The organism is Methylobacterium terricola (assembly GCF_006151805.1).
GTDB classification, from domain to species: domain Bacteria; phylum Pseudomonadota; class Alphaproteobacteria; order Rhizobiales; family Beijerinckiaceae; genus Methylobacterium; species Methylobacterium terricola.
The window spans coordinates 1-55,678 of the sequence record NZ_VDDA01000025.1 but is presented as its reverse complement, the minus strand read 5'-3'; the positions used below and the strand labels follow the sequence as shown (position 1 = coordinate 55,678).

General features: G+C 70.5%; 53 protein-coding genes, 2 tRNA genes and 1 rRNA gene (1 of these 56 cut by a window edge). 31 read left to right on the top strand and 25 right to left on the bottom strand.

The window, feature by feature from the left end; genetic code table 11:
* Both FF100_RS29995 and FF100_RS29990 read right to left on the bottom strand, forming a co-directional pair.
* Positions 1 to 198: the start of a DUF6538 domain-containing protein gene (locus FF100_RS29995; RefSeq protein ID WP_139039580.1), read on the bottom strand. Its footprint begins 1,359 nt before the window's first position; 198 of the gene's 1,557 nt are visible here — the first part of the coding sequence; its start codon is at positions 196 to 198; the stop codon falls past the left edge of the window.
* Positions 199 to 283: 85 nt separating this feature from the next.
* Positions 284 to 375, bottom strand: a tRNA-Ser gene (locus tag FF100_RS29990).
* A 130-nt stretch (positions 376 to 505) separates the two neighbouring features.
* On the opposite strand from FF100_RS29990, the gene FF100_RS29985 reads away from it, so the two are divergent.
* From FF100_RS29985 to FF100_RS29965, 5 genes are all read left to right on the top strand, one after another.
* Positions 506 to 1,405 (top strand): polysaccharide deacetylase family protein, encoded by a 900-nt coding sequence (locus tag FF100_RS29985; protein ID WP_139039578.1) that lies wholly within the window; start codon positions 506 to 508, stop codon positions 1,403 to 1,405.
* An 8-nt stretch (positions 1,406 to 1,413) separates the two neighbouring features.
* Positions 1,414 to 1,707 (top strand): hypothetical protein, encoded by a 294-nt coding sequence (locus FF100_RS29980; RefSeq protein WP_139039577.1) that lies wholly within the window; start codon positions 1,414 to 1,416, stop codon positions 1,705 to 1,707.
* Positions 1,704 to 2,726 carry a CobW family GTP-binding protein gene (locus tag FF100_RS29975; protein ID WP_139039575.1) on the top strand — a complete coding sequence of 341 codons (1,023 nt, stop codon included), beginning with the start codon at positions 1,704 to 1,706 and terminating at the stop codon, positions 2,724 to 2,726. The genes FF100_RS29980 and FF100_RS29975 overlap by 4 nt, the downstream gene beginning before the upstream one ends.
* Positions 2,727 to 2,776: 50 nt before the next feature.
* Complete coding sequence (locus FF100_RS38095; protein WP_246102544.1) at positions 2,777 to 3,118, top strand: hypothetical protein; 342 nt, start codon at positions 2,777 to 2,779, stop codon at positions 3,116 to 3,118.
* Between the two features lie 893 nt (positions 3,119 to 4,011).
* Positions 4,012 to 5,184 (top strand): hypothetical protein, encoded by a 1,173-nt coding sequence (locus tag FF100_RS29965; RefSeq protein WP_171070389.1) that lies wholly within the window; start codon positions 4,012 to 4,014, stop codon positions 5,182 to 5,184.
* A gap of 16 nt (positions 5,185 to 5,200) precedes the next feature.
* On the opposite strand, the gene FF100_RS29960 is transcribed toward FF100_RS29965, so the two are convergent.
* From FF100_RS29960 to FF100_RS29935, 6 genes are all read right to left on the bottom strand, one after another.
* On the bottom strand, positions 5,201 to 6,178 hold the full coding sequence (locus tag FF100_RS29960; RefSeq protein WP_139039571.1) for an alpha/beta hydrolase: 978 nt from the start codon (positions 6,176 to 6,178) through the stop codon (positions 5,201 to 5,203).
* Between the two features lie 175 nt (positions 6,179 to 6,353).
* Positions 6,354 to 7,565: an acyl-CoA dehydrogenase family protein gene (locus FF100_RS29955; protein ID WP_139039569.1), complete on the bottom strand. Its 1,212-nt coding sequence runs from the start codon at positions 7,563 to 7,565 to the stop codon at positions 6,354 to 6,356.
* 79 nt (positions 7,566 to 7,644) lie between these two features.
* On the bottom strand, positions 7,645 to 8,142 hold the full coding sequence (locus FF100_RS29950) for a hypothetical protein (protein ID WP_139039567.1): 498 nt from the start codon (positions 8,140 to 8,142) through the stop codon (positions 7,645 to 7,647).
* On the bottom strand, positions 8,139 to 9,932 hold the full coding sequence (locus FF100_RS29945) for a PQQ-dependent dehydrogenase, methanol/ethanol family (RefSeq protein WP_246102542.1): 1,794 nt from the start codon (positions 9,930 to 9,932) through the stop codon (positions 8,139 to 8,141). Before FF100_RS29945 ends, FF100_RS29950 begins: the two co-directional genes overlap by 4 nt.
* Positions 9,933 to 10,141: 209 nt before the next feature.
* Complete coding sequence (locus tag FF100_RS29940; protein ID WP_139039565.1) at positions 10,142 to 10,723, bottom strand: QcrA and Rieske domain-containing protein; 582 nt, start codon at positions 10,721 to 10,723, stop codon at positions 10,142 to 10,144.
* 180 nt (positions 10,724 to 10,903) lie between these two features.
* Positions 10,904 to 11,503 (bottom strand): SCO family protein, encoded by a 600-nt coding sequence (locus FF100_RS29935; RefSeq protein ID WP_139039563.1) that lies wholly within the window; start codon positions 11,501 to 11,503, stop codon positions 10,904 to 10,906.
* 230 nt (positions 11,504 to 11,733) lie between these two features.
* Between FF100_RS29935 and FF100_RS29930 the strand changes: the two genes are divergently transcribed.
* A complete protein-coding gene (locus FF100_RS29930) occupies positions 11,734 to 12,276 on the top strand; it encodes a cupin domain-containing protein (protein WP_246102540.1) in 543 nt (180 codons plus the stop codon).
* Between the two features lie 557 nt (positions 12,277 to 12,833).
* On the opposite strand, the gene FF100_RS29925 is transcribed toward FF100_RS29930, so the two are convergent.
* The 3 genes from FF100_RS29925 to hisC all read right to left on the bottom strand — a co-directional run bounded on the left by FF100_RS29925 (position 12,834) and on the right by hisC (position 16,183).
* Positions 12,834 to 14,024 (bottom strand): patatin-like phospholipase family protein, encoded by a 1,191-nt coding sequence (locus tag FF100_RS29925; RefSeq protein ID WP_139039595.1) that lies wholly within the window; start codon positions 14,022 to 14,024, stop codon positions 12,834 to 12,836.
* A gap of 118 nt (positions 14,025 to 14,142) precedes the next feature.
* Positions 14,143 to 15,075, bottom strand: coding sequence for a prephenate/arogenate dehydrogenase family protein (locus tag FF100_RS29920; RefSeq protein WP_139039561.1), 933 nt, complete (start codon positions 15,073 to 15,075; stop codon positions 14,143 to 14,145).
* Positions 15,068 to 16,183: a histidinol-phosphate transaminase gene (hisC, locus tag FF100_RS29915; RefSeq protein ID WP_139039559.1), complete on the bottom strand. Its 1,116-nt coding sequence runs from the start codon at positions 16,181 to 16,183 to the stop codon at positions 15,068 to 15,070. The genes FF100_RS29920 and hisC overlap by 8 nt, the downstream gene beginning before the upstream one ends.
* A gap of 255 nt (positions 16,184 to 16,438) precedes the next feature.
* On the opposite strand from hisC, the gene FF100_RS29910 reads away from it, so the two are divergent.
* Positions 16,439 to 17,218, top strand: coding sequence for a DUF1499 domain-containing protein (locus FF100_RS29910; RefSeq protein WP_139039557.1), 780 nt, complete (start codon positions 16,439 to 16,441; stop codon positions 17,216 to 17,218).
* Positions 17,219 to 17,311: 93 nt separating this feature from the next.
* Here the strand turns inward: FF100_RS29910 and FF100_RS29905 are convergent, their stop codons facing one another.
* The 3 genes from FF100_RS29905 to FF100_RS29900 form a co-directional block, all read right to left on the bottom strand.
* Positions 17,312 to 18,229 carry an MBL fold metallo-hydrolase gene (locus tag FF100_RS29905; protein ID WP_139039555.1) on the bottom strand — a complete coding sequence of 306 codons (918 nt, stop codon included), beginning with the start codon at positions 18,227 to 18,229 and terminating at the stop codon, positions 17,312 to 17,314.
* A gap of 94 nt (positions 18,230 to 18,323) precedes the next feature.
* The gene (locus tag FF100_RS38445; protein WP_281287339.1) at positions 18,324 to 18,452 is read right to left on the bottom strand and encodes a hypothetical protein; all 129 of its coding nucleotides are present in this window, start codon (positions 18,450 to 18,452) and stop codon (positions 18,324 to 18,326) included.
* 138 nt (positions 18,453 to 18,590) lie between these two features.
* Positions 18,591 to 19,640, bottom strand: coding sequence for a DUF2865 domain-containing protein (locus FF100_RS29900; RefSeq protein WP_139039553.1), 1,050 nt, complete (start codon positions 19,638 to 19,640; stop codon positions 18,591 to 18,593).
* 244 nt (positions 19,641 to 19,884) lie between these two features.
* Between FF100_RS29900 and FF100_RS29895 the strand changes: the two genes are divergently transcribed.
* The gene (locus FF100_RS29895) at positions 19,885 to 20,226 is read left to right on the top strand and encodes a CsbD family protein (RefSeq protein ID WP_139039551.1); all 342 of its coding nucleotides are present in this window, start codon (positions 19,885 to 19,887) and stop codon (positions 20,224 to 20,226) included.
* A gap of 257 nt (positions 20,227 to 20,483) precedes the next feature.
* On the opposite strand, the gene FF100_RS29890 is transcribed toward FF100_RS29895, so the two are convergent.
* The 3 genes from FF100_RS29890 to FF100_RS29885 all read right to left on the bottom strand — a co-directional run bounded on the left by FF100_RS29890 (position 20,484) and on the right by FF100_RS29885 (position 21,818).
* Positions 20,484 to 21,206: a sigma-70 family RNA polymerase sigma factor gene (locus FF100_RS29890; RefSeq protein WP_139039549.1), complete on the bottom strand. Its 723-nt coding sequence runs from the start codon at positions 21,204 to 21,206 to the stop codon at positions 20,484 to 20,486.
* Positions 21,207 to 21,355: 149 nt separating this feature from the next.
* Positions 21,356 to 21,493: a hypothetical protein gene (locus FF100_RS37380; RefSeq protein WP_171070388.1), complete on the bottom strand. Its 138-nt coding sequence runs from the start codon at positions 21,491 to 21,493 to the stop codon at positions 21,356 to 21,358.
* A 49-nt stretch (positions 21,494 to 21,542) separates the two neighbouring features.
* The gene (locus FF100_RS29885; protein WP_246102538.1) at positions 21,543 to 21,818 is read right to left on the bottom strand and encodes a hypothetical protein; all 276 of its coding nucleotides are present in this window, start codon (positions 21,816 to 21,818) and stop codon (positions 21,543 to 21,545) included.
* Positions 21,819 to 22,141: 323 nt separating this feature from the next.
* Here FF100_RS29885 and pstS point away from each other — a divergent pair, with 323 nt between their 5' ends.
* From pstS to phoB, 6 genes are all read left to right on the top strand, one after another.
* Positions 22,142 to 23,179, top strand: a complete 1,038-nt coding sequence (gene pstS / locus FF100_RS29880; RefSeq protein WP_139039547.1) for a phosphate ABC transporter substrate-binding protein PstS — start codon at positions 22,142 to 22,144, stop codon at positions 23,177 to 23,179.
* 191 nt (positions 23,180 to 23,370) lie between these two features.
* A complete protein-coding gene (gene pstC, locus FF100_RS29875; protein ID WP_139039545.1) occupies positions 23,371 to 24,345 on the top strand; it encodes a phosphate ABC transporter permease subunit PstC in 975 nt (324 codons plus the stop codon).
* A gap of 26 nt (positions 24,346 to 24,371) precedes the next feature.
* On the top strand, positions 24,372 to 25,289 hold the full coding sequence (gene pstA, locus FF100_RS29870) for a phosphate ABC transporter permease PstA (protein WP_139039543.1): 918 nt from the start codon (positions 24,372 to 24,374) through the stop codon (positions 25,287 to 25,289).
* A 22-nt stretch (positions 25,290 to 25,311) separates the two neighbouring features.
* Complete coding sequence (gene pstB, locus FF100_RS29865) at positions 25,312 to 26,124, top strand: phosphate ABC transporter ATP-binding protein PstB (protein ID WP_139039541.1); 813 nt, start codon at positions 25,312 to 25,314, stop codon at positions 26,122 to 26,124.
* 86 nt (positions 26,125 to 26,210) lie between these two features.
* The gene (gene phoU, locus FF100_RS29860; protein ID WP_139039539.1) at positions 26,211 to 26,930 is read left to right on the top strand and encodes a phosphate signaling complex protein PhoU; all 720 of its coding nucleotides are present in this window, start codon (positions 26,211 to 26,213) and stop codon (positions 26,928 to 26,930) included.
* A gap of 71 nt (positions 26,931 to 27,001) precedes the next feature.
* Complete coding sequence (gene phoB, locus FF100_RS29855; protein ID WP_139039537.1) at positions 27,002 to 27,703, top strand: phosphate regulon transcriptional regulator PhoB; 702 nt, start codon at positions 27,002 to 27,004, stop codon at positions 27,701 to 27,703.
* A 206-nt stretch (positions 27,704 to 27,909) separates the two neighbouring features.
* Here phoB and FF100_RS29850 read toward each other — a convergent pair whose 3' ends face one another.
* On the bottom strand, positions 27,910 to 28,437 hold the full coding sequence (locus FF100_RS29850) for a GcrA family cell cycle regulator (protein ID WP_139039536.1): 528 nt from the start codon (positions 28,435 to 28,437) through the stop codon (positions 27,910 to 27,912).
* 541 nt (positions 28,438 to 28,978) lie between these two features.
* Between FF100_RS29850 and FF100_RS29845 the strand changes: the two genes are divergently transcribed.
* On the top strand, positions 28,979 to 29,884 hold the full coding sequence (locus FF100_RS29845; protein WP_139039534.1) for a cell envelope integrity EipB family protein: 906 nt from the start codon (positions 28,979 to 28,981) through the stop codon (positions 29,882 to 29,884).
* Positions 29,885 to 29,912: 28 nt separating this feature from the next.
* Here FF100_RS29845 and FF100_RS29840 read toward each other — a convergent pair whose 3' ends face one another.
* Positions 29,913 to 31,253 carry a DNA polymerase IV gene (locus tag FF100_RS29840; protein WP_246102536.1) on the bottom strand — a complete coding sequence of 447 codons (1,341 nt, stop codon included), beginning with the start codon at positions 31,251 to 31,253 and terminating at the stop codon, positions 29,913 to 29,915.
* A complete protein-coding gene (locus tag FF100_RS29835; RefSeq protein WP_246102534.1) occupies positions 31,250 to 31,534 on the bottom strand; it encodes a DUF3572 domain-containing protein in 285 nt (94 codons plus the stop codon). Before FF100_RS29835 ends, FF100_RS29840 begins: the two co-directional genes overlap by 4 nt.
* A 135-nt stretch (positions 31,535 to 31,669) precedes the next feature.
* On the opposite strand from FF100_RS29835, the gene FF100_RS29830 reads away from it, so the two are divergent.
* The gene (locus FF100_RS29830; protein ID WP_139039529.1) at positions 31,670 to 32,050 is read left to right on the top strand and encodes a response regulator; all 381 of its coding nucleotides are present in this window, start codon (positions 31,670 to 31,672) and stop codon (positions 32,048 to 32,050) included.
* Between the two features lie 65 nt (positions 32,051 to 32,115).
* Entirely contained in the window at positions 32,116 to 33,480 is a 1,365-nt protein-coding gene (locus FF100_RS29825; RefSeq protein ID WP_139039527.1) for a PleD family two-component system response regulator, read from the top strand.
* A 121-nt stretch (positions 33,481 to 33,601) separates the two neighbouring features.
* Here the strand turns inward: FF100_RS29825 and FF100_RS29820 are convergent, their stop codons facing one another.
* Positions 33,602 to 35,104 (bottom strand): NAD(P)H-hydrate dehydratase, encoded by a 1,503-nt coding sequence (locus FF100_RS29820; RefSeq protein ID WP_139039525.1) that lies wholly within the window; start codon positions 35,102 to 35,104, stop codon positions 33,602 to 33,604.
* Between the two features lie 202 nt (positions 35,105 to 35,306).
* On the opposite strand from FF100_RS29820, the gene FF100_RS29815 reads away from it, so the two are divergent.
* The 3 genes from FF100_RS29815 to FF100_RS29805 all read left to right on the top strand — a co-directional run bounded on the left by FF100_RS29815 (position 35,307) and on the right by FF100_RS29805 (position 37,622).
* Complete coding sequence (locus FF100_RS29815) at positions 35,307 to 35,645, top strand: P-II family nitrogen regulator (RefSeq protein ID WP_060845473.1); 339 nt, start codon at positions 35,307 to 35,309, stop codon at positions 35,643 to 35,645.
* Between the two features lie 115 nt (positions 35,646 to 35,760).
* On the top strand, positions 35,761 to 37,173 hold the full coding sequence (gene glnA / locus FF100_RS29810) for a type I glutamate--ammonia ligase (protein WP_139039523.1): 1,413 nt from the start codon (positions 35,761 to 35,763) through the stop codon (positions 37,171 to 37,173).
* Positions 37,174 to 37,280: 107 nt separating this feature from the next.
* A complete protein-coding gene (locus tag FF100_RS29805; protein WP_139039521.1) occupies positions 37,281 to 37,622 on the top strand; it encodes a hypothetical protein in 342 nt (113 codons plus the stop codon).
* A 155-nt stretch (positions 37,623 to 37,777) separates the two neighbouring features.
* Here FF100_RS29805 and FF100_RS29800 read toward each other — a convergent pair whose 3' ends face one another.
* On the bottom strand, positions 37,778 to 39,340 hold the full coding sequence (locus FF100_RS29800; protein ID WP_139039519.1) for an FAD-binding oxidoreductase: 1,563 nt from the start codon (positions 39,338 to 39,340) through the stop codon (positions 37,778 to 37,780).
* A gap of 593 nt (positions 39,341 to 39,933) precedes the next feature.
* Between FF100_RS29800 and rnr the strand changes: the two genes are divergently transcribed.
* The 5 genes from rnr (at position 39,934) to rpmG (ending at position 45,074) form a co-directional block, all read left to right on the top strand.
* Positions 39,934 to 42,186 carry a ribonuclease R gene (rnr, locus tag FF100_RS29795; protein ID WP_139039588.1) on the top strand — a complete coding sequence of 751 codons (2,253 nt, stop codon included), beginning with the start codon at positions 39,934 to 39,936 and terminating at the stop codon, positions 42,184 to 42,186.
* Positions 42,183 to 42,710, top strand: a complete 528-nt coding sequence (locus tag FF100_RS29790; RefSeq protein WP_171070387.1) for a DUF983 domain-containing protein — start codon at positions 42,183 to 42,185, stop codon at positions 42,708 to 42,710. Before rnr ends, FF100_RS29790 begins: the two co-directional genes overlap by 4 nt.
* Positions 42,664 to 43,404 carry an NUDIX hydrolase gene (locus FF100_RS29785; RefSeq protein ID WP_139039517.1) on the top strand — a complete coding sequence of 247 codons (741 nt, stop codon included), beginning with the start codon at positions 42,664 to 42,666 and terminating at the stop codon, positions 43,402 to 43,404. The genes FF100_RS29790 and FF100_RS29785 overlap by 47 nt, the downstream gene beginning before the upstream one ends.
* Positions 43,405 to 43,591: 187 nt before the next feature.
* Positions 43,592 to 44,761, top strand: coding sequence for an MFS transporter (locus FF100_RS29780; protein ID WP_139039515.1), 1,170 nt, complete (start codon positions 43,592 to 43,594; stop codon positions 44,759 to 44,761).
* Between the two features lie 145 nt (positions 44,762 to 44,906).
* Positions 44,907 to 45,074, top strand: a complete 168-nt coding sequence (gene rpmG / locus FF100_RS29775) for a 50S ribosomal protein L33 (protein WP_139039514.1) — start codon at positions 44,907 to 44,909, stop codon at positions 45,072 to 45,074.
* An 82-nt stretch (positions 45,075 to 45,156) separates the two neighbouring features.
* Here the strand turns inward: rpmG and FF100_RS29770 are convergent, their stop codons facing one another.
* Positions 45,157 to 45,621 (bottom strand): hypothetical protein, encoded by a 465-nt coding sequence (locus tag FF100_RS29770; RefSeq protein WP_139039512.1) that lies wholly within the window; start codon positions 45,619 to 45,621, stop codon positions 45,157 to 45,159.
* A 241-nt stretch (positions 45,622 to 45,862) separates the two neighbouring features.
* Positions 45,863 to 47,293 carry a multicopper oxidase family protein gene (locus FF100_RS29765; RefSeq protein ID WP_139039510.1) on the bottom strand — a complete coding sequence of 477 codons (1,431 nt, stop codon included), beginning with the start codon at positions 47,291 to 47,293 and terminating at the stop codon, positions 45,863 to 45,865.
* 198 nt (positions 47,294 to 47,491) lie between these two features.
* Here FF100_RS29765 and FF100_RS29760 point away from each other — a divergent pair.
* The 5 genes from FF100_RS29760 to lon all read left to right on the top strand — a co-directional run bounded on the left by FF100_RS29760 (position 47,492) and on the right by lon (position 54,170).
* Positions 47,492 to 47,576 (top strand) — tRNA-Leu (locus tag FF100_RS29760).
* 143 nt (positions 47,577 to 47,719) lie between these two features.
* On the top strand, positions 47,720 to 49,135 hold the full coding sequence (tig, locus tag FF100_RS29755) for a trigger factor (RefSeq protein ID WP_139039586.1): 1,416 nt from the start codon (positions 47,720 to 47,722) through the stop codon (positions 49,133 to 49,135).
* A gap of 110 nt (positions 49,136 to 49,245) precedes the next feature.
* Complete coding sequence (locus tag FF100_RS29750) at positions 49,246 to 49,875, top strand: ATP-dependent Clp protease proteolytic subunit (protein WP_139039508.1); 630 nt, start codon at positions 49,246 to 49,248, stop codon at positions 49,873 to 49,875.
* A gap of 302 nt (positions 49,876 to 50,177) precedes the next feature.
* Positions 50,178 to 51,449 carry an ATP-dependent Clp protease ATP-binding subunit ClpX gene (gene clpX / locus FF100_RS29745; RefSeq protein WP_048445376.1) on the top strand — a complete coding sequence of 424 codons (1,272 nt, stop codon included), beginning with the start codon at positions 50,178 to 50,180 and terminating at the stop codon, positions 51,447 to 51,449.
* A 297-nt stretch (positions 51,450 to 51,746) separates the two neighbouring features.
* Positions 51,747 to 54,170: an endopeptidase La gene (gene lon / locus FF100_RS29740; protein ID WP_139039506.1), complete on the top strand. Its 2,424-nt coding sequence runs from the start codon at positions 51,747 to 51,749 to the stop codon at positions 54,168 to 54,170.
* An 87-nt stretch (positions 54,171 to 54,257) separates the two neighbouring features.
* Here the strand turns inward: lon and FF100_RS29735 are convergent, their stop codons facing one another.
* Positions 54,258 to 54,662: a Ros/MucR family transcriptional regulator gene (locus tag FF100_RS29735; RefSeq protein WP_139039504.1), complete on the bottom strand. Its 405-nt coding sequence runs from the start codon at positions 54,660 to 54,662 to the stop codon at positions 54,258 to 54,260.
* Positions 54,663 to 55,323: 661 nt separating this feature from the next.
* Between FF100_RS29735 and FF100_RS29730 the strand changes: the two genes are divergently transcribed.
* Positions 55,324 to 55,678: ribosomal RNA gene (locus FF100_RS29730) — 16S ribosomal RNA — on the top strand; the annotation flags it as partial.

Sequence of the window (55,678 nt, the reverse complement as noted above, 5' to 3'; positions counted from 1 at the left end):
CAGATTCGCCCACTGCGCCTCAAGCTCGGCGAGCGCCTCCGCGAACAGGCGCTTCGCCTCTTTAGGGTCGCGCGTGCCGAGGCTGCGGCGGACCTCGCCACGGCCGAGCGCGGCCTTCAGATCGTCCGGGACGCGTCGGCGCAGGTAGTAGACCCGCGTGCGCGGATGCAGCCAGGGAGTTGCCATCGCAAGGGCCATGTGTACCACCCATGTGTACCACCGGGCGCCCAAAAAGCCATTGTCTGACAGCAAGCTACGGCAGGATCACCACAAATTTCTGTGGTGGCGGAGACGGAGGGATTCGAACCCTCGAAGCCCCTTTCGGGGCTTGCTCATTTAGCAAACGAGTGCCTTCAGCCGCTCGGCCACGTCTCCGGTGGGCAACGATCTACGGATTCGGCGGGGCGCGGTCAACCGGTTTCGTCGGCGCGCGGCCGTGCGGCGGCGCTTGACCCTCGGGGCCCGCCGGTTGTCAGATGGTGCGAGGCAGGCGGGGAGGCCGGGTGTGGCGAAAGAGATCTTCGTGTCCTACGGCGTCGACGTCGATGCGGTGGCGGGCTGGCTCGGCTCCTATGGCGGCGAGGACAGCCCCTGCGACATCTCCCGCGGCGTGTTCGCCGGCAAGGTCGGCTCGCCGCGGCTCCTGCGGATGTTTGCCCGCTGGGGCATCCAGACGACCTGGTTCGTCCCCGGGCACTCGATCGAGACCTTCCCCGAGGAGATGAAGGCCGTGGCCGCGGCCGGCCACGAGATCGGAATGCATGGCTACAGCCACGAGAACCCGATCGCGATGACGCCCGAGCAGGAGGAGGCGATCTTCGACAAGTGCGTCGGGCTCATCACCGATCTCGCCGGCAAGCCGCCCCGGGGCTACGTCGCGCCGTGGTGGGAGTTCGGGCCGAAAACCAACGAACTGCTGCAGAAGAAGGGCATCCGCTACGACCACTCGCTGATGCACAACGACCACCACCCCTATTACGTGCGGGTGGACGAGTCTTGGACCAAGATCGACTACGCGCAGCACCCCTCGACCTGGATGCGGCCGTTCGAGCATGGCACCGAGACCCGGCTGATCGAGATCCCGGCTTCCTGGACCCTCGACGACCTGCCGCCGATGATGTTCGTGAAGGCGGCGCCCAACAGCCACGGCTTCGTCAATCCGCGCGACATCGAAGAGATGTGGCGCGACCAGTTCGACTGGGTCTACGACAATTACGATTATGCCGTCTTTCCGATCACCATCCATCCCGATGTCTCGGGCAAGCCGCACGTCCTGCAGATGCATGAGCGCCTGTTCCAGCACTTCAAGGCCCATGACGGCGTGCGCTTCGTGACGATGGAGACGATCGCCGAGGATTTCGCCCGCCGCTTCCCGTTCGAGGGGACGGCGCGGCCGCAATCCTGAGCGCCGCGATGTGCGGCCTGTGCGGCGCCTTCGGGGCGCCCGACCATTGGAGCGACGGCCTCGATCGGAGCGGACCGCCCGAGGCCGAGCGGCGCGCTCGGGCCGCCGCCGCCAACCGGGTGCTCGGCCTCTACGGCTTGCGCCTCGCCGCCTGGGCCGGCCGCTACACCCTGTCGGGGCGCACCGGGCGCAGCGCGGTGGTCGACCATTTCGGCGGCCTGTGGCCGGCGGCGGAACGGCTCGCCGGGCGCCCCTGCGACCCCCTCGATCCCGCGATCATCGCCGCCCTGGAGGTGCGTTGACCCCCGTCACCCTGCTCACCGGCTTCCTCGGCGCCGGCAAGACCGCCCTGCTCGCCCGCCTGCTGCGCTGGCCGGCCCTGCGCGACACCGCGGTGCTGATCAACGAGTTCGGCGAGGTCGGCCTCGACCACCTGCTGGTCGAGCCGGTGCAGGGGGAGGTGGCGCTCCTGCGCGGCGGCTGCGTCTGCTGCAGCATCCGCGGCGACCTGAAGGCGGCGCTCATCGACCTGCACGACCGCCGCCGCCGCGGGCTGGTGCCGCAGTTCCGCCGGGTGGTGATCGAGACCACCGGCCTCGCCGATCCGGGGCCGGCGGTCGCCACACTCGTGGCCGATCCGGTCTTGCGCCACGCCTTCACGGCGGCCGCCATCGTCACGGTGGTCGATGCGGTGAACGGTGCCCGCACGCTGGACACCCACGAGGCGGCCGTGCGCCAGGCGGCCTGCGCCGACCGGCTGGTCCTGTCGAAGACCGACCTGGCGACGCCCGAGGCGACCGTGGCCCTGCGGGCCCGGCTCTCCGCCCTCAACCCGGTCGCGCCGGTCACCGACCTCACCCTCGACGACGCGCCGGAGGCCGCCCTCCTGACCGACGACCCGACGGGATCCGCGAGCGCCCGGCGCTGGCTCTGCGCCGAGGTCCCGGCGGTGCACGGCACGGTCGGGGCGGTGCTGATCGAGAGCGGCCCGGTCGACTGGACGCGGTTCGGGCTCTGGCTCGGCATGCTGCTCAACCGGCACGGCGCCCGGATCCTGCGCCTCAAGGGCCTGGTGGCCGTCGAGGGCGCCACGACGCCGGTGGTGATCCAGGGCGTGCAGCACCTCGTCCATCCGCCCCGCCACCTGCCCGCCTGGCCGGAGGGCGAGGCCCGCACCCGCCTGGTCCTGATCGGCCACGACCTCGACGGCGCCCTGCTGCGCCGCTCCTACGGCGCCTTTACAGGCGCACGAGCCTGGACGGGCGCGCAGGCCTTCACGGCCGGACAGGGTCCCACGGGCGTCTCGGCAGCCGATCGTTAACCTTGCCGGTCCTACATCTCCGCTCTGTCCGGCAGACGGGAGGGTGAGGCGTGAACGCACTGGTGCCGAAGGAACTCGCCGCGAAGCTGAGCGCCCTGCCGCGCCGCCCCTGCGCGCTGGGCGAGGCCGGGCACGAGCCGCACAAGCCGGTCTTTGCCGAGATCCTCGACCGGTCCGGCCACGGCACCGGCCATTTCGTCCGCCTGCCGCAGAGCATGGTGGAGATGATCACCCGCGAGGCGAAGGCGCCCGAGCCGGTTCGCGCGCCGGAGCCGGCCCCCGAGGCCGGAGAGCCCGTCGAGAAGCCACGTCGGACATCCGGGTCCAAGGCCAAGCCGCAGGCCCGCACCGAGAGCAAGCCCGCGAAGCGTCCCTCCCGCAAGGAGGGTTGAGGCCAGCCGCTCCATCGATCCCGGGCAGGCCCGCGTTCGAACGGCCTGCCCATCGCCCCGGCCGCCGGGATCCGTGAGGCTCGACCGGATGGCCTAACCAACGCGTTCCAGTGGGGGCGGGAGGCCATCAGCCCACGGCGATGCCGGTCCGGCGCCCCTCCGGCCAAGTCCCGTTGCCGCCCCGGAGGGTGATGCCCCGGCATGGCGCCACGTAGTGGAAGCGATCGGAGCGGGATCGTCCGATCGGTCGTGAATAGCGGGGGCATAGTTCAGGACGTCGCTGCCGAAACGCCGGGATGGCGATCCGCGGAGCTTGTCCGCCGGGGGGCTCACGAGCTGGAATGCTTGCGTCCGCCATCGTCTCACGCAGGCGATCTCACATCCGCACCCTGTTGATGCGCGAGCCCGGCGTTCCCGGACGCCCCGGCTGTGCAGGACGTCGCCCGGCAGCCGTCCCCACGGACCTTCGTCGTCGGTGGCGCCCCGAGGGATTCGATCGGGATGGGGCGAGGTCCTCCTCCCGTCCTGCGTGTCGTGCGTCATCCGGACCGCTCGCGTCACGGCCGAAACCTGCATCGATGCTTCGTTGCGCAGCGTTTTCGCTCAAATTGTTTCTATCGCGGCGCGCGGCTTGATTGCGTGCAAAATCTGATAGCTCTATGAATACATGAGCGTAAGTCGAGATTTTGCCATCGTGAGGCGGCAAAATAATCTGTCGGATCGACCGGACTAGGCTATTCGGCATAAGGGCCTATACGAATTTCGACTCATTTTTCGCCAACCAATGCGGGTCTCGACTTCAAGAAACCGCCTGATGACTCGAATTTGAGCGATTTTGGCGCAGTGCCGGAAACGGGAAGGCTTGATGTTCGCCCTCAACACAGGGGGTCACGATGCAGCTTTCTTCCATCAGCCGCACAGTCCAGGTCTCGACCATCTCATCGCGGACCAGCATCGCTGCCGGACAAGGTCAGTCGAACCTCCTGTCGCGCTACGACATCGCCCGGCAGATCCTCGGAATCGCGGCCTCGCAACCGGCTTCGTCGAGCCGTGGCGCTTCGGCACCGGCCCCGACCGTCGGGCCAGCGCCGGTCGACGCCACCGGGCGCGCGACCGCGAAGGTTGCCGGCGCGGCCGCCGCTGCCTTCCTGGATGGGCTCGATGGGACCGGGAGCCTGGCGAGGCTCGGGACGGCGGTCGTGGACATGGCCCAGCGGGTCGCGGGCGACGCCCTCGCTCCGGCGAGCGGGCAGCGCGGGCGGAACGCCGCGCCGGGGGATGCGCCGCGAGCCGGCCTCGATGCGGTGAGCGCCGCGGCGCCCCGGGCGGTGGAGGGGCGGGCGCGCCCAGCCGCTGCGGACATCGTGACGGCGGAGATCGTCATGGCCGCCGCTGCTGCGGCCGCTTCGGGTACGCCGCCGGTCGCCGGGACGCCGCGACCGGTCGCGGCCGTGGGTTCGGATGCGCTGCCCGTGACACGGCAGGAGGATGCCCCGACGGTGGAGACGCCGGCGCCTCGAGCGGCCGCGAAGCCCCGGCCGCCCGAGCGAGCCGGGGCCGCAGCTCGCCCGGCATTGGGGCATCCCCACGAGGCCGGGAGTTCGCACCACGACCACGCCGGACCGGCGCAATCCGGAGGCCACGATACGGCGAAGCGGCCCGGCCCCGAGGCCTCGCCCCGTGTCGTCGATTCGACGCCGCAGGGGCGGGGACTCGGACCGGTCGTCGGCCCGGCGCGTGACACGACGCCTCCGCGCCCCGTGGGACCGGCCGCAGCGCCCGTCGCCGCCGGACCGGGACGATTGCCCATGCCGGGCGGGAAGCCCGCCGCGCCGACGGCGGCTCCCGACGCCAAACCCGGCCCCGACCTCGCGCCGTCGCCCGAGGCCAAGCCCGCGCGTCGCCCCGAGGCTGCGCCCCCGGCCAAGATCGAGGCGCCGAAGGCCGTGATCGATCCTCGCGCGGGTCAGCCGGCCCAGGCTGCGCACGGCGCGAGCGAGAGGGCGGTTCTTGTGCCGAACGCGGTGAGCGCTGCGGTGAAGAGCTACAAGGCGCATGGCGCGTGATCGCGCGCCGCGCGGTCTACGACGGCCGGCCGCGCCCGCCCTCCGCGCCCAGGCTCCAGCGCTCCCGCACGGCTTCGGCCACGAAGACCAGCACCGTGGCGGAGGTCCGTACCAGGCGGCTCATGGTCAGGATGCCGTGGGTCTGGTCCGAGAGGTGGAGCGCCGTGACCGGCACGCCCTCGCGCTCCAGGCGGTGGGCATAGAGGCGGGCTTCCTCACAGAGCGGGTCGTGGCCGCAGGTCAGCACCAGGGCCGGTGCCGTGCCGGCAAGGCTCGCCGCGCGGGCCGGGGAGGCGCGCCAATCGGTGCGGTCGCCGGGCTCCGGCGCGTAGTGGTCGACGAAGTAGCGCATCGTGCCGGCCGTGAGCGGCTGGCCGGCGGTGATGCGCTCGAAGCCCTCGCTGGTCAGCCCGAGATCGACGGAGGGGTAGAGCAGCACCTGCATGGCGGTCTGCGGCACGGTCCCGTCGCGGCCCATCAGCGCCAGCACCGCCGCGAGGTTGCCGCCCGCGCTGTCGCCGCCGACCGCCAGCCGCCCCGGATCGACGCCAAGCCCCTCCGCCCTCTCGGCCACGAAGGACAAGGCCGCCGCCGCGTCCTCGACCGCCGCCGGGAACGGATGCTCCGGGGCGAGGCGATAATCGACCGAGATCACGCAGGCCTGCATCAGGTTGGCGAGCCGCCGGCAGACCCAGTCGTGCGAGTCGATGTTGCCGAGCACCCAGCCGCCGCCATGCAGGTAGACCAGGCAGGGCAGGGCCACGTCCGGCGCCGTGCCCGCGCCGCGATAGAGCCGCAGCGGAACCGGCCCGGCGGGGGAGGGCGCGGCGAGGTCGCGGATCTGCGCCACCGGATCCGGCGGCGGCTGCAGGGCCCGGCGCCCGGCCAGGTAGCTGCGCCGCGCCGCCTCGGGCGGCAGGGTCTCGAGGGGCTGCGCATCGGCGGCGCGCAGCATCGCCAGCAGGGCCTGGACGTCGGGATGGAGGGCGGGCATGGCGGGACTCGAACGGGATTCGGGAGGAGAGATTTAGCATCTCCCCGCCGGGTTGGTCCCTCGAGCAGCGCCCGATCAGTGTGCAATCGGACGCTGCTCTAGGTTTTTGATTGTGCCGCATTTTCTGCGACGAACCGGCATCCACTTCGTCGAAAGATGCTCTAGACCTCGGTCGTCACGCCTCGGCCGTCGGCCAGGCGAAGAAGCCGCGCCCCTCCGAGTCGAGGTGGCGGTTCAGCACCATGCGGTGGACCTCGTCGGCCCCGTCGACGAGCCGCGCCTGGCGGGCGTAGCGGTAGATCCATTCCAGCACGGTGTCCTTGGAATAGCCGCGGGCGCCGTTGATCTGGATGCCGATATCGGCCGCCCGGTGCAGGGTGTTGGCGACGTGGACCTTCGCCATCGACACCTCCTTGCGGGCGAAGCGGCCCTGGTCGAGCTCCCAGGCGGCCCGCATCACCAGGAGGCGGCCGATCTGGATGTCCATGGCGAGGCCGCCGAGCATCAGCTGGACGCTCTCGCGGTCGGCGAGGCGCACGCCGAAGCCCTCGCGGACCGCGGCATACTCTTGCGCGATCTCGACGCAGCGGCCGGCGAGGCCGAGCCAGCGCATGCAATGCGTGAGCCGGGCCGGGCCGAGGCGCACCTGCGTCACCTTCAGGCCCTTGCCCTCGCCGCCGAGCACGTCCTCGGGCTTGACCGTCAGCCCGTCGAAGGCGAGCTCGCAATGGCCGCCATGCTCCTCCGGCCCCATGATCGGGATGCGGCGGACGATCTCCCAGCCCGGCTGGTCGCGGTGGAACAGGAAGGCGGTGAGCCCGTAGCGCGGATCGTCCGAGGTGCGGGCGATCAGGATGAAGTGAGCCGCGTCCTCGGCGCCGGTGATGTACCATTTGCGCCCGGTGATCCGCCACGAGCCGTCCGGCTGCCGCTCGGCCCGGGTGCGGATCATCGACGGGTCGGAGCCGCCGCCGGGATGCGGCTCGGTCATCGCGAAGGCCGAGCGCACCTCGCCCGAGACGATCGGCTCCAGCCAGCGCGCCTTCTGCTCCGGCGTGCCGAGCGCCTCCAGCACCACCATGTTGCCGTCGTCGGGGGCGGCGGAGTTGAACACCACGGGCCCGAAGATCGAGCGGTTCATCTCGGTGTAGCAGGCCGCCATGCCGACCTTGTCCAGGCCCTGGCCGCCGGTTTCGGGCTTGAGCTGGAGGCACCACAGGCCGGCGGCCTTGGCCTTGGCGCGCAAGGCCGCCAGGGCCTCGGGGCCGATATTCTCGTGTTCGTCCCAGGTGCTGCGATCGGCCTCGACGGGCAGGATCTCGCTCTCGACGAAGGCCGCGATGCGGGCGCGATACTCCTCGATGCGCGGGGAGAGCGTGAAGTCCATCGGTGATTCCTCCGGTGCGGAACTATAATTCATACGCTTGCGCCGCCCGGAGGCCCGCGGTCAAGCGCCGACCGCCTCCCTATTTGCCGCGCGGCGGCCCGGTCGGGACCAGGAGGGCGATACGGTAGCTGCCGCCCTCGCGGCCGACCAGGAACAGGCTGGTGGGGGGCGCGCCGCCCTCGACCGGCGGCTCGTCGAACACCACCCGCAGCCGCTCCGTCACCGGCATGTTGGCCTTGAGGGTGCCGCGCGCCGTCGCCTCCGCCAGGCCGTCCGCCGGCATCGGCTCGAGGGCGGCGGCCTTGATCGGCCGGCCGAAGGCGGAGCGGATCTGGTAGAGCGTCAGGCGCTTGCGCTGCGCCCGGGTGCCGGTCCAGTTCACCAGCCGCTCGAAGGCGGGCAGGTCGTGGCCGGTGAGGGCCTTCGTCACGTAGGCGACGAGGGCGTCCGCTTGCGAGGGGAGGGGGGCGGATCCCCCCTCCTTCGCTGCCACCGGTGCCTGCGCCCGCGCCGGTCCGGCCAGGGCCGCCGCCGCGAGGGCGGCAGCGACCCCGAGACCCGTCAGGCGGCGCCTCATTGGGCCGCCGCCTCCTCGCCCATGACCCGGAACACCCAGATCACGCCGCCCTGCGGCAGGACGCTGACCCGGCGCTCCTCGGGGATCAGGGCGTTGATGCCGGTCAGCATGCGCTCGGCATCGACGCCCCAGCCGGCCTGGACCGCGACGTACTGGATTCCGTCGACCATGTAGCTCGACGGCACGCCCGTGACGCCGGAATTGAGGCGGGTCTCCCACAGCACCTTGCCGGTGGTGCCGTCGAGAGCCCGGAACTTCCGGTCGCTGGTGCCGCCGGCGAAGATCAGCCCGCTGCCGGTGGTCAGGAGCGGCCCCCAATTCGCCGAGTCCGGGAAGTCGTGCTGCCAGACGCGCTTGCCGGTCTTCGGGTCCCAGGCCTGGATCGCCCCGATGGCGAAGGGCTTCGACGGGTCGATGCCGTCGCGCAGGCGGAGCGAGTTCAGCACCTCGTCGATCGGGATGCCGATATAGAGCTCGCCCGGCTTGCGGATGCCGGCTTGGCTGCCGGCCAGCTCCGAGCACAGGTTGTCGTTGCTGGGGATGTAGAACAGCCCGGTCTTCGGGTTGTAGGCCTCCGGCGGCCAGTCCTTGCCGCCCCACAGGCCGGGGCAGAACGCGGCGCGCTTGTTGATGCCCGGAATCTTGGCCTCGTGATAGGTCGGCCGGCCGGTCTTCGGGTCGAGGGAGGCGAACACGTCCTGGTGCACGAACGGCTTGCCGTCGACGAAGCTCAAGCCCCCGTCCTTGCTGCGCGCGAGCGTCCAGAGATAGCCGTTGCGGCCGGCATGGATGGCGGCGGGGATCGTCTTCCCGTCGCGCTCGATGTCGATCAGCACGGGAGCCGAGACCTCGTCCCAGTCCCAGGCATCGTTCCAGTGGTACTGGTGGTGGCCCTTGATCTTGCCGCTGTCGAGGTCGAGGGCGACGACCGACGAGGTGTAGAGGTTGTCGCCGGGGCGCGCATCCGGCGTCCACGGGCCGCCATTGCCGGTGCCGAAATAGGCGAGGTTCGCGGAGGGATCGTAGCTGCCCTGGATCCAGACCGAGCCGCCGCCGGTCTTCCAGGCGTCGCCCTTCCAGGTATCGGCCGCCGGGTCGCCGGGGCCGGCCACCGTGTAGGTCTTCCAGGCCTCGTTGCCGGTCTCGGCATCGAGCGCCGTGATGAAGCCGCGCACGCCGTACTCGCCGCCCGACACGCCGACCACGACCTTGCCCTTCGCCACCAGCGGCGACAGGGTCATGTAGTAGCCGTCCTGCCAGGGAGCGATGCACTTCTCCCACTTCACCTTGCCGGTCGCGGCGCCGAGCGCGACGACGCAGGAATCGGTGGTGGTCATGTAGACGTTGTCGCCGTAGAGGCCGACGCCGCGGTTGGTCGGGTGCAGCTGCGACAGCTCCGGCGGCAGCTCCTTCTGGTAGCGCCACAGGATCTCGCCGGTGCGGGCGTTGATCGCCATCACCTGCGCCTGCGGGGTGGTGACGAACATCACCCCGTTGTTGACGATCGGCGGGGCCTGGTGGCCCTCGCTCACCCCGGTCGATAGGCTCCAGGCCGGCACGAGCTTGGTGACGTTCTTCGCGGTGATCTGGTCGAGGGGGGAATAGCCCCAGCTCTGGTAGTTGCCCCGGTATTGCAGCCAGTTCTCGGGCTCCGGGTTGGCGAGGCGCTGGTCGGTGACCGGCTTGTACTCCACCGGGCCCGCCTGGACCGGCGCGGCGGCGAGCGCCAGGGCCATCGCACCGGGCGCGACCGCGGCGAGCCAGCCCCTGGCTCGAACGAGACGTGACATGCTGCTCTCCTCAAGGCGGGGGCAGGCGCGGGCCGGCCCGGCGTTTCCTCAGACCCGTTTGCTCAGGCCCGTCTCTCAGGCCCTCGGCGTCGTTGCCCGGTCCCGCGTCGTTGCTGCGCGGGTCTCGGTGGTCCCGGCGGCGCGAGAAGCGCCGCCGATCCTCGTCGTCAGACGGGCGGCGCAGCAGCGCCGCCGTTCCGCGGTCCCGCTCAGGCGGGGCCTGGTCCTGGCCGGGTCGTGAAGCCGCCGGCGACCATCAGCGTGCCGCCCTCGCCCCTGGCCAGCGGCAGCACCGGCAGGCGCTTGCGCGCCGGCCCCTTCGCCACCCGGCCGCCCTCGGCGGGCAGGAACTCGGAATGGTGGCAGAAGCAGCTCAGGCGCCGGGTCTCGTGGCTCCAGCCCGAGATGGTGCAGCCCTGGTGGGTGCAGATGGCCGAGAGCGCGAGCACGCCGTCGACCGCGTGGGCGCGCTGGTCTTCGGCGATCTGGTCGGGGGCGACCCGCACCAGGATGATCTTGGAGAAGCGCGACCCCTCGCGCCTGACCCCCTGCGGATCGACCGCCACCGCCTCGACGAGTTCGCCGCCGACCGGCAGGCCGTCGAGGGTGATCGGCTGCCCCGCCTTCGCGCCATCGCCGAGCACCAGCCGGTCGCCCTTCTGCGGCAGCAGATCCTCCGGCCCCGCCCAGGCGGCGCCCCCCGCCGCGCAACACGCGACGGCCCCCATCACCACGCTGCGCCGGTCGAGCCCGTGCTCGTGCCGAGGCACGCGCCGTTCTACGCGGTCCATTGTTCCTCCCGATAAAAATTTTCTTATGTTATTATGGTTTTCTCTATGAGTAGCCAAGATGCTGGCCGCGTCAACCCGCTTCGTGCCGCAGATTGGGTCGCTCACGGTCTTCTGACGCCGCGTCTGCTTGGTGCGATGCAAAATCGACTGTGCAGCGCGGCAAGATTGTGCGGCGAGATCTTAGGATGCGAGGGCGGCCCGCAGCGTCGCCGCGAGGACATCCGGCGTGATCGCGTTCGGCAGCCGGCCGAGCAGGGTTCCCGACGGGCCGACGAGGAACAGGTCGGCTGGATGATCGACGACACCGTCGTGGCGGCGGATCGGAGGTCCAAAGGCGTTGGTGAGGCCGTCGATGACCGCGACCGGGCCGGTCACCGCCACGATGGCCGGGTGGAAGGTGTCGAGATAGCGGGCGAGCACGCCCGGGCCGTCATGCTCCGGGTCGGCGGCGATCATCACCGGTACCAGCCGGGCGAGCAGGGCGGGAGGCAGCGCGTCGAGGGCCTGGGTCATCGTCATCAGCGCGGTCGGGCAGAGGTCCGGGCAGCGCGTGTAGCCGATATAGACCAGGCGCAGCCGGCCGGCGAAGCGGGCCTCGTCGAGCGGGGCGCCGGTCTGGTCGACGAGGCCGCGCCCCGCCGGGGAGGTCTGTGACCAGATCGGGAGCCGCGATGGGGCGCGGTCCGCCGCGGTGGCGAGGGCCGCCGCGCCGCCGGACAGGAGGACCGCCAGGGCCGGTCCCCGGCCCAGGCGACGCAACCGAGACCAGACCGTACCCATCGTAAAACCTCACGCCGCAGCACGATGTAAGCCCGTCGATTCTCCTCCGCCAACAGAAAGCGACGACAATCCCCGTAACTCTCACCGAATTGATCCGCGAACGCGCGTCGCATCGCATTCCGCCGGAGGATCGCGGCCCCGGCGAGGATCCCTTAACCTTCGCGTACGGGGGGCATCGCATCCCGACCACTTCGAAGGATCGTCGCAGCCCTCCGTTAAGGGGCGGCGGTATGTCTATCGGTCAACGCGGACAGGTCGCGGTGGCCGGGGGCTACCAGCCCGAGGGGGACATCATGGGTATCGTCAAGCAGCTCATCACCACGTCCGGGCCGCTCCTCGCCTATATGAGCGCCGTGCCGCTGCTGCGGATGGTGCCGTTCCTGACCCGCTCCGCGCCCCCGCTCCTCGACGGGCCGGTCCAGACGACCGTCGACTTCCCGGCCGTGCAGCCGCCGGCGGAGCCGTATCACTGGCCGCGCTCGCACGTCCTCTCGGGCAATCCGGTCCAGACCGCGACCTACATCTATACCAGCCCCGATGCCCTGTTCGCGGCCGGCATCTGGACCTGCGAGATCGGCAAGTTCCGCATCGATTTCGGCCGGGCCGAGTTCATCCAGATCCTGGAAGGCGTGGTGATCGTCACCGATGCCGACGGCGCCTCGAAGACCTACCGCGCCGGCGACGCCTTCGTGACGCCGAAGGGGTTCTCCGGCACCTGGGACGTGATCGAGCCGATCAAGAAGCACTTCACCTGGTACGGGTCGGGGGAGTGAGCGGGGAGCCGGTCCGGCGCGGACCTGCCCGGATCTCGGTTCCCACGGGACGCGACACGGGGGCGGCAGGGCCCGGGTCGGTGGCCGTGCCGGCGTGAGCCACTCCGCCTTGCCGGATGCCCGACGCGAAGCAGCGGGAGACCCGGGACAGGGGTGGGCTTGCGATAGGATCCGGGCCAGACGGAACCGCCCTCCCGTATCGTTTGCCCCGTGCGACGCGATCGGGCGCGGCGCGAGCCTGCGCGGCAGCCAATCGGGCACACTCTTCGTCACGACGGGGCCGGTGAAATTCGCCCGGCCGATGGCGGTGCCGTCCGTGTCGATGAGGTCGTAGGCGGCGCGGAAGCCGGCATCGGCGTGCCGGGTGTCGAGCCAGCGGTGACGAGGGGCGGGCGCGGCGGGCCGCATGGGCAGGGGCGTGAGGGCCCGCTTTGAGCGGGCCGCCAGCCCGACCCTCGCACCTGTCGCCAGCAGCGCCGCAAGGCTGGCCAGGCCGCTGCCCGCAGCCGCGGCCCGCGCTTTCCAGTGATGCCGCCGAAATCCCGTCGCCGGCGCCGTCAGCGCAGCGCCAAGGTCGGCACGGCCGGCTCGCCGTCGCGCGGCAGGGTCGTCTGCCAGACCGCGCCGCTGCTGCCCTTCTGGAAGCCGTCGTCGTAGAGCTTGCGCATGTAGGCGGTATCGAAGCCCTGCGAGGCCGGGACCTCCGGAAGGCGCCGGTCGATATAGGTCAGGTTGAAGCCCATGCCGTTGCGACGGGCGAAGGCGTAGGTGCTGGCCAGCGTCGCCCGGGCGCGGGAGCGCCCGACGGTCGAGAGCGAGCGCACCGCGATCGGCAGGGTGCCGTTCGGCACCAGATCGAAGCTCGGCTCGATGCGGCCGTTGATGATGACGTAGATGTTGGGCTTGCCGCGGCTCGCGGCGATGCGGCCGTCCTGGGTCAGGAAGGCCTCGGGCAGGGTGAAGACCGGGGTCACCACCGAGCCGTCGACATGCATCTCCTGGAAAGCGTGGTTGTCGGCCTGGGCGTCGATCAGCATCGGCGGAAAGACAGCCGGCACGCTGGCCGAGGCGGTCAGCACGTCGCGGAACAGGTCGCGGGCATTCGGCTGCCCGCTCGCCGCGATGGCGCCCATGTCCCAGATCACGGCGCGCTGTGAATCGAGGTTGGTGGTGACGACGAGGAGCCGCCGCCCCTTGCGGTGCTCCTCGGCCACCGCCGCCAGCAGGTCCGGCGTGACGTAGCGCCCGACGAGGTCGCGCAGGCGGGCGTCGCCGAACAGGCCGTCGCCGGTCAGGACGTTGAGCGGGTTGGGCGAGCGCACCAGGGTTGCGGCCTCGCCGCTGGTGTAGATCTCGCGCAGGTACCCGTCATAGGCCGGGCCCAGGAAGGCGAAGGGGGCGATCAGCGCCCCGGTCGAGACGCCCGAGACCATGGTGAAGGTCGGCCGCCGGCCGGTCTGGCTCCAGCCGTTGAGCACGCCGGCGCCGTAGGCGCCGTCGCCGCCGCCGCCCGAGAGGGCGAGGTAGCTGAATGGCTCGCGCGAGGTCTTCACCTGATCGGCCACCGCCGCGAAGCTGCGGGCCGAGCCGTCGGCCCAGAAGCGCACGTCGGGGGCTTGGCCCGGCACGGTGGCGGCGGCGGCCTCGGCCGCCGTGTAGGGCGTGCGCGGCAGCGACGCGCAGGCCGCGGCCTGCGCCCCGATGAGGGCGACCGCGAGGCCGCGGATCCAGTTCGATCGAAGGGACACGGTCACCACACCACGAATCTCGCCACGCCACCTCGCCGGGAGTATCGGACGAAGACGACGAAACGGCAACGCTTATGGCAAAGCTTGAGACGCGGAACGGTTCCCGGTGCCGGGATCGCTATTCGGCGGCCTTCGGCCCGCCGCTGCGGCGGCCGAAATCCGGCTCCGCCGTCTCCTGGCCCATGGCGACGATGCCGCGGCGGATCGCCCGGGTCCGGGTGAACAGGGCGTGCAGCGCCTCGCCGTCGTCCCAGCGGATGGCGCGGGCCAAGGCCGCCAGGTCCTCGTTGAACCGGCCCAGCATCTCCAGCACCGCCTCCTTGTTGGTGAGGAAGATGTCGCGCCACATCGTCGGGTCGGAGGCGGCGATGCGGGTGAAGTCGCGAAAGCCGCCGGCCGAGAACTTGATCACCTCGGACTGGGTCACGGTCTCGAGGTCGGCGGCGGTGCCGACGATGTTGTAGGCGATGAGGTGCGGCACGTGGCTGGTGATCGCCAGGACCAGATCGTGGTGCGCCGGAGTCATGGTCTCGACGACCGAGCCGAGGCCTTCCCAGAACCCCCGCACCCGCGCGACCGCCGCGGGGTCGGTGCCCTCCGGCGGGGTCAGGATGCACCAGCGGCCGTGGAACAGGCTGGCGAAGCCCGCATCCGGCCCCGAATGCTCGGTGCCGGCGACCGGATGGGCGGGGACGAAGCTGACGCCCTCCGGCAGGTGCGGGCTGGCCGCCGCCACCACCGCCGCCTTGACCGAGCCGACATCCGACAGGATCGCGCCGGGCGCCAAGGCCCCGGCGATCTCGGCGGCCACCGCCCCGATGGCGCCGACCGGCACGCACAGGATCACGAGGTCGGCGCCCGCCACGCCCGAGGCGAGGTCGGACGTCACCTCGTCGGCGATGCCGAGCGCCCGCACGCGCGCGGTGACCGCCTCGTCGCGGTCGATGGCGACGATGGTGTCGGCGAGTCCGGCGGCCTTCGCGCCGCGGGCCAGCGACGAGCCGATCAGCCCGAGGCCGACCAGCGCCAGGCGTCGAAACGGCTCAGCCACGCGAGGCGCTCGTCATGAAGTCGGTGAGGGCCGCCACCACCGCCGCGTTGGCCTCGGCGGTGCCGATGGTCATGCGCAGGGCGTTCGGCAGGCCGTAGGCGCCGACCCGACGCAGGATCAGCCCGCGGGCGGTGAGGTAGGCGTCGGCCTCCGCGGCCGTGCGGCCGGCCGTCTCGGGGAAGTGGATCAGCACGAAGTTGCCGACGCTCGGCGTCACGGTGAGGCCGAGGCCTTCGAGCGCCGTCGTGACCTTCGGCAGCCACGCGTCGTTGTGCGCCACCGCCTTCGCGATATGGGCGTCGTCGGCGATCGCGGCGGCACCGGCGGTGATCGCCGCGGCACCCAGGTTGAACGGCCCGCGGATGCGGTTCACGGCATCGGCGATCGCCGCCGGGGCCACCATCCAGCCGATGCGCAGCGCGGCGAGCCCGTACACCTTCGAGAAGGTGCGGGTCATCACGACGTTCTCGGATTCGGCCACCAGCTCCAGGCCGGCGGCGTAGTCGTTGCGCCGGACATACTCGGCATAGGCCGCGTCGAGGACCAGCAGCGTGGTCTTCGGCAGGCCGGCATGGAGGCGGCGTACCTCGTCGAACGGCAGGTAGGTGCCGGTCGGGTTGTTGGGGTTGGCGAGGTAGACGATGCGGGTCTTGTCGGTCACCGCCGCCAGCAGGGCGTCGACATCGGTGGTGCAGTCGCGCTCCGGCGCTACCACCGGCGTGCCGCCCGCCGCCAGGATCGCGATGCGGTAGACCAGGAAGCCGTACTGCGAATACAGGCCCTCGTCGCCCGGGCCCATATAGGCGTAGGTCAGGAGCGAGAGCAGTTCGTCGGAGCCGGCGCCGCAGACGATGCGCTCGGGGTCGAGGCCGTATTTCTGCGCGATCGCCTGGCGCAGCTTGGTGGCGCCGCCGTCCGGGTAGAGCTCGAGATGCGCGGCCGTCTCCTGCATCGCGGCGATCGCCGCCGGGCTCGGGCCCAGCGGCGTCTCGTTGGAGGAGAGCTTGTGCAGCTTCACGCCGGCCGGCGCCGCGCTCTTGCCCGGGACGTAGGCCTCGATCGCGAGGACACCGGGACGCGGGACGGGGCGGAGGGCGGCGGCGGACATGGAGCGAACCTGGGATGGGGAGAACCTGACGCCGTCTAGAGCAAGTCGCGGCCTTTTGGAAACGGCGTCGATCGCGTGGGAGCCTTGCGCGGGGAAGCCCTGCCTTCGGCACGGCGGCGATTCGCCGGTGCGGCGCGAAACGCCCCCGGTAGCGCGGGCGGGCTCGGGGCGGTACATCGGGCAGGACAGGCCGCCCGTCCCGGCGCGGCCGCGACCCGCCGGATTCATGCGCCGCCAACCCCCGATCGTCGCCCCATGCGCCGCCTGATCGTCGAGGAGCCCGTCACCCGGGCGGCGCCCTGGGCGTTGCGCCTCGCCTGGTTCTCCCTCGCGGTGGTCGGGATCGCGCTCCTGCTGGTTCGCGACCCGCGGGCCGAGACCGATGCGGCCCTCGCCGTGCTGGGCTCCGGGGTCGGGGTCGCAGGGCTGGCCGCCCTGCTCGCCGTGGCGGCCTTCGTGCGGATCTGGCGCGAGGGCGCCCGCGGCCTCGGCCTCGCGGTCGGCGGGCTGCTGCTCGCCGCCCTGGTGCTGGCCTACCCGGCCTATATGGCGTTGCGCGGCGCGATGCTGCCGCCGCTCACCGACGTCTCGACCGACATCGAGACTCCGCCGGCCTTCTCGCGCTCCCTGGCCGCCTGGCAGGCCCGCGGCTGGCGGATGCCCCGCGATTCCGGCCCCGCCGCCCGATCCCTGCAGCGCGAGGCGTACCCGCAGATCGCGCCGCTCACCCTCGATCTCGGTCCCGACGAGGCCTTCGCCCTGGCCATGAAGGCGGCGCAGAACCGCAAGTGGCAGGTGGTGGAATCCTACAAGCCCGGCGGCCGGGCCGGGAACGGCCGCATCGAGGCGGTGGTGCGCTCGCGCCTGCTCGGCCTGCCCTACGACGTCACGGTGCGGCTGCATCCGCGCGCCGACGGCACCCGCATCGACGTGCGCTCCGCGACCCGCTTCGGCGACCGCGATTTCGGCCAGAACGCCGATCACATCCGGGCGTATCTGGACGAGATCGGCAACCTGGCGCTGGCGGTGAAGTAGGGACGGCTGCCGGGGCTCGCCCTTGTGCGGGCTCGGAACCAGGGACCGGACGATCCCGGGACGACGGGGAGGCGTCGGGGGCCGTGCAGGCCCTCACGCCACCCGATATTCCGCATCGAGCGCCGGCGGCCCGTCCGTGACGACCCGCCCGCGCTCCACCAGATCCTCCAGATGCGCGAAGACCGAGAGCGCCGCGGCCGGCAGCAGCCTCGGGTCGAGACCGGAATAGAGCGCGGCGACGAGGCCCGGGATCGTGCGCTCGCCGGCCCGCAGGCGCTCCACGATGCCGGTCTCGCGGGCGCGCCGGTGGCTGAGCAGCCCGCGCACGAAGCGCTGCGGATCCCGCACCGGGCCGCCATGGCCGGGCCAGTAGATCGTCTCGGGCCTGCCGCGCAGCCGGTCGAGGGAGGCCATGTAGGGGCCCATCGCGCCGTCGGGCGGGGCCACGATGCTGGTCGACCAGGCCATGACGTGATCGCCTGAGAACAGGGCGTTCTCCTCCGCGAAGGCGAAGGCGAGGTGGTTCATGGTATGGCCGGGGGTGGCCAAGGCCGTCAGGGTCCAGCCCGGCCCCGTCACGCGCTCGCCGTCGGCCAGTTCCCGGTCCGGCCGGTGGTCGGCATCGCCCGCCGCGTCGAGGCGGCCCTGCTCGGCGCCGCGCACCGCGCGGGCCGGCCGGTGCGGACCGCAGCCGACGATCGGCGCCCCGGTCGCGGCACTGAGCGGGCGGGCGCCCGGCGAGTGGTCGCGGTGGGTGTGCGTGACGAGGATCGCGTCGACCGTCTCGCCGTCGAGCGCCGCGAGGAGCGCTGCGCGGTGCTCGGGATGATCCGGCCCGGGATCGATCACCGCGACGCGCCCGTGCCCGACCAGATAGGTGCAGGTGCCGCTCTGGGTGAAGGGCCCGCCATTCGGGCAGACCAGCCGCCGGACCAGCGGCGACACCGCCTCGACCCGGCCGCTCGCCGGGGCCTCGCGCAGGAAGACGGGCGCCGTCTCAGATTCGCTCAACGGACAGGCCTCCGGACGGGGTGCGATACCGGCCCGGGTTAGCGGCCGGGCCCCGCCCTGTCGAGGGTCCGCCGGAGCCGGACGCCCCGGCGCGTCAGCCTGCCATCCAGGCCCAGGCCAGCAATCCGGCGAAGAACAGGCCCGAACTCACGAAGACGGCCGCGACTTCGCGGTAGGGCAGCAGACGATTCTCGAACGCGGGCGACATGGCGGGCGACAGCATGTGAGGGGAGACCGGACGAGGCCGGGAGCGGGATCAGTTTCGTCACGCCGGCCTGTGAATCGCAAGCGCCGCGAGCGCGCAGGACGGTGGAACACCGGCCCTGTCTCCGGTCCGCAACAGGCTCCATCCCCGGGCGGATCAGCGGAACGGGGAGGGCGATACGATCCGGATCGGCAGGAAGCCGGCATCGCTGACGACCTCGACGAATCCCCCCGAATGCGAGGCGTAGCGCAGGCGGCCGGGCTCCCGGCCCTGGGCGGCGAGGGAGCGGCGGAACTCGGCCCGGGCGCGCTCCAGGCGCGACACGTCGAGGGTGCGGTCGAGCTCGCGCTTCGTGCCGGAGGACAGGACCGAGGCGGTCCGGAAGTCGACAAAACGGGCCTCGCCGGCGCGGTCGCGACCGGTGAAGACCTGCCCGCCGGCCCCGCGCGCCACCGCGTCGCCGGGTTGCAGGGTCGCGTCGCGCAGGAGCAGCCGGGCATAGCCGCCCTTGCCCGGATTGCACGAGCAGCTCGACGAGGTCTTCGTCCGGTACGAGAACGCGGCGGCGAGGCTGCGGTAGGGCCGTCCGTCCGCGCTGACCGCCTGTTCGAGCTCCTGGCCCGCCCGCACGGTGTAGAGCGCGGTCTCGGCGCCCGGGCAGGCCGCGGCGCAGGCCTGCGCATGCGCCTGCGGGGCGCGCCGTCCGTCGATATTGGCCAGGGGGAACAGGTAGCCGTCGCAGGTGCGCACGCAGACCGTGCGGTCGTGCTGGCCGATCGCGGCGGGGTCCGCGACCGGCTGCGGGGTCGCCTGCATCCCCGGTTCCTTGACCCGGTCGCGCAGCGCGCGGTCGGCCGTGGGCTTCGGCGGGGCGGCGTGCATGCGCGGGGCCGGGTCGCGCCAGCGCGGCCGCTCGGGCTTGGCCTCGACCTCGGCCCGGGCCGGCCGGCTGATCCAGCGCGCCCGCCGCTCGCGCAGCTCGGCCTCCGGCCGCGGCGCCCGCGCCGGCAGGCCGAGGCTGCGCGGCAGGTCGCCGAGCATGAAATCGAGCACCCCGGCATCGTCCGCGGCATGCACCAGGGTGGTGCCGGCCCCGACGCTCCCGACGCCGAGCAGCGCGCCGAGGGCCAGCGTCCGGGCTATGGCACGCGTCGGGGTGCGCGTCCGGGGACGCCCGGACGGGGTCGCTGTCGAGAGGAAGTTCACGGGGTGCCTCACCAAAGGTTAAGGCCAATTAACGGTTCGCCGCGGACTCGCGCAACTGCGGAGAAGCGCTGAGATAACAGATTCATGACTCGACGCCCGCCCGGGGGTGATTCGGCCTCCGGCGATACTGCATGACTGTAATTCGAGCCGTCGGCGCGGCGGCAGCGAGGCTTTTTGCCCGGCCCGCGCGTTAGCGCCGGAGAAGGCGGCAGCGTCCGGACTGGCCGCCGACACGGAGATCGCGATGGATTCCGACCGAATCACCGGCGCCGGCAAGGAGCTCGGCGGCAAGGTGCAGCAGCGGCTCGGCGAATGGACGGGCGATACCGGCACCCAGGCCCGGGGCCTTGCCGATCAGGCGGCGGGGGCGGCCCGCAGCCTCTACGGTCAGGCCAAGGATGCGGTGCACGATCTCGCCGATGCCGCGCCGGACTACGCCGACCAGGCCCGCGAGACCGGGCGACATTACTACGAGCGCGGCAACCGCGCGGTTTCCCGCCAGGTCGGCGACCGGCACCTGGCCGCCCTGCTGGTCGCGGGCGGCATCGGCTACCTGTTCGGTTGGCTGATCCACGGCCGCCACTGAGGACGGGAGGAGCGCCTTCCGGCGACGGCCTCGGCGCTCCGATCGGTCGAATGCGACGTCGTCCCGGTGCTCGCTGAACGCGAGAACCCGGGATCCATCACCGCGGCGGCGCAGGAACGGGCGGGTCGCGATCCGCGTCGTCCTGAACCGTCGGCGGTGATGGACCCCGGGTTCCGTGATGCGGCCCCAGGACAACGATGGTGGGCGTCAGAGGTGGCGGCGCGACGGGCGGCCCGTCGCCGTCGGACCCGCCCCTGTCAGACGCCTTCGCCCATGGCCGACTGCATCATGCGGTCGCCGGTCAGGTCGTCGTCGCCGTAGCCGAGGAGCTCGGCTAGGCGGTTGCGGGCGCGGTTGACGCGGCTCTTGATCGTGCCGATCGCCACGCCGCAGATGCCCGCGACCTCCTCGTAGGACAGGCCCTCGGCGCCGACCAGGATCAGCGCCTCGCGCTGGTCCGGCGGCAGCTTGGCGAGGCCGGCGCGCAGGTCCTGCACGTCGAGGCGGTGGCCCTGGTCGGGGGCGGTGAACAGGCGCGCGGCGTAGGAGCCGTCCTCGTCCTGGACCTCGCGCATCCGCTTGCGCTGCTCGGAGTAGAAGGCGTTGCGCAGGATGGTGAACAGCCAGGCGTTCAGGTTGGTGCCGGGCTGGAAGCGGTGCTGGTTCTGCCAGGCGCGCAGGATCGTGTCCTGGACGAGGTCGTCGGCGCGGGCGGCATTGTTGGTGAGCGAGAGCGCGAAGGCGCGCAGCGACGACAGGGCGGCCAGCATGCCCTGGCGGAATTCCGGCTCGACCGCACGGCCCTGGGCGGCGAGCGCCGCCTCGAGCTTCTCGATCAGCGCGAGGAAGATCTCCGGGGTCGCGGCGGTCTCGAGGGGCGCGTAGGCCGCACGCAGCTGTCGGCCGAGATGAACCTGGACGGTCTGGGGCAGGCCGGGCTTGGTCTCGGTGCCGGGAAGGGGATTGTCGATAGACGCCATGCGACTCTCACGTTCTGAAGCGGGGAGGGCGGCGGCCAGCGCGGGGACAACAGCCGCGAAGCCGCTCTCTTGGTACTCCGCCGGAGCTTCCTGGGTAGAAAACTGGGGCGCGCCGCGCGTCTGTCGACGCGCGCATCGCCGCGGGCGGATCAGCCGCGGCGCATCCGGACCCGCACGGCGCCCTCGACCGGTCCCTTCACGCGCTGCATCGCCATCGCTCCGTCGCTCCACAGAGGCCGCACGAACGCGGCCGCGCCCGGGCCGGCGGCCGGGGTCGCGGGGGGCAACGGCCTTCGTACGGCCGAGGTTCCCGGAAATGTCGCCGACGCCCGGCCCCTACCAGGTCCGGGCGCCCGGCTGGCTCCGGTACTCGGCGGCGCGGATGCGGGTCATGAGGCGGTCGAGCTCGGCCAGCAGGGTGGTCTCCTCGGCCTGGGCGGAGGCGGCGGCGCCCGGCTCGGCGAGGTAGAGACGCTCCTGCTCGGCGCGGGCGAGCCGCTGCTCCAGCTCCGCCCGTTCCGCATGGAGCGCCATCAGCTCCCGGCGGCCGGGGTCGTCGTCGGGGCCGGGCTTGTCCGGGCGCCCGTCGGTCGTGGTATCGAGAGTGTGCACGGGGCTGCGTCCTGTGACCATCATCGCGGGTCAAATGTCCGGGGCTGTCCCCGGCGATCCTCGCCGTCCCAACGCGCGAGGTGGCGAAACCGTCGCATCCGGGCGGACGCTGTCATCCCAGTGTCATGGGATCGTCATAGGGCCGGCGTCACGCCGGGCGTATCCCTCGCCCGCGCCGGAGGTCCCGGCAACGATCGGGACACAATCCGGCGCAGTCCGGGGAGACCGGTCACGTCCTCATCGGCCGTCGACGCGCAAGGAGCCGGGACCCTCCTCCGGGCCCCCGCGCCCTGCCTGACCGATCCGAACACGGAGAGATACCAGTGAAGCCCTTCTCCTACGCGCTCGCCATCGGGCTCGCGACCGCCCAGATCGCTACCTCGGCGATGGCCCTCGACATCACCGGCGCCGGCGCCACCTTCCCGTTCCCGGTCTACTCGAAGTGGGCCGAGGCCTATCGCAAGGAGACCGGGAACGGCCTCAACTACCAGTCGATCGGCTCAGGCGGCGGCATCAAGCAGATCCAGGCCAAGACCGTCGATTTCGGCGCCACCGACGCGCCCCTGAAGGGCGAGACCCTGGCCAAGGACGGCCTGGTCCAGTTCCCGACCGTGATGGGCGGCGTCGTCCCGGTGGTGAACATCGCGGGCATCAAGCCCGGTGAGGTCAAGCTGACCGGCGAGGTCCTGGCCGAGATCTACCAGGGCAAGATCCGGAAGTGGTCCGACCCGAAGATCGCCAAGCTCAACGAGGGCGTGAAGCTCCCCGACGCCCCGATCACCCCGGTCTACCGGTCGGACGCGTCCGGCACCACCAACATCTTCACCACCTACCTGTCGGACGTGTCGCCGGCCTGGAAGTCCGAGTTCGGCGCCTCGACCACGGTCAGCTGGCCGGCCGGCCAGGGCGGCAAGGGCAACGAGGGCGTCACGGCGGTCGTCAAGCAGGTCCCGAACGCCATCGGCTACGTCGAGTACGCCTATGCCAAGCAGAACAACCTGCCGGTCGCGCTGATCCAGAACAAGGACGGCCAGTACCCGATGCCGGGCGACGAGGCGTTCCAGGCCGCCGCCGCCAACGCCGACTGGAAGGCCGCCCCGGGCTTCGGCATCTCGCTGACCAACCAGGCCGGCGCCAAGGCGTGGCCGATCACCGCCGCGACCTTCATCCTGGTCCACAAGAACCCGGCCGATGCCGCCCGTACCGCCGAGGTGCTGAAGTTCTTCCGCTGGGCCTACAAGAGCGGCGGCCAGATGGCCACCGCCCTCGACTACGTGCCGCTGCCCGCGAAGGTCGTCACCCAGGTCGAGGACGAGTGGAAGACGATCGTCAAGGACGGCAAGCCCGTCCTCGCCAACTGACGCCGCTGCGGAACGCCCGAAACCCGGGAGGGCGGGATCGTCCCGCCCTCCCTCCTCCGCCGGCCCGGATGTCGGGCCCGCGCGGCGCTTGAGCGATGCCGGGATGCCGCCGCCGGCCGGTCGCCGGGGCGCGGCCGACTCGCCTCGATCCGCCGAGCGCGCTAAGGCCGCTCACTCCAAGGGAAACCCGGATGGTCGCGTTGTCTGAGAACGTTGCTTTGGCGGCGAGGCCCGCCGTCGCCCGCCGCAGCCCCAGCCCCCTCGGCGACCGCATCTTCCGCGGTGCCGCCCTCGCCTCGGCGTTGCTGGTGCTCGCGGTGCTGGCCGGCATCCTCGGCTCGATCGCCTATGGCGGCTGGCCGGCCTTCCGGGAATTCGGCCCCGGCTTCCTCGTCTCGAGCGCCTGGAACGTCGGCCGCGAGCAGTACGGCGCCCTGGTGGCCATCATCGGCACCCTGGTCTCGGCGCTGCTCGCCCTCGTCATCGGCGTGCCGATCTCGCTCGGCATCGCGATCTACCTGACCCAGCTCTGCCCCGGCTGGGCCCGCCGCCCGGTCGCGATGACGATCGAGCTGCTCGCCGCCGTGCCGAGCATCATCTACGGCATGTGGGGCCTGTTCGTGTTCGCGCCGCTCTTCGCGCGCTTCGTGCAGATCCCGGTCTCGAACCTCGTCGAGGGGATGCCGATCGTCGGCACCCTGTTCTACGCCCAGGTGCCGTCCGGCGTCGGCGTCCTCACCGCCGGCATCATCCTGGCGATCATGATCGTGCCCTTCGTCGCCTCGATCACCCGCGACATGCTCGACCAGATCCCGACGGTCCTGCGCGAGAGCGCCTACGGCATCGGCTGCACCACCTGGGAGGTCGTGCGCCACGTCCTGATCCCGCAGGCCTCGGTCTCGATCATCGGGGCGATCATGCTGGGCCTCGGCCGGGCGCTCGGCGAGACGATGGCGGTCACCTTCGTGATCGGCAACGCCAACCGCCTCTCGGCCTCGATCTTCGATCCGGGCTCGACCATCGCCTCGCGCATCGCCAACGAGTTCAACGAGGCCGACGGCATGCAGCTCAACGCCCTGATGGCGCTCGGTTGCATCCTGTTCGTCGTCACCTTCATCGTGCTCATCGTCGCCCGGCTGCTGGTGCGCCGCGCGAAGGTGGCCTGACCTTCGCACCCGCAGGACGCCTCCCGATGAACGCCTCCCCCGCCGCGGTCGCAAGGCCGGCCCCGCCCGCCCCCACCCGCACCGCCCCCGCGGAATGGGGCCGGGTCCGCGCCAGCCGGCGCTCGGCCGACAAGCTCCTGATCGTCGCCTGCACGGCCGCCACCGTGCTCGGCGCCGTCGTGCTCGGCTCGATCCTGCTGATGCTCATCATCCAGGGCGTGCAGGGCTTCTCGCCGGCCCTGTTCACCCAGGTCACGCCCGGTCCCGGCTCCGAGGGCGGCGGCATCGCCAACGCGATCCTCGGCAGCCTGGTGATGACGGCGCTCGGCATCGTGGTGGCGACGCCGGTCGGCGTGCTCGCCGGCACCTACCTCGCCGAGTACGGCCGCACCTCGCACCTCGCCAACCTGATCCGCTTCCTCAACGACATCCTGCTCTCGGCGCCCTCGATCCTGATCGGCCTGTTCGTCTACACCCTGATGGTGCGGCCGATGGGCGGCTATTCGGGTTGGGCCGGCGGCGTCGCGCTCGCCATCATCGCCACCCCGGTGATCGTGCGCACCACCGAGGACATGCTGCGCCTGGTGCCCGGCACCCTGCGCGAGGCCGGCGCGGCGCTGGGCGCGCCGACATCGATCGTGATCCGCAGCGTCACCTGGCGGGCGGCGCAGTCGGGCATCGTCACCGGCGTGCTGCTGGCGCTCGCCCGCATCGCCGGCGAGACCGCGCCGCTGCTCTTCACCGCGCTCAACAACAATTCCTGGTTCAGCCCGAACCTGATGGGCGGCGTCGCGAACCTGCCGGTGATGATCTACCAGTTCGCCCTGTCGCCCTACGAGAACTGGCGCCAGCTGGCCTGGGCCGGCGCGCTCCTCATCACCGTCACCATCCTGGGCCTGTCGATCGTGGCCCGCCTCGTCCTGAGCGGCCCGAAGGGGCGCTGATCCGCATCCTGGAGACACACCGATGAGCGCCACCGCCACCGCCGCGCCGGTCGTGGGCCAGAGCACGGCCGACGAATCCGCCGCGATCCGCCTCGCCGTGAAGGACCTCAGCTTCTACTACGGCGACTTCAAGGGCCTGAAGAACATCAACCTCAACTTCCTCGACCGCCAGGTCACGGCGCTGATCGGGCCGTCGGGCTGCGGCAAGTCGACGTTGCTGCGCACCTTCAACCGCATCTACAGCCTCTACCCGGAGCAGCGCGCCGAGGGCGAGATCCTGCTCGACGGCCGCAACATCCTGGATCCCTCGATCGACCTCAACGAGCTGCGCGCCCGGGTCGGCATGGTGTTCCAGAAGCCGACCCCGTTCCCGATGTCGATCTACGACAACATCGCCTTCGGCATCCGGCTCTACGAGCGCCTCGGCAAGGCCGATCTCGACAACCGCGTCGAGGAGGCCCTGCGCAAGGGGGCGCTGTGGGACGAGGTGAAGGACAAGCTGAAGCAATCCGGCATGGGCCTGTCCGGCGGCCAGCAGCAGCGCCTCTGCATCGCCCGCACGGTGGCGCAGCGCCCGGAGGTGATCCTGTTCGACGAGCCGACCTCGGCCCTCGACCCGATCTCGACCGGCCGCATCGAGGAGCTGATCGAGCAGCTGCGGGCTGAGTTCACCATCGCCATCGTCACCCACAACATGCAGCAGGCGGCCCGCATCTCGCAGTTCACCGCCTTCATGTATCTCGGCGAGCTGGTCGAGTACGGTCCGACCAACCGGCTGTTCATGAATCCGACGAAGCGCCAGACCCAGGACTACATCACCGGCCGGTTCGGCTGAGGCGCCACGCCATCGTTCCGCCGGCCCAGGCCTCGCCGGGCCGGCGTCCGCCATACGCTCCACCTCAGCGCGGGGAGGCTCACCTCATGTCGGGTCACATCGTCAGCTCCTACGATCAGGAACTGCAGAACCTTCGGCGCAGCATCGCCGAGATGGGCGGCATCGCCGAGAAGATGGTGGCCGATTCCGGCCAGGCGCTGCTGCGCCGCGATGCCGGCCTCGCCCAGGCGGTGATCGCCGTGGACCAGCGCCTCGACGGGTTGCAGCGCGAGATCGAGGAGAAGGCGATCCTGCTGATCGCCCGGCGCCAGCCGATGGCGATCGACCTGCGCGAGACGATCTCGGCGATCCGCGTCTCCGGCGATCTCGAGCGCATCGGCGATCTTGCCAAGAACGTCGCCAAGCGCGTCGTCGCGATCAGCGACCAGGTACAATTGCAGAAGATCGTCGTCGGCGTGGAGCACATGAACGAGCTGGTCCAGGCCCAGCTCAAGGACGTGCTCGACGCCTATGCCACCCAGGATACCGTCGCGGCCCTCGACGTCTGGGCCCGGGACGGCGGCATCGACGCGCTCTACACCTCGCTCTTCCGCGAGCTGCTGACCTACATGATGGAGGATCCGCGCAACATCACGTTCTGCACGCACCTCTTGTTCTGCGCCAAGAACGTCGAGCGCATCGGCGACCACACCACCAACATCGCCGAGACGATCCACTACCTCGCCACCGGCGAGACGCTGACGACCGATCGTCCCAAGAACGACCGCTCGAGCTTCGCCACCCTCGACACCCCGCCCGAGGCCTGAGGGCGACACGCCCGCGCGGGCTCGCGATGCCCGGCGGGCCCCACCCGTGATCCCTGCCTGAAGTACCCGCAATGAGTACCCGCATCCTGATCGTCGAGGACGAGGAAGCCCTCACCCTCCTCCTGCGCTACAACCTCGAGGCCGAGGGCTTCGAGGTCGACGCCGTCGCCCGCGGCGACGAGGCGGATCTCCGCCTGCGCGAGCAGGTGCCCGACCTCGTCCTCCTCGACTGGATGATGCCCGGCCTGTCCGGCATCGAACTGTGCCGGCGCATCCGCGCCCGCCGGGAGACCGAGCGGCTGCCGGTCATCATGCTCACGGCGCGGGGCGAGGAGGGCGACCGGGTGCGGGGGCTCGCCACCGGCGCCGACGACTACATCGTCAAGCCGTTCTCGGTGCCGGAGCTGCTGGCGCGGGTCCGCGCGCTCCTGCGCCGCGCCAAGCCCGCCCACGTCGCCGACCTGCTGGTCGCCGGCGACATCGAGCTCGACCGGGTCAGCCACCGCGTCCGCCGCGACGGCCGCGAGCTGCATCTCGGCCCGACCGAGTTCAAGCTGCTCGAATTCCTGATGCAGAGCCCGGGCCGCGTCTTCTCGCGCGAGCAGCTCCTCGACGGCGTCTGGGGCCACGACGTCTATATCGATGAGCGCACCGTCGACGTGCATATCGGCCGCCTGCGCAAGGCGATCAACCGTGGCCGCGACAACGACCCGATCCGCACCGTACGCGGCTCCGGCTATTCCTTCGACGAGATGTTCGCGCCGGATGCGTGAGGCATCGGAACGCTCGCCGGGGCCGCTTCGGGACCGGCGCATCCGCTGCCGTTCCTGGGCCGCCTCCGTCAGGATGGTCGAGCCGGTCCGCCGCCGCCGCGTCGCAGGATCCGTCCGGCCGCGGCCGCCGGACAGGAATCGTTAGGATTTGAGCGATAACGTCAAGCCATCGGAAGCGGCGGGCCGCCGCTCCCGATGCCGCGGCCTCAGCGGAAGCCGACGGCCCTGCGGTCGCGCTTGCGCTCGGCGGCGGGCTGGTAGGCGATGCGGCTGTGATGGGTGCAGTAGGGCAGGCCGGTGATCGCGCGGTCGCCGCAGAAGCGGAAATCCGGCGTGGACGGGTCGCCCATCGGCCAGCGGCACATGAATTCCCGCAGCTCCATGATGGTGACGCGGGCGCTCTCCGGCAGGGCGACGGAGTCGGAGGTGGGGTCGGACTGAGCCTGGACCAGGGCGAGGGCCGGCGGCGCCGGCGCCAGCATGGACGGTGCCTCGGTGATGGGGGCGTCCGGTGCATCGGCGTCGCCCCGGCCACGGCGGCCGGCGGTCGACGCGGCGCCATTGGTCTTCAGGACCCGGCCGGCGAGGCCGAGCCGGTGGACCTTGCCAATGACCGCGTTGCGGGACACGCCGCCGATCTCGGCCGCGATCTGGCTGGCGCTCCGGCCGTCGCTCCACAGCCGCTTGAGAAGCTCGACACGCTCCTTCGTCCAGCCCGGGCCCGCATCCGTCATCGCCGCCTCCACTCCCCCGACATCACCCATGGAATCGACGTGCGGACGCGAGCGGTCAGCCGTTCGACCGCGCGTTCAGTCCGTCCGATCCTGCTGGTGATCGCCGCCACGCCTCGGGCGGTGGCGACGGGGGTGAACCTACAGGACGGCCTAACACCCGCGCAAGAGTCCGGGCCCCCCCGAGGCGGTTTTTCCCCGCGGCGGAGCGGGCGGCACGACCCGTCTCGGTTGTGCCGACGAGGGGCTCCGTTGTGCCGTGCGGCACCGGCGGAGGACGAAAAATAGTCATTGCTCTGAGCATGTTGCGCCGTGTTTGACCGGATTTCGCGGCCGTCCGGCACGGGGCGGCGCGCCGCCGCGCCGCCCTTCTGGGGCGACACAACCATTGGTTGAATTCACGGTGTTTGGGCAAGCGTGGCCTTATCGCCACGGCGGGCGCGCTCCCGGCACCGGCGGCACGTTGCCGGGAACCGGGGCGGGACCTATCTTGAGACGGCCAACAGGGCCGACGCCATCACCCACGGCCGCCCCGGGAGACCTCATGCGATCACTCCTCGCGTGCGTCCTGCTCGCGCTCTCGTCGCCCGCCCTGGCGGCCGAGGCCGTGCATCTCGCACCCCATCGCGCCGTCTACGACCTGTCCCTGTCCGGCAGCTCCGGCACCCGCGCGGTCGAAGGGGCCCGCGGCCGGATCGTGTTCGATTTCACCGGGGATTCCTGCAAGGGCTTCGCGCTGCAATACCGGCAGGTGACGGTTCTGGAGAGCTCGGAGAGCGGCAGCCGCACCTCCGACCTGCGCAACACCACTTTCGAGAGCGGCGACGGGCGCAGCTTCCGCTTCCGCACCCAGTCCGACCTCAACGGCAAGGCCGCGGCACCGGTCGACGGCAACGCCGAGCGCGGCGACAAGGGCGTCGACATCACCCTCAAGCAGCCCAAGCGCGGGGAGATGGCGGTGGCTGGGGAGGTGCTGTTTCCCGCCGCCCACATGCGACGGCTGATCGAGGCCGCCCGGGCCGGGCAATCCACCGTCGCCGTCAAGGTATTCGACGGCTCGGATGACGGCCGCAAGGTCTACGATACCCTGGCGGTGATCGGTCCGCAGCGCGCCATCGCCGCCGACACGGCCAAGCCCGATCTGGCCAAGCCCGATTTGGCCAAGCCCGATCTGGCCAAGCCCGATCTGTCCAAGCCGGACGCGAAGGCCGCCACTGCACCGGTCGAGGCGCCGCTGCGCCAGGGGGCGATGGCGGCGATGCCGCACTGGCCGGTGACGCTGAGCTACTTCTCGCCGGGCGAGGGGGAGCGCACCCCGGTCTACGTCCTCGCCTTCGACCTCTACGAGAACGGCGTGAGCGGGGCGCTGCGCCTCGATTACGGCGAGTTCTCGCTCAAGGGCGAGCTGTCGCGCATCGACCTCATGCCGGAGAGCAAGGACTGCAAATAGGGTCCGGAGGGGAAGCGGTGGCCGACCGTCAGCGGGGCTCCCGCTTCGCCGTCCCCGGGACCGGCCCCTGCTTGCCGGAGCCCGGCCCACCCTCGCCCTGCGGGGTGAAGCCGAGGCCGCGCTGCACCGCGGCTGCACCGAAGCGGTCGCGCAAGGCATCGATCGCCGCCGCCCGGCTGGCGTCGCGGACCGCCGAGACGTCGGCGAGGTCGCCCCGGTCGGCATGGGCCGCGCCGCACAGGTCGCCGGCGCCGATCCCGATCAGCCGGTAGGCGGTGCCGTCGCAGGCCTCGCGCAGCAGCGCCTCGGCCGGGCGAAACAGCCGCTCGGCGACCTGCGTCGGCGCCAACCCCGAGCGGGTGCGGGTGCGCAGGCGGAACTCCCGGTCCTTGAGCTTCAGCGTGACGCTGCCGGCGGCGAGCTCCGCCCGCTTCAGCCGCCGCGCGACCTTCTCGCAGAGCTGCCACAGGATCGGCCGCAGGGCCTCGAAGGCGCGCAGGTCCTCCGCGAAGGTGGTCTCGCCCGACACGCTCTTCGTCTCGCGGATCGGCTGCACCCGGCGTGGATCCTCGCCGCGGGCGAGCGCGCGCAGCCGGGCGGCGTCGCGCCCGAGGCCGGCCTGCAGCCGCTCCGGCGCCACCCGGCCGAGATCGCCGATCCGCTGGATGCCGAGGGACGCGAGGCGCTCGGCGGCGGCCTGGCCGATGCCGGGCAGGATCCGCACCGGCCGGGGCGCCAGGAACGCCTCGGCCTCGTCCCGGCCGATGATCGAGAAGCCGCGCGGCTTCTCGAGGTCGGAGGCGATCTTGGCCAGGAACTTGTTGGGGGCGAGCCCGACCGAGACGGTGATGCCGATCTCGGCCTCGACCCGGCGGGCGAAGCGCGCCAGCGTCACGGCGGGCGAGGCGCCGTGCAGCCGCTCGGTGCCCGAGAGGTCGAGGAACGCCTCGTCGATCGAGACGGGCTCGACCAGGGGCGTCAGCTCCTGCATCATCGCCCGCACCTCCCGGCCGACCCGGGCGTATTTCTCCATGTCGGGCCGCAGCACCACCGCGTCCGGGCAGGCCTCCAGGGCGCGGTACATCGGCATCGCCGAATGGACGCCCCGGATCCGCGCGATGTAGCAGGCGGTCGCCACCACCCCGCGCTTGCCCCCGCCGATGATCAGCGGCCTGTCGCGCAAGGACGGGTCGTCGCGCTTCTCGACCGCGGCGTAGAACGCGTCGCAATCGACATGCGCGATGGCGAGGGCGTCGCGCTCCGGATGAGCGACGAGGCGCGGCGAGCCGCAGGCCCGGCAGCGCGGGGCGCCGGCGGCCGGCGCGGTCGCGCCGCAATCGCGGCAGAACCCGGCATCCGCCTGGCTCACGCGCCGAACTCGCCCGGATCCGGCGGACCGAGGCGGCGCCATGCCTGGGTGATCCGCTCCGGCGGCACCTCGAGGGCGCTCGCGCAGGCGACGAGCAGCTCCTCGTCCGCCACCACGTGGTCGAGGAGGCCGGCGATGAGGTCCGGGCCGTCCGCTGCCTGCCGCAACGCATCCGGCGTCAGGCCGGCGCTCTCCATGAACCGGAGCAGTCGGCCCGGATCGCCCGTGACGTAGCCGAAGACGCGGGCGCCAAGGGCCTCCGCGGCGGATGCGCTCAGCACTCCACCACGGGGATCGGACCCTCTGGCAAAACCGTCGGATTTGCGTTTCATCAACATGTGCCGCTTAACAGTGTTGCGGTTCCGGTTTGCTGCCGGGTGGGACGCGGGCCGCTGGAGCGCCGGAGACAGTGAGCCATGACGAAGACGGTGCTCATCGTCGAGGACAACGAGCTGAACATGAAGCTTTTCAACGACCTGTTGGAAGCTCACGGCTACTCGACCCTCAAGACGGCCAACGGGATCGAGGCGATCGAGCTGGCGCGCCGGCATCGACCGGACCTGATCCTGATGGACATTCAGCTCCCCGAGGTCTCGGGCCTCGAGGTCACTAAATGGCTCAAGGAGGACGACGAGCTCAAGAGCATCCCGGTGATTGCCATCACGGCTTTCGCCATGAAGGGTGACGAGGAGCGCATCCGCGAGGGAGGCTGCGAGGCCTACCTCTCGAAGCCCATTTCCGTCGCGAAGTTCCTTGCGACGGTGCGGACCTACGTCGGCGACGAGCGCAAGAGCTGATCGCGCGTTGATCGAGAGCGGACCCTGACAAGAGCTGATGCAGAGCTGAGAGGCCTGACCTACCCATGTCGGCACGTGTCCTCATCGTCGACGATCTTTTTCCGAACATCAAGCTGCTTGAGACCAAGCTGACCATCGAGTACTTCGATGTGGTCTCGGCGATGAACGGGCCCGATGCCCTCGCGGTGTGCGAGAAGGGCCTGTGCGACATCGTGCTGCTCGACGTGATGATGCCCGGCATGGACGGGTTCGAGGTCTGCCGCCGGATCAAGTCGACCCCGACCACCGCCCACCTGCCGGTGGTGATGGTGACCGCCCTCGACCAGCCGGGCGACCGCCTGCGCGGCCTCGATGCCGGCGCCGACGACTTCCTCACCAAGCCGATCGACGACACCGCCCTGATGGCCCGGGTGCGCAGCCTGGTGCGCCTGAAGGCGGTGACCGACGAGCTGCGCAGCCGTGCCATGGCGTCGCGGGTCGGCGATCCCCTGGCGGCGGCCACCGCCGAGACCGGGCACGACGCCAACGTGCTGATCGTTGAGGACCGCCGCGCCTCGGCCGAGCGCATGGCCGCGGCGCTCGGGCAGTATCACTGCGTGGAGACCGTCGCCTCGCCGCAGGAGGCCCTGGAGCGGGTCAAGGCCGGCGATTACGACGTGGTGCTGGTGAGCCTCGACCTCGAGGGCCATGACGGCCTGCGCCTGTGCAGCCAGCTCCGCTCCCTCGACCGCACCCGCACCGTGCCGGTGGTGATGCTGGCCGATGCCGGCGACCGCGCCCGGATCATGCGCGGCCTCGATCTCGGCGTCCACGACTACCTGGTCCGCCCGATCGACCGCAACGAGCTGGTGGCCCGGGTGCGCACCCAGGTGAAGCGCAAGCGGTTCTCGCACTCGCTGCGCGAGTCGGTCCAGGCGTCGATGGACCTCGCCGTGACCGACGGGCTCACCGGCCTGCACAACCGGCGCTACCTCGACAGCTACCTCGCCGGCCTGTTCTCCGAGCCGTCCTTGCGGGACCGCCCGGTGGCCCTCCTGATCCTCGACATCGACCGCTTCAAGTCGATCAACGACCGCTTCGGCCACGACGCCGGCGACGAGGTCCTGAAGGAATTCGCCACCCGCATCCGCGCCCAGACCCGCGGCATCGACGTGGTGGCACGCTACGGCGGCGAGGAGATCGTCGTGGTGGTGCCCGATACCGGGCTCGACGCCGCCCGCCAGGTGGCGGAGCGCATCCGCGAACGGATCGAGGCGGCGGCCTTCCAGGTCCAGCGCGGCACCTGCGCCATCGACGTCACGGTCTCGATCGGCGTCGCCATCCGGCAGGCCGGGGATGGCGACCCGTCCCTCCTGCTCAAGCGCGCCGACCTCGCGCTCTACCAGGCCAAGCAGGACGGCCGGAACCGGGTGGTCGCGGCGGCGGCGTGAGGGGAGGGGGACCTCCGTCCCGCTCGATCGTCCCACGTCTCCGGCACCCTCGCCGCCATCCCGGGTTCTCGCCTGTGGCGAGTCCCAGGATGACGTGGCGTACCGGGTCACCGGCGGCTCGCTAGGTCCGCCCCAGCCTCTCCAGCAGCTCCTTCAGCACCGCCGGCATCAGCTCCGGCAGGTCCTCGGCGATCAGCCCCGGCCCGTGCCGGCGCCCGGCGGCGGCGTGGAGCCAGACCGCCGCGGCGGCGGCCTCGAACGGCGCCATCCCTTGCGCGAGCAGCCCGCCGGCAAAGCCGCACAGCACGTCGCCGCTGCCGGCGGTGCCGAGCCAGGGCGTGCCGTTGGCGTTGATGGCGGCGCAGCCGTCCGGGGCGGCGATCACCGTGTCGGCCCCCTTCAGCACCACCACCGCGCCGAGGAAGGCCGCGGCGGCCCGGGCCCGCACCAGCTTCGAGCCCTCCGCCGGCACGGCGGCGACGCCCTTGAACAGGCGCGCGAACTCCCCCTCGTGCGGGGTCGCGATCGCTTGCGCGCCGCCGCCCGCGATCATCTCGGCGAGTTCGTCGGCCCGCCCCGAGAAGCTCGTCAGCGCGTCGGCGTCGAGGACGAGGCCGCGGCCGGCCTCGCTGGCGACCCGCACCAGGTCGCGGGTCGGGGCGCCGGTGCCAAGGCCCGGGCCGGCGACGATCGCGTTCAGGCGCTCGTCGGTGAGCGTGTCGTCGAGGTCGTCGGCGCCCTCGCACGGGCTCAGCATGATCGCCGTGAGATGGGCGGCGTTCTCGGGCAGGGCCGAGGCCGGCGACAGCACGGTGACGAGGCCGGCGCCGATCCGAAGCGCGCCGCGGGCGGCGAGCCGCGCCGCGCCGGTGCGGTGGGCCGGGCCCGACAGCACCACCGCGTGGCCCCGCATGTATTTGTGGCTGTCGGTGGCGAGATGCGGGATGGCGGCACCCCAGAGGTCCGGCCCGTTGGCGTGGGCCTGCGCGCCGATCCCCGCCACCACCGCATCCGGGATGCCGATCTCCGCCACCGTGACCGGGCCGCACAGGCGCCGGCCGGGCAGGAGCAGATGGCCGGGCTTGCACCGCACGAAGGTGACGGTCTCGGTCGCGGCGACGACCGCGCCGCGCGGCGCGCCGGTATCCCCGTCGAGGCCCGACGGCACGTCGACCGCCAGCACCGGCACTCCGGCCTCGTTGACCCGCGCGATCAGCGAAGCCGCCGCGCCCTCGACCGGGCGGGCGAGGCCGGCCCCGAACAGGGCATCGATCACCAGGGCGAAGCCCGCCGGCTCGGCGCTCGCCGCGTCCGCCACCGGGCCGGTCCAGTCCGCGGCCGCCGCGGCGGCGTCGCCCGCGAGCGCGTCGCGCGGTCCGAGCAGCGCGACCTCGACGGCGAGGCCCGCCTCGGCCAGCAGCCGCGCGGCGACGAACCCGTCGCCGCCGTTGTTGCCCGGCCCGCACAGGACCAGGACCGGTCCCTCCCCGGCGAGCGCCCGGGCGCGCGCGGCCACGCCCGCACCGGCGCGGGACATCAGGGTCAGGCCGGGCGTGCCGGCGTCGATCGCGGCGGCATCGGCCCGCCGCATCTCGTCGGTGGTGAGCAGCTCGGTCCCGGCCATCGCATCCTACTCCGAGAAGCGCCCGGACGCGGCAGCGTCGCCGCGGAGCCAAGCTTGAGAACGACGAATTGCGCAACAAACGCGCAGCAATTGCTTACCGATTAGGCATTCCCGGTCCGCTCACGGGAAATCCCCCGTGGCGGTCGGCGCGGCGCGATGCTAGGAATGCCGCCGGAACCGTTGCAGACCAGGCCCGCCCGGCATGAAGAAGATCGAAGCGATCATCAAGCCCTTCAAGCTCGACGAGGTGAAGGAGGCCCTGCAGGAGGTCGGCCTTCAGGGCATCACGGTGATCGAGGCCAAGGGCTTCGGCCGCCAGAAGGGCCACACCGAGCTCTATCGGGGCGCGGAATACGTGGTCGACTTCCTGCCCAAGGTGAAGCTGGAGATCGTGCTGCCCGACACGCTGGTGGACGGCGCCGTCGAGGCGATCCGCAAATCGGCCCAGACCGGCCGCATCGGCGACGGCAAGATCTTCGTCTCCTCGATCGAGGAAGCGATCCGCATCCGCACCGGCGAGACCGGCCAGGACGCCATCTGACGACGGCGCGATCCGACGCCCGGCCTTCTCTGCAGCGACGAAAACCGCGGCCTGACCCCAGGACCGCGGCTTCATGGCGGCCTTCGACGCCGTTCTAGGAAGGGATCAAACGAGAATGTCTAAGACCGCGACGGACGTCCTCAAGGAAATCAAGGAAAACGACGTCAAGTACGTCGACTTCCGCTTCACCGATCCGCGGGGCAAGTGGCAGCACGTCACCTTCGACGTGTCGCTGGTCGATGAGGACATCTTCGCCGAGGGCACGATGTTCGACGGCTCGTCGATTGCCGGCTGGAAGGCGATCAACGAATCCGACATGCTGCTGATGCCGGACCCGGCGACGGCCTGCATGGACCCGTTCTTCTCCGCCTCGACCATGTCGATCGTCTGCGACGTGCTCGAGCCGTCGACCGGCGAGCCCTACAGCCGCGATCCGCGCGGCATCGCCAAGAAGGCCGAGGCCTTCGTGAAGGCCAGCGGCATCGGCGACACCATCTTCGTCGGCCCCGAGGCCGAGTTCTTCGTCTTCGACGACGTCCGCTTCTCCGCCGACCCGTACCATACCGGCTTCAAGCTCGATTCGGTCGAGCTGCCGATCAACGGCCAGACCGAGTACGAGGGCGGCAACCTCGGCCACCGCGTCCAGATCAAGGGCGGCTACTTCCCGGTCCCGCCGCAGGATTCGGCCCAGGACATGCGCGGCGAGATGCTCGCCGCCATGCAGTCAATGGGCGTCAAGGTCGAGAAGCACCATCACGAGGTCGCGTCTGCCCAGCACGAGCTGGGCATGAAGTTCGACACGCTGACCCTGATGGCCGACCAGATGCAGATCTACAAGTACTGCATCCACAACGTCGCCCAGAGCTACGGCAAGACCGCGACCTTCATGCCGAAGCCGGTCTACGGCGACAACGGCTCGGGCATGCACGTCCACCAGTCGATCTGGAAGGACGGCAAGCCGGTCTTCGCCGGCAACAAGTACGCCGACCTCAGCCAGGAATGCCTGTGGTACATCGGCGGCGTCATCAAGCACGCCAAGGCCCTCAACGCCTTCACCAACCCGTCGACCAACTCCTACAAGCGCCTGGTCCCGGGCTACGAGGCGCCGGTGCTGCTGGCCTATTCGGCCCGCAACCGCTCGGCCTCATGCCGGATTCCGTGGACGACCTCGCCGAAGGCCAAGCGCGTCGAGGTCCGCTTCCCCGACCCGATGGCGAACCCCTACCTCGCCTTCGCGGCCCTGCTGATGGCCGGCCTCGACGGCATCGTGAACAAGATCGATCCGGGTCCGGCGATGGACAAGGACCTCTACGACCTGCCCCCGGCGGAGCTCAAGGAGATCCCGACCGTGTGCGGCAGCTTGCGTGAGGCGCTCAACAGCCTCGACGCCGACCGCGAGTTCCTCAAGGCCGGCGGCGTGTTCAACGACGACTTCATCGACTCGTTCATCGAGCTGAAGATGACCGAGGTGATGCGGTACGAGATGACCCCGCACCCGATCGAGTTCGTGAACTACTACTCGCTCTGATCCAGACCCGGGTCAGGCACGTGACGGAGGGGGCCGGAGCGATCCGGCCCCTTCTCTTTTTGGCACCGGGCTTGCGGCGCCTCGGCGAGACGATCCCCGGAGTCCCGATGACCGAGCCGACCTCTCCCGCCGCGACCCTGCGCGCGCTCCTCGCCACCCTGGTCAAGGCCGCCCTGATCGCCGATGAGGCCCGCGTCGCGGTCTGGCGCCGGGAGGCGGCGGAGCTGCACGGGCGGCTGGCGGGCCAAGACCTCTCCGCCCTCAAGCTCGACGGCGTCTGGACGCTCGCCGTGCGCGAGGCCGAGGCGCCGGACCTGCGGCCGGACGAGACCCAGGTGTCGCTGACCCTGCCGCAGGACTGCCCGCTGGCGCTCGACGCCGTCGCGGGTCCGGGCTTCGATTTCGATGCCGCGGTCGACCGGGTGCGCAAGTCGGCCTCGACCGGGTGAGGGGAGGGACCGTCACGGTCGAACGTTCCCGCGATCCCGCGACGGACCCGTGACCCGCGGCGTCATCCCGGAGCTCCGCTGACGCGACCCCGGAATGACGCGGTGGATCGTCGAGGTGACATCGGGCCGGACGTGCCGCGCCGATCGGCCTCCGGTCACGCCGGCTTTTTGAGCGGGACGCTCTGCGGGAACTTGAACACGTCGTCCGGGTCGTAGCGGCGCTTCACCTCGCAGAGCCGGCCGACATTCTCGCCGTAATAGGCGTCGAGCCAGTTCGGCAGGTCGCGGCTCGGGAAGTTGACGTAGGATTGCGGCTTCACGAAACGTTGCATCGCGGCGAAGTACTCGGTCAGCCAGGCCTGCTGCCGCTTGACCATGTCCGGCATGTCGAGCGGGCTCCACGACGTCTCCATCTCCAGGATGAAGTCGGATTCGCGGTGGACATAGGCTGTGTCGGTGGGGCGCACCGCCTTCACCCGGCCGCCGGCCGCGAACAGGATGCCCATGTTCTGCTGCAGCACCGAGCCGCAGGGCGACTTCTCCATACAGCGCATCATCGTGTCGATCGCGTCGCCGCCGAGTTGGCCGGCGACGTAGCTCGAGCGGATGTCGTAGAAGCCGCCCGGGTCGTCGGTCACGAGGTAGTCGCGGGCGCTCCAGTAATTCATCCGGTTGATCTCGGCGACGGTCGGCTTCGACCGGGACAGGGGACGGTCGAGGAGCGCCCGGAGCTGGTCCGGCGGGCCGAAGAACTGGCCGAGGGTCTGCACCCCCAGTTTGTCGCGCTGCACCTGGCCGGCGACGATCGGCACGAGCTTGCTGCGGGTCGAGATCAGGTGCGGATTGTTGAGCTGGATGTCCTGCAGATCCAGCATCAGCTCGATCTGGTGGCGGGCCGGCCAGACGATGTTGAACACCGTGACGTCGTAGACCGGGTGCGGCTCGAAGGTGAACGAGGTGTGCACCGCGAAGTTGCCGCCGCCGCCGCCCCGCGCGGCCCAGAACAGGGACGCGTCGTCGCCGGTCGCGGCGATGCCGCGATGCAGGGTGCCGTCCGCCGTCACCGCGTCGGTCGCCCGCAGGGCGTCGCAGGTCAGGCCGTTGCGCGTCGCCGAGAAGCCCCAGCCGCCCCCGAGGGTGAGACCGCTGATCCCCACCGTCGGGCAGCGGCCCGACGGGACCGCGAGGCCGGTTGCCCGGAAGGCGTCGGCCATGTCCTGGTTGCTGGCGCCGGCCCCGATCGTCACGAACCCGGTCTTCGGGTCGAACTGGATGCCGCTCATCGGCTTCACGTCGATGAGCAGGCCGTGCGTGGTCGAGAAGCCCGCGTAGTTGTGCCCGCCGCAGCGCACCGCAAAGGTCTGGCGCTCCTGGCGTGCCCAGTTGATGCAGGCACGCACGTCGTCGCCGCCGGTGCACATCGCGATCGCGAGCGGCAGCACGTCGGCCCAGCGGCCGTTATTCGGCCACGCGGCGACCAGGAAGCCCGGCTCGCCGGGGCGGATCAGGCGGCCGCGCAGGTCGCGCGCCAGGGCATCGAGCCCCCGCGGCGGCGGTCCCTCCAGGGCTGCCGCGCCGGGAATCCGGCTGCCGAGGGCGGCGCCCGCGATCACGGCGCCGGACTGGAACAGCCGGCGCCGGCTGACGGCCGTCGAGGTCTTGCCCGCAGCGCGGGAGGAGGTCTCGGCGAAGGTCTTGATCGTCGGATAGTCTGTCATGGCGTCCGATCTGTCCGGGCCGATTCGGCCTCAAGCCATCAGCCGATGCGGACCCAACGTCGTCAACGCGGGTCGGACGGAAAGATCTTTTCCATGATCGAAGAGAGAAGATCGGATCGACTGATGTGGAATGACAACAATCTTCCTGTGCTGCTGGATGGTGGCCGGCATCTTGGTCGATTGGTTGTCCACAGACGTGCAGGGCCCACCCATTCAGGTGTTCCCGGTCCGGATCGGGGCGCTGCCCGGCGCGTCCTGACGCCCTGACCTCGTCGAGGCCGCGACACCGCTCGCGAGACTGTCCCGATCGATCGAGGACGTCGGCGGACGGGACGCGGTGCCGGGCGTCGTTGCTGCGACGTGGCCGGCATGGTCGATGACGATGCTGGCTCACCGCGCCGTCCGGCCGGCGTCGGGACTCGTCCCTCCGGCGACGTTGCCCTGCCGCCGCACCCATCCCATATTTCGGGCTTGCGGCAGCGGCTGACCCGCCGGGGAGCCGTCGCGTCCCGCCGCCTGGATTCGACCTGTTGGCCAAGAAAACCTACCCTGCGCGCGTACACACCAAGGCTCCCAAGCCCGCCTCCGCCGCCCTGCCGACCCGCGAGGCGGTGCTCGCCTTCATCGACGAGTCGCCCCAGAAGGTCGGCAAGCGCGAGATCGCCCAGGCCTTCGGCATCAAGGGCTCCGACAAGATCGAGCTGAAGCGCCTGCTCAAGGATCTCCAGGAAGAGGGCGTGATCGAGAAGGACCGGTCGGGCTTGCGCAAGGCCGGCCGCCTGCCGCCGGTCGTCGTCGCCGACATCGACAGCCGCCGCGACCGCGACGGCGAGCTGGTGGCGCGCCCGGTGCAGTGGGATCCGGAAGCCGGGCCCGCCCCGCTCATCATCGTGCTGATGCCGCGCGGGCGCAGCAGCAACGGGCCGGCCCCCGGCACCGGCGACCGGGCGCTCCTGAAGATCGAACCCGACGGCGACACGCCCAACCGCTATCTCGGCCGGGTCATCAAGGTGATCGGCCGCAACAAGGCCGAGACGCTCGGCGTCTACCGCGCCCTGCCGACCGGCGGCGGGCGCATCGTGCCGGTCGACAAGAAGGCGCAAGGCCGCGAGATCGCGGTGCCGCCGGGGGCGGAGGGCGAGGCGCTCGACGGCGACCTCGTCACCGTGACGCTCGGGCGCGAGGACCGGTTCGGGCTGACGCAAGGGCGCGTCAAGGACCGTCTCGGCAGCCTCGGCTCGGAGAAGGCGGTCAGCCTGATCGCGATCCACGCCCACGACATCCCGCACGTCTTCCCGCGCGAGGTACTGGCGGAGGCCGAGGCCGCCCGCGAGGTCGGCCTGGAGGGCCGTGAAGACTGGCGCGAGCTGCCGCTCGTCACCATCGACCCGCCGGACGCCAAGGACCACGACGACGCCGTGATGGCGGTGCCGGATCCCGATCCGGCCAATCCGGGCGGCTTCGTCGTCACGGTGGCGATCGCCGACGTCGCGGCCTATGTCCGGCCCGGCACCGCCCTCGACCGCGAGGCGCTGCTGCGCGGCAACTCGGTCTACTTCCCCGACCGGGTGGTGCCGATGCTGCCGGAGCGGATCTCGAACGACCTCTGCTCCCTGCGGCCCGGCCAGGACCGGCCGGCCCTGGCCGTGCGGATGGTCGTGACGGCGGAGGGACGAAAAGTCCGCCACGGTTTCCACCGGGTGATGATGCGCTCGCGCGCCAAGCTCGCCTACGCGCAGGCGCAAGCGGCGATCGACGGCCGGCCCGACGAGGTCACCGGCCCGCTCCTGGACGGGGTGTTGCGCCCGCTCTGGGCCGCCTACGACGCGCTGGCAGTCGCCCGCGACGCCCGCGGGCCGCTGGCGCTGGATCTCCCCGAGCGCAAGGTGATCCTGAACGCCGAGGGCGGGGTCGACCGGGTGATCGTGCCGGAGCGCCTCGCCGCGCACCGGCTGATCGAGGAGTTCATGATCCAGGCCAACGTCGCGGCGGCCGAGACCCTGGAATCCGCCGGTCAGGCGCTGATCTATCGCGTCCACGACGAGCCCTCGCTCGAGAAGATGCGGGCGCTCGGGGAGGTGATGGCCTCGATCGGCCTGAAATTGCCGAAGGAGGCGAACCTCCGCCCGGCCCTGTTCAACCGCATCCTCGGCATGGTGGAGGGCAGCGAGCACCAGCTCTTCCTCAACGAGGTGGTGCTGCGCTCGCAGGCCCAGGCCGTCTACGCCGCCGAGAATGCCGGCCATTTCGGCCTGTCCTTGCGCCGCTACGCCCATTTCACCTCGCCGATCCGGCGCTACGCCGACCTGATCGTGCATCGTGCCCTGATCCGGGCCCTCAAGCTCGGCTCCGACGGGCTGCCGGCCGGCATGGAAGTCGGTGACCTTGCCGAGATCGGCCAGCAGATCTCGGCCGCCGAGCGCCGCGCCATGGCGGCGGAGCGCGAGACGATCGACCGGCTGATCGCCCACCACCTCGCCGACCGGGTCGGCGCCACCTTCTCCGGGCAGATCTCGGGCGCGACGCGGTCGGGCCTGTTCATCAAGCTCGACGAGACCGGGGCCGATGGCTTCATCCCGGTCTCGACGCTCGGCGCCGATTATTTCCGCTACGAGGAGGGCCGCCACGCCCTCGTCGGCGAGCGCACCCGCGAGACCTTTCGCCTCGGCGACAAGGTCGAGGTGCGGTTGGTCGAGGCCGCGCCGGTGGCGGGGGCCTTGCGCTTCGAGATCGCCGGTGGCGGACGGCAGGCGGCGCCCGGCCCCGCCCGGGGCAGGCCCCGCGGCCACCGGCCGTCGCCGGCAGGCCGCGACAGCCTGACCAAGCGCCGCGGGAGACGGGCATGATCGAGATCCACGCCGGACCGGCCGCCGAGCCGGTCGAGACGCTGCCGCGGCGGACGGGCACCGACCCGCACTGGATGCTGGCGATCTGGCGCGGCTTCCGCAACCGCTGCCCGCATTGCGGCGAGGGGCGGCTGTTCGGACGCTTCCTCAAGGTGCGGCCGGATTGCGAGGCCTGCGGGATGGAGTTCCATCATCACCGCGCCGACGACCTGCCGCCCTACCTGGTGATCTTCGTCGTCGGCCACGTCGTCGGCCTGGGCGTCCTCGAGACCGAGATGCGGCTCGACCTGCCGTTCTGGTTCCAGATGACGTTCTGGCCGGCGCTGGCCCTCGTCGCCTCGCTGCTGCTGCTCCAGCCGACCAAGGGGGCGGTGGTCGGGCTGCAATATGCCCTTGGCATGCATGGCTTCGCCGCGATACGCCGCGCGGGGGCCGGGCCGGCGAGCGGTCTGCCTGAGGACGAGACGGAGATGCGGCATGGCGTCAGGACCGACGGACGGAACGACGGCTCCAGCCGCCCCTGAGAGGAAGACCAGGCCGCTGCGGATCCGCAACGCAGCGACGCTGATCATCCTCGACCGCACCGGCGACCAGCCGAAGGTGCTGATGGGCCGGCGCCATGCCGGCCACAAGTTCATGCCCGGCCTGTTCGTCTTCCCCGGCGGGCGGATCGAGCTCGGCGACCGCTCGATGCCGGTGGCCGGCACCCTCAACGATCGGGCCGAGCAGGCCCTGGCCGAGCAGGTCCACCCGCCGCTGTTCCATCTCGGCCGGGTCCTGGCGCTCGCGGCGATCCGCGAGACCTACGAGGAGACCGGGCTGATGATCGGCACGACCGATTACGGCCCGCCCGAGATGGCGCCGCCCGGCACCTGGTCGGCGTTTCGCGAGGCCGGGGTGATGCCGGACCTCGAATTGCTGGAATTCGTCGCCCGGGCGATCACCCCGCCCTCCCGGCCCAAGCGCTTCGACACCCGCTTCTTCGCCGTCGACCGGGAGGCGGTGGCGGCCGAGACCCCGGGCATCGTCGGACCCGATTCGGAGCTGACCGAACTCGCCTGGGTCAACCTCGCCGAGGCCCGCACGCTGGAACTGCCCCGCATCACCGCCATCGTGCTCGACGAGCTGGAGGCCCGGCTCGCGGCGGGGTTCAGCCCGAGGCTGCCGGTGCCGTTCTTTCGCGACGTGGATGGCGAGCACACGCGGGAAGAGCTGTGATGCGGCTCCCCCTGGATTTGGCCTAATAAAGGAAAGGCACCTCCCCTCTCCCGCACGGGAGAGGAGGGCCCGCGATCTATTCGTCTCGGGATGGGTCGCGCGGAAATTCTACGGCGGTGCTCGGGACTAGGCTGGCCTTTGCCGGCGCCCTGGCCCATATGAGCCGGCCCTGACGGCCAGCCCCATCATGACCACCCTCGCCACCGATTCGGAGTTCGGGCCCGCGCGCCTCGCCGCCATCGCCGCTGCCATCACCTGCGTGGCGGTCGTCGGCATCGGGCTCAGCCTGTCGATCCCGCTGCTCTCCCTCGAGATGGAGCGGATGGGCCTGTCCAACACCTGGATCGGCGTCAACACGGCGATTGCCGGGGTGGCGAGCATCGTCGTCCTGCCCTTCGTGCCGCAGGTGGCGGCGCGCCTCGGGGTGATGCCGCTTCTGCTCGGCGCCATCGCGGTGGGGGCGCTGACGCTCCTCGGCTTCCAGGCGGTCCACGATTTCGCCTGGTGGTTTCCGCTGCGCTTCGTGTTCTCGGCCGCCCTCGGGGTGCTGTTCGTCCTCTCCGAGTTCTGGATCAACCAGGCGGCGCCGCCTTCGCGCCGCGGGCTGGTAATGGGGGTCTACGCCACGGTGCTGGCCCTCGGCTTCGCCATCGGCCCAGGGTTGCTGCGCGTCCTCGGCACCACCGGCTGGGCGCCCTACCTTGCGGGGGCCGCCCTGTTCTGCGCCGGCGCGCTGCCGCTGGTGATGGCCCGCGGGCTGTCGCCGGAGATCCCGCACAAGGGCGGGCGCGGCTTTCTCGGCTACCTGCGGGTCGCGCCCTCGGCGACGCTGGCGGCGCTCGTCTACGGCGCCGTGGAGACCGGCGGCTTCGCGATCCTGCCGATCTACGGCCTGCGCCTCGGCCTCTCGGCGGAGCAGGCGGCGGGCCTCGTCAGCCTGGCGGCGCTGGGCAACGTGCTGTTCCAGATTCCGGTCGGGCTCCTCGCCGATAGGATCGACAAGCGCAGGGTCCTGCTCGCCGCGGCCTTCCTCGGTGCGGTCGGTGCCGCGGCGCTGCCGCTCGGTGCGGAGGATGCGCGGCTGCTGGGCCTCATCCTGTTCCTGTGGGGCGGCATCGCCGGCACGCTCTACACGGTCGGCCTCGCCCATCTCGGCGCCCGCTTCGACGGCGCGGCGCTCGCCGGGGCCAACGCGGCCTTCCTGGTGCTCTACAATATCGGGCTGGTGCTGGGGCCGCCGCTCGTCGGCGGCGGCATGGACCTCGCCTCGCCGCACGGCTTCGCCGGGTCGCTGGCGCTGCTCTTCGTCGCCTACTTGGCGGTGGTGGGCGGGCGGATGGTCCGGGCCGCGCCCTGATGCCCATGCGCGACCGTCGGTCGCCCGGGCTTGACGCCCGGAGGGTGATGGGGCAGGAAGGCGCCGCGTTCTGGCCGGGCCTGCCCGGCCGTTTTGCGTTTCGGTCTTCCGGGCGCAACACCCCATACTCACAAGAGGTCGCGCCATGGCCAAGGCCGTCACCATCAAGATCAAGCTGCTGTCGACCGCCGATACCGGCTTCTTCTACGTCACGAAGAAGAACTCCCGTACCAAGACCGACAAGCTGTCGTTCCGTAAGTACGATCCGATCGCGCGCAAGCACGTCGAGTTCAAGGAGACCAAGATCAAGTAAGCTTGATCTTGCGCCGTTTGCCGCCTCGCGCGGCATGAAAAAGGCCGCCCGCGAGGGCGGCCTTTTTCCGTTGGAGACCGCATCAGCCGAACAGGTACATCGCCCCCGGCAGGGCGACGAAGCCGGCGGCGCAAGCGTAGGCCAGCCACAGGCCCGGCTGGCGGGTCGCGAGGCGGCGCAGGCGCTGGGCGGTCGGCCCGGCCTTCACGGTGCGCCCGTTCACGCACGAGCACAGCAGATGATGGGCCTCGCCGGTGCTCAGGTCGAAGAAGGCGCGAGCCTCCCCGAAGGTGTCGCCGGTGAGCCCGCTCGCCCGCAGCACCGGATCGGCATAGGCGAAGGAGAGCGGCGAGTTGTCGGCCCGGATCCCCGCCCGCATCTTGCGGGGCACGAACTCGATCTCCTCCAGGGTGATGAAGGTGCGGCCGGGATCGCGGTCGAGGATCTCGGCGAAGCGTTCGAGCCGCGCCCGGCGGCCCTCGAGCAGGGGCGGAATCGTCCCGACGTCGGCAATGTCGCGGATGTGGCGAAGCGGCTGATGTTCCATGCTGGGCATCCTCGTCGATGCGCTGCAGTCCGTTGCACGCTGCTGCTGCGCCAGCATGCGACAAGCATCCCACCGATGCATTCGCCCAAGTTAACACGTTTTCTTGAGCGCTATACCGTCAAGCCGGAAACAAGAATCATTAAGATGGCGGACATCAAGGGCTTAATGCTCGCCTCTGAGCTTGACCGATCAGCGTCCGGCGGTCGGTCTGCGACCGCCGGACGCAGGGAGCTTGCGCGGCTCAGGTCACCTCGAACCAGCCCCACAGCCCGGTATCGAACCGCTCGAGTGCCGTCGCGCTCACGAGCCAGCGGCCGGGATTGTCGGCCAGGAACGCGATGCGGGCGGTGCGGCCCTCGAGCAGCTGGAAGGTGTCGAGCCAGTAGGGCTCCCAGCCGTCGTCGAGCGGGTGCAGCAGCCGGAAGACGTGGCCGTGCAGGTGCAGCGATTGCGGAAAGGCCGTGGTGTTGGTGAGCGCCAGCACCACCGCGGTGTTGCGCTTCACGGTGAAGAGCGGCGGGTTCTCGGCCCGGCCGGCGGCACCGTTGAGGGTCCAGATCCGGCTCGGGTCGCCGGAGAAGGCCGGGGCGGCCTCGGGCTTGGCCTTGTCGAACACCGCGCCGCCCGCGATGGCGATATCGCGCCGGAACGCGTTCTGAAGCTTGATCTCCGGCGGGAGCAGCTTGTTCTCGCCGATCGGCGCCACCGGCGGCCGGGCCGCGACCGGCTCGCCCTTGGCGACGATGCGGGCGAGCGGCATCCCGGAGCCGATCAGCGCCACCACGGCGCCCGCCGGCTCCGACGCGCCGGGCACGTCGAGCAGGATGTCGTAGCGGGTGCCGGGCGGGAAGGGCAGGGTGGCCCGCAACGGCTCGAACGTGTCGGTCGGCTGCCCGTCCACCGCCGCCACCCAGGCCTTGAGCCCGTCGAAGCGGATCCGGGTCGCCCGGGCATTGCAGGCATTGGCGAGCCGCAACCGCAGCCGCGTGCCGGGCGCCGCCTCGATCGTCTCAGGCGTCGGCTTGCCGTTGACGGTCAGCGCGTTGCCGAGCCGGCCGGAGCTTGCCGCGAACGCGACCTGGCCGAAGGGCGCGAGCGTCCCGTCGGGTTCCAGGCGCCAGTCCTGGAGGAGCAGCGGCACGTCGCGGTCGACGACCGGGGGCTTTGCCTCCTCGACCACCAGCATCCCGGCGAGCCCCCGACCCGAGGGCTCGCTCGCCCCCCCGACGACCAGGGGGCGGATCAGCGAGGTCCCGGCATCCGGCGGGGTGAACTCGTAGAGGAAGCTCGCGCCGGGGGCGACCGGGGCCTGCGTGACCCCGCCGACCCCGTCCATGGCGTTGCGGTTGCGCACCCCGTGCCAGTGCAGCGACAGCGGCCGCTCGGTCTTGTTCTCGACCCGAAGCCGCACGGCCTCGCCGAGCTTGACCCGCAGCACCGGCGGAGCGGATTGGCCGTCGAAGGCCCAGACCGGGGTCTCGGGCGCCGGCTCCGGCTTGAGCCGCGCCCGTGCCGGTGCGGCGGTGAGACGTCTGGCATCGGCAGGCTTCGTATCCCCGGCATGCACCGCCGGTTGCGGCGCGCCCCCCTGCGCCCGGACGAGGGCCGGCGCGAGGGAGAGCGCGGCGCCGGCGAGCAGCGCGCGGCGCGAGGGCGGCAGGGATGACGGCATGGCACCTCGCTTCAACGGATCTTGGATCTCTGGGCAGGCTTCGGACGCCGGGCGCCGGAGAGTCCCCCTGCATCGGGGACAGCCTTGTAGCCGGGGGCGGGGGCGGGGGCGAGGCGGCCCCCAAAATTCTTGCTGCGTGACCGATCCACCATGCTATAGAGCCGCGCCCGGGTGCGTCAGGCCTCGGGCGAGAGCGTCGCGGGCGTGGCGGAATTGGTAGACGCGCTGGATTTAGGTTCCAGTGACGAGAGTCGTGGGGGTTCGAGCCCCTCCGCCCGCACCACATCCGCCAGGCGACACGACGGATTGGGTTCAAGCAGCAGTGCCGGCCCCTTGTCCTGACGGTCCCGTCGCACGGCGTCGAACACCGCGCCGTCCGGGCCCGCAGCCAAGCCGGATTCGAAGGTGCAAGGCGGAATGACGACGATGCAGGTGACCGAGACCAAGGCCGAGGGGCTGAAGCGCGAATACCAGGTGGTCCTGCCGGCGGCCGAGCTGGAGACCCGGCTCGCGACCGAGCTCGACGGGATCAAGGGCAAGGTGCAGCTCAAGGGCTTCCGCCCGGGCAAGGTGCCGGTCGCCCATCTGCGCAAGGTCTACGGCCGCTCCGTGATGGCCGACGTCGTCCAGAACGCCGTCAACGAGGCCAACCAGAAGATCGTCGAGGACAACAAGCTCAAGCTCGCCCTCGAGCCTCAGGTCCAGATGCCCGAGGACAAGGACGAGATCGAGAAGGCCCTCGACGCCAAGGCCGACCTCGCCTTCAAGATCGCCCTCGAGGTGATGCCGAGCTTCGACCTCGTCGACCTCTCGGACGTGAGCCTGACCAAGCAGGTCGTCACCCCCTCCGACGAGGAGATCAACGAGACGATCGAGCGCATGGCCTCGGCCAACCGCCCGTTCCACGACCGGATGGAGGGCCAGTACGCCGAGACCGGCGACCGCCTGACCATCAACTTCACCGGCCGCATCGACGGCACCCCGTTCGAGGGCGGCACCGGCGAGGACATCAACCTCGATCTCGGCTCGAACACCTTCATCCCGGGCTTCGAGGACCAGCTCCTCGGCGCTCACGTCGGCGACGAGCGCCTCGTCAAGGTCACCTTCCCGGAGACCTACGGCGCCGAGCACCTCGCCGGCAAGGACGCCGAGTTCGACGTGACCGTGAAGGCCATCAAGTACCCGGGCCAGCTCGAGATTAACGACGAGCTCGCCAAGAACTTCGGCATGGACTCGCTCGACGCCCTCAAGGACGCCGTGCGCACCACCATGGGCCGTGAATACGAGGCGGCCTCGCGCCAGAAGCTGAAGAAGGGCCTCCTCGACGCCCTCGACAGCCGCTACTCGTTCGAGCTGCCCCCGAGCCTGGTGCACCAGGAGTTCGCCGCCGTGTGGGCGCAGGTCGAGCAGGACCTGAAGAACCGCGGCAAGACCTTCGAGGACGAGGACACCACTGAGGAGAAGGCGCGCGAGGAGTACCGCCGGATCGCCGAGCGCCGCGTGCGCCTCGGCCTGGTGCTTGCGCAGGCGGGCGAGAGCGCCGATATCAAGGTCTCGGACGACGAGGTGAATCAGGCCCTGATCGCCCGCGTCCGTCAGTTCCCCGGCCAGGAGCAGCAGGTCTGGGATTTCTATCGCAAGACCCCGCAGGCGCTGGCCGAGCTGCGCGCCCCGCTGTTCGAGGAAAAGGTGGTTGACCACGTCCTCGGGCAGGTGAAACTGGTCGAGGAGCCCGTCTCCAAGGAGGCGCTGTTCGCCGACGAGGACGACGCCGAGGAGGCCAAGGCCGATGCGCCGAAGGCTGCCGAGGCCGCTCCCGCGGGTGAGTCCAACCCGGCCTGATCCTCGTCCGGTCCCGAACGGGCGGCGGGGACGGGGCCTGCGAGGTCGTACGTTTCCGCCGCTACCCCGGCTGCCCGCGGCGGCCGGGTTCCGTTCAGAGGGCCAGTGAGATGAGAGATCCGGTCGAGTATTATAACAGCGCGCTCGTCCCCATGGTGGTCGAGCAGTCGAGCCGCGGCGAGCGCGCCTTCGACATCTACTCGCGCCTGCTGCGCGAGCGCATCATCTTCCTGACCGGCCCGGTCGAGGACTATTCCGCGTCGCTGATCGTGGCACAGCTGCTGTTCCTCGAGGCGGAGAATCCCAAGAAGGAAATCTCCTTCTACATCAACTCGCCGGGCGGCGTGGTCACCTCCGGCCTGTCGATCTACGACACGATGCAGTTCATCCGCTGCCCGGTCGCCACGCTCTGCGTCGGCCAGGCTGCGTCGATGGGCTCGCTGCTGCTGGCCGCCGGCGAGGCGGGCCACCGCTTCGCGCTCCCGAACGCCCGGATCATGGTGCACCAGCCCTCCGGCGGCTTCCAGGGCCAGGCCACCGACATCCTGATCCATGCCCGCGAGATCGAGGCCCTGAAGCGGCGCCTCAACGAGATCTACGTGAAGCACACCGGCCGCGAGTACGAGGCCATCGAGCAGGGCCTGGAGCGCGACAACTTCATGACCGCCGATGCGGCCAAGGAGTGGGGCCTGATCGACGAGGTGCTCCAGAAGCGCGCCGAGGCTCCGGCGCAGGCCTGACCGGGCCGGCGCGAGCCCACGCGCCAGCAAGCCTCGCGACCACCGGAGGTCCCGCGCGAGCGGGGCCTCCCCTGGGGGACGGTGATCGTCCTCCGAAGGCGGATGCCCCGATGCGGCCATTTGGCGGGAGCCTGTCGCATCCGTGGGATTGATCCGGAGGTGGCTGCGTGTTTGCATCGCGATTCTGCACCGGGCGCCCGGGCCGCTCGGGGCGGTGACTGTTTCTTTAGCCGGGCGCCACTATCTAAAAGCGATGCGGTCGCGTCCCCGGGGCGGGACCGGTCGGGGACTTGGAGACCCATATGAGCAAGGCTGGCGGCAACGACTCGAAGAGCACGCTGTACTGCTCGTTCTGCGGCAAGAGCCAGCACGAGGTTCGCAAGCTGATCGCGGGCCCGACCGTCTTCATCTGCGATGAGTGCGTCGAGCTGTGCATGGACATCATTCGCGAGGAATCGAAGTCCTCGCTTGTGAAGTCGCGGGACGGCGTACCGACCCCGAAGGAAATTCGGCGGGTCCTCGATGATTACGTCATCGGGCAGGACTTTGCCAAGAAGGTCCTGTCGGTGGCTGTGCACAACCACTACAAGCGCCTGGCGCACGCGACCAAGCACAACGACGTCGAGCTGGCGAAGTCCAACATTCTGCTGATCGGTCCGACCGGATCGGGCAAGACTCTGTTGGCCCAGACCCTGGCGCGCATCCTCGACGTGCCGTTCACGATGGCCGACGCGACGACGCTGACCGAGGCCGGTTACGTCGGCGAGGACGTCGAGAACATCATCCTCAAGCTGCTCCAGGCCTCCGACTACAACGTCGAGCGGGCGCAGCGCGGCATCGTCTACATCGACGAGATCGACAAGATCTCCCGCAAGTCCGACAACCCGTCGATCACCCGCGACGTGTCGGGCGAGGGCGTGCAGCAGGCCCTGCTGAAGATCATGGAGGGGACGGTCGCCAGCGTGCCGCCGCAGGGCGGTCGCAAGCACCCGCAGCAGGAATTCCTGCAGGTCGACACGACCAACATCCTGTTCATCTGCGGCGGCGCCTTCGCGGGGCTGGAGCGGATCATCTCGGCCCGCGGCAAGGGAACCTCCATCGGCTTCGGCGCCACCGTCCAGGCCCCGGACGACCGCCGCACCGGCGAGATCTTCCGCAACGTCGAGCCCGAGGACCTGCTCAAGTTCGGCCTCATCCCCGAATTCGTCGGCCGTCTCCCGGTCCTGGCGACCCTCGAGGATCTCGACGAGACCGCGCTGAAGCGGATCCTCCAGGAGCCGAAGAACGCGCTGGTCAAGCAGTACCAGCGCCTGTTCGAGATGGAGAACGTCGATCTGACGTTCCAGGAAGAGGCTCTGAGCCTCGTCGCCCGCAAGGCGATCGAGCGCAAGACCGGCGCTCGCGGCCTGCGCTCGATCCTGGAGAGCATTCTGCTCGAGACGATGTACGACCTGCCGGGCCTCGATTCGGTCGAGCAGGTGGTGATCGGGCCGGAGGTCGTCGATGGCAAGTCGCGGCCGCTCTACATCCACGGCGACCGCGGCAAGGACGCACCGGCGAGCGCCAGCGCCTGACGACGTGACCCCCGAGAGGCCGCCGTGACGAACGGCGGCCTCTCTCGCGAGAGCGGCCCGGATGGCGGCTCCGGGTGACCCCAGAGACCGAAGTGGCACGGTGCTTGAAAGCGGCATCCGGAGGGGCCACCTGAGAGTCGACGCGACGGCCGCATGCTCACCGAAACGAGGTGCGGTGCCGCGAACCGGCCGCTCTCCTCGTTTCCGACCCCCGCGGCCCGGTCGGCCCCCAAAGTTCCTCCTGCTTGTCCCCGTGAGGGGAGGGACCTGGGCGTCACCACACAAGGAAGTCAGTCAATGACCCAGCCGAAATCGCGCCAGCCCGTCGTCCCCGGCTCGACCGGGACCTACGCGGTCCTGCCGCTGCGCGACATCGTGGTCTTCCCGCACATGATCGTGCCGCTCTTCGTCGGCCGCGAGAAGTCGATCCGTGCGCTCGAGGAGGCGGTCCGCACCGACCGGCACATCCTGCTCGCCACCCAGGTCAACGCCACCGACGACGACCCGGCCACCGACGCGATCTACACCATCGGCACGCTGGCCAGCGTCCTGCAGCTGCTCAAGCTTCCCGACGGCACCGTGAAGGTGCTGGTCGAGGGCGGCGGCCGGGCCAAGATCCAGGATTTCGTCCGCTCGGACGAGTACTACGCCGCCGACGCCGAGGTGCTGCCGAACGATCTCGGCGACAAGATCGAGGCCGAGGCGCTCGCCCGCTCGGTGATCTCGGAGTTCGAGAACTACGTCAAGCTCAACAAGAAGATCTCGCCCGAGGTAGTGTCGGCGGTGATCCAGATCGACGAGCCCTCGAAGCTCGCCGACACGGTCGCCTCGCACCTCGCGGTCAAGATCTCCGACAAGCAGGCGATCCTCGAGATCCCGACCGTCGCCCAGCGGCTGGAGCGCGTGCTCTCGCTGATGGAGAGCGAGATCTCGGTGCTGCAGGTCGAGAAGCGCATCCGGACCCGCGTCAAGCGGCAGATGGAGAAGACCCAGCGCGAGTACTACCTGAATGAGCAGATGAAGGCCATTCAGAAGGAACTCGGCGACGAGGACGGCCGCGACGAGCTGGCCGAGCTCGAGGACAAGATCGAGAAGACCAAGCTGTCGAAGGAGGCGCGGGACAAGGCGCTGGCCGAGCTGAAGAAGCTGCGTCAGATGTCGCCGATGTCGGCCGAGGCGACGGTCGTGCGCAACTACCTCGACTGGATGCTCGGCATCCCGTGGGGCAAGCGCTCGAAGATCAAGAAGGACCTACCCGGCGCGCAGGCCATGCTCGATTCCGATCATTTCGGTCTCGACAAGGTCAAGGAGCGGATCGTCGAGTACCTGGCGGTGCAGCAGCGCGCCAACAAGCTCACCGGTCCGATCCTGTGCCTCGTCGGACCTCCCGGCGTCGGCAAGACCTCGCTCGGCAAGTCGATCGCCAAGGCCACGGGTCGCGAGTTCGTCCGCATGTCGCTCGGCGGCGTGCGTGACGAGGCCGAGATCCGCGGTCACCGCCGGACCTATATCGGCTCGATGCCCGGCAAGATCGTGCAGTCGATGCGCAAGGCCAAGACCTCGAACCCGCTCATCCTGCTCGACGAGATCGACAAGATGGGCATGGACTTCCGCGGCGATCCGTCCGCGGCGCTCCTCGAGGTGCTAGATCCCGAGCAGAACGCGACCTTCAACGACCATTACCTCGAGGTCGATTACGACCTGTCGAACGTGATGTTCGTGACCACGGCCAACACCCTCAACATCCCGCCGGCCCTCCTGGACCGGATGGAGGTGATCCGCATCGCCGGCTACACCGAGGAGGAGAAGGTCGAGATCGCGCGCAAGCACCTGATGCCGGGCGCGCTGAAGAAGCACGGTCTCGACACCAACGAGTGGTCGATCACCGATGACGGCCTGATGCTCCTGATCCGCCGCTACACCCGCGAGGCGGGCGTGCGGAACCTGGAGCGCGAGATCTCGAACCTGATCCGCAAGGCGGTGAAGGAGATCCTGATCTCGGGGGTGAAGAGCGTGACGGTCTCGGCCGACAACCTCGATACCTTCCTCGGTCCGGCGAAGTTCCGCTACGGCGAGGTCGAGACCGACGATCAGGTCGGCGTCGTCACCGGCTTGGCCTGGACCGAGGTCGGCGGCGAGCTGCTCACGATCGAAGGCGTCATGATGCCCGGCAAGGGCAAGATGACGGTGACCGGCAACCTGCGCGACGTGATGAAGGAGTCGATCTCCGCGGCGGCGTCCTACGTCCGTTCGCGGGCCGTCGACTTCGGTGTCGAGCCACCGCTGTTCGAGCGCCGGGACATCCACGTCCACGTGCCGGAGGGGGCGACCCCGAAGGACGGGCCCTCGGCCGGTATCGCCATGGCGACGGCGATCGTCTCGGTCATCACCGGCATTCCGGTGCGCCGCGACATCGCCATGACCGGCGAGGTCACCCTGCGTGGACGGGTGCTGCCGATCGGCGGTCTCAAGGAGAAGCTGCTGGCGGCTCTGCGGGGCGGCATCAAGATCGTGCTGATCCCGGAGGAGAACGCCAAGGATCTGGTGGACATCCCGGCCAGTGTGAAGAACGGGCTCGAGATCTTCCCCGTGTCGCGCATGGACCAGGTTCTCGAGCGGGCGTTGATCCGCATGCCCGAGGCGATCGACTGGGATGAGCCGCTGCCGAAGGCGGCTCCGGCGCGCACCGAGGACGACGCGTCGGGGGTGGTGGCGCATTAAGCCGCGCCACTCGTCACCGTAATGCGAGAAGGCCCCCGGACCGCGAGGTCCGGGGGCCTTCTTCGTTGCGAAGGAACGCCCGTGGGTTCAGGCGCTGCGGCGCCGGCCGAGGCCGCTGTTCTTGGCGAGCTCGGACCGCTGGGCGGCGTAGTTGGCCGCGACCATCGGGTAGTCGTGCGGCAGGCCCCACTTGCGGCGGTATTCCTCGGGGGTGAGCCCGCGGGTCGACAGGTGGCGCTTCAGCGACTTGTACTGCTTTCCGTCCTCGAGGCTGATCAGGTAGTCCGGGGTCACCGTCTTCTTGACCGGCATCAGCGGGACCGGCTTCTCGGCCTCGACCGGCTCCGCGCCGCCGAGTCGGCTCAGTGACTGGTGCACCGCGTTGATCAGCGCCGGCAGATCGGCGAGCGGGACAGAGTTGTTGGACACGTAGGCCGACACGATATCGGCGGCGCGTTCAATCAGGTTGGTTTCTTGGTCTTGGTCCAGCATTTCATTGGCTCCGATGGCAGAGTGGCAGCCCCATGCGGCTTAACACGCCGCGGGTCAACGTTTCTTTTTGCGAATGCGACAGAATTACACTCGCGAAACAAGGTTGCGCGCGACGGGTGTCGCGAATCTGCGCCGTCCGAAGGCTGACGTCTTCCATGCGTCAGCGTAATACAGGGAATGCATGTTTGTTAGAGCCGCGTCGGGAAGGAGTGCGGACACGCGCGATCCGGCTATCCGTCGGTTCGCGTGAGAGGGGAGGGGAGAGGTCGGCAAGCGGACGGGCAGGGGCTTTGTCGCGAGGGTTTCACAAACCGGTTGACGGGCCGAAATCGGGGGCCTATACGACCACCCATCGGCGCCGGCCGCGACAGCGGACCGGGCGCTGAACTATCTCTTCGACAGTCTGGGCCAGCGAGCCTGACCTTGGTCAGGCGCTGGTCCTGTCGTCGCCGATGATACCCCGGTCTTGGCCGGGCCGCTCTTTGACAAGTGCATACGAGAAAGAGAAGCGTGGACGGCGTCGTCCCTGCGGATCGGGCCTTCGGGTCTGGTCGTGAGTAGGATGATGCTGGTCTGACGTTTCGGTGCTCACACGATTTGGTGGAAACGCCGATCGGTTGTGAGCCTCCGTTTATGTTGTGATCAGCTTTGATCAGCTCTTCAACTTGAGAGTTTGATCCTGGCTCAGAGCGAACGCTGGCGGCAGGCTTAACACATGCAAGTCGAGCGGGCCCTTCGGGGTCAGCGGCAGACGGGTGAGTAACGCGTGGGAACGTGCCCTTCGGTTCGGAATAACTCAGGGAAACTTGAGCTAATACCGGATACGCCCTTATGGGGAAAGGTTTACTGCCGAAGGATCGGCCCGCGTCTGATTAGCTAGTTGGTGAGGTTATGGCTCACCAAGGCGACGATCAGTAGCTGGTCTGAGAGGATGATCAGCCACACTGGGACTGAGACACGGCCCAGACTCCTACGGGAGGCAGCAGTGGGGAATATTGGACAATGGGGGCAACCCT

Bases quoted from the DNA above. Each gene is read 5' to 3' on its own strand.
- FF100_RS29980 (WP_139039577.1), top strand. From the start codon at position 1,414: ATGTGCGGCCTGTGCGGCGCCTTCGGGGCGCCCGACCATTGGAGCGAC.
- FF100_RS29965 (WP_171070389.1), top strand. From the start codon at position 4,012: ATGCAGCTTTCTTCCATCAGCCGCACAGTCCAGGTCTCGACCATCTCA.
- FF100_RS29960 (WP_139039571.1), bottom strand. From the start codon at position 6,178: ATGCCCGCCCTCCATCCCGACGTCCAGGCCCTGCTGGCGATGCTGCGC.
- FF100_RS29955 (WP_139039569.1), bottom strand. From the start codon at position 7,565: ATGGACTTCACGCTCTCCCCGCGCATCGAGGAGTATCGCGCCCGCATC.
- FF100_RS29950 (WP_139039567.1), bottom strand. From the start codon at position 8,142: ATGAGGCGCCGCCTGACGGGTCTCGGGGTCGCTGCCGCCCTCGCGGCG.
- FF100_RS29945 (WP_246102542.1), bottom strand. From the start codon at position 9,932: ATGTCACGTCTCGTTCGAGCCAGGGGCTGGCTCGCCGCGGTCGCGCCC.
- FF100_RS29940 (WP_139039565.1), bottom strand. From the start codon at position 10,723: ATGGACCGCGTAGAACGGCGCGTGCCTCGGCACGAGCACGGGCTCGAC.
- FF100_RS29935 (WP_139039563.1), bottom strand. From the start codon at position 11,503: ATGGGTACGGTCTGGTCTCGGTTGCGTCGCCTGGGCCGGGGACCGGCC.
- FF100_RS29930 (WP_246102540.1), top strand. From the start codon at position 11,734: ATGTCTATCGGTCAACGCGGACAGGTCGCGGTGGCCGGGGGCTACCAG.
- hisC (WP_139039559.1), bottom strand. From the start codon at position 16,183: ATGTCCGCCGCCGCCCTCCGCCCCGTCCCGCGTCCCGGTGTCCTCGCG.
- FF100_RS29910 (WP_139039557.1), top strand. From the start codon at position 16,439: ATGCGCCGCCTGATCGTCGAGGAGCCCGTCACCCGGGCGGCGCCCTGG.
- FF100_RS38445 (WP_281287339.1), bottom strand. From the start codon at position 18,452: ATGCTGTCGCCCGCCATGTCGCCCGCGTTCGAGAATCGTCTGCTGCCC.
- FF100_RS29895 (WP_139039551.1), top strand. From the start codon at position 19,885: ATGGATTCCGACCGAATCACCGGCGCCGGCAAGGAGCTCGGCGGCAAG.
- FF100_RS29890 (WP_139039549.1), bottom strand. From the start codon at position 21,206: ATGGCGTCTATCGACAATCCCCTTCCCGGCACCGAGACCAAGCCCGGC.
- pstC (WP_139039545.1), top strand. From the start codon at position 23,371: ATGGTCGCGTTGTCTGAGAACGTTGCTTTGGCGGCGAGGCCCGCCGTC.
- pstA (WP_139039543.1), top strand. From the start codon at position 24,372: ATGAACGCCTCCCCCGCCGCGGTCGCAAGGCCGGCCCCGCCCGCCCCC.
- pstB (WP_139039541.1), top strand. From the start codon at position 25,312: ATGAGCGCCACCGCCACCGCCGCGCCGGTCGTGGGCCAGAGCACGGCC.
- phoU (WP_139039539.1), top strand. From the start codon at position 26,211: ATGTCGGGTCACATCGTCAGCTCCTACGATCAGGAACTGCAGAACCTT.
- phoB (WP_139039537.1), top strand. From the start codon at position 27,002: ATGAGTACCCGCATCCTGATCGTCGAGGACGAGGAAGCCCTCACCCTC.
- FF100_RS29850 (WP_139039536.1), bottom strand. From the start codon at position 28,437: ATGACGGATGCGGGCCCGGGCTGGACGAAGGAGCGTGTCGAGCTTCTC.
- FF100_RS29845 (WP_139039534.1), top strand. From the start codon at position 28,979: ATGCGATCACTCCTCGCGTGCGTCCTGCTCGCGCTCTCGTCGCCCGCC.
- FF100_RS29830 (WP_139039529.1), top strand. From the start codon at position 31,670: ATGACGAAGACGGTGCTCATCGTCGAGGACAACGAGCTGAACATGAAG.
- FF100_RS29825 (WP_139039527.1), top strand. From the start codon at position 32,116: ATGTCGGCACGTGTCCTCATCGTCGACGATCTTTTTCCGAACATCAAG.
- FF100_RS29820 (WP_139039525.1), bottom strand. From the start codon at position 35,104: ATGGCCGGGACCGAGCTGCTCACCACCGACGAGATGCGGCGGGCCGAT.
- FF100_RS29815 (WP_060845473.1), top strand. From the start codon at position 35,307: ATGAAGAAGATCGAAGCGATCATCAAGCCCTTCAAGCTCGACGAGGTG.
- glnA (WP_139039523.1), top strand. From the start codon at position 35,761: ATGTCTAAGACCGCGACGGACGTCCTCAAGGAAATCAAGGAAAACGAC.
- FF100_RS29805 (WP_139039521.1), top strand. From the start codon at position 37,281: ATGACCGAGCCGACCTCTCCCGCCGCGACCCTGCGCGCGCTCCTCGCC.
- FF100_RS29800 (WP_139039519.1), bottom strand. From the start codon at position 39,340: ATGACAGACTATCCGACGATCAAGACCTTCGCCGAGACCTCCTCCCGC.
- FF100_RS29790 (WP_171070387.1), top strand. From the start codon at position 42,183: ATGATCGAGATCCACGCCGGACCGGCCGCCGAGCCGGTCGAGACGCTG.
- FF100_RS29785 (WP_139039517.1), top strand. From the start codon at position 42,664: ATGGCGTCAGGACCGACGGACGGAACGACGGCTCCAGCCGCCCCTGAG.
- FF100_RS29780 (WP_139039515.1), top strand. From the start codon at position 43,592: ATGACCACCCTCGCCACCGATTCGGAGTTCGGGCCCGCGCGCCTCGCC.
- rpmG (WP_139039514.1), top strand. From the start codon at position 44,907: ATGGCCAAGGCCGTCACCATCAAGATCAAGCTGCTGTCGACCGCCGAT.
- FF100_RS29770 (WP_139039512.1), bottom strand. From the start codon at position 45,621: ATGGAACATCAGCCGCTTCGCCACATCCGCGACATTGCCGACGTCGGG.
- FF100_RS29765 (WP_139039510.1), bottom strand. From the start codon at position 47,293: ATGCCGTCATCCCTGCCGCCCTCGCGCCGCGCGCTGCTCGCCGGCGCC.
- tig (WP_139039586.1), top strand. From the start codon at position 47,720: ATGCAGGTGACCGAGACCAAGGCCGAGGGGCTGAAGCGCGAATACCAG.
- FF100_RS29750 (WP_139039508.1), top strand. From the start codon at position 49,246: ATGAGAGATCCGGTCGAGTATTATAACAGCGCGCTCGTCCCCATGGTG.
- clpX (WP_048445376.1), top strand. From the start codon at position 50,178: ATGAGCAAGGCTGGCGGCAACGACTCGAAGAGCACGCTGTACTGCTCG.
- lon (WP_139039506.1), top strand. From the start codon at position 51,747: ATGACCCAGCCGAAATCGCGCCAGCCCGTCGTCCCCGGCTCGACCGGG.
- FF100_RS29735 (WP_139039504.1), bottom strand. From the start codon at position 54,662: ATGCTGGACCAAGACCAAGAAACCAACCTGATTGAACGCGCCGCCGAT.